Origin of the sequence: Nostoc mirabile CHAB5784 (genome assembly GCF_020829645.1) — a bacterium.
GTDB classification, from domain to species: Bacteria; Cyanobacteriota; Cyanobacteriia; order Cyanobacteriales; family Nostocaceae; genus Nostoc; species Nostoc mirabile.
The window spans coordinates 56,331-105,855 of sequence record NZ_JAIVFS010000024.1; the positions used below are offsets into that span (position 1 = coordinate 56,331).

At 40.5% G+C, this 49,525-nt stretch carries 56 protein-coding genes and 2 pseudogenes (1 of these 58 running past the window's edge); 25 read left to right on the forward strand and 33 right to left on the reverse strand.

What is annotated here, in order from left to right; all coding sequences use genetic code 11:
- The 8 genes from LC653_RS17290 to LC653_RS17325 form a co-directional block, all read left to right on the forward strand.
- Positions 1 to 201 carry the end of a cytochrome c oxidase subunit II gene (locus LC653_RS17290; RefSeq protein WP_229495629.1) on the forward strand. The gene continues 786 nt to the left of window position 1, outside the view, so 201 of the gene's 987 nt are visible here — the last part of the coding sequence; the start codon falls outside the window, past its left edge; it ends in the stop codon at positions 199 to 201.
- Between the two features lie 112 nt (positions 202 to 313).
- On the forward strand, positions 314 to 2,002 hold the full coding sequence (gene ctaD / locus LC653_RS17295) for a cytochrome c oxidase subunit I (RefSeq protein WP_229495631.1): 1,689 nt from the start codon (positions 314 to 316) through the stop codon (positions 2,000 to 2,002).
- Positions 2,003 to 2,701: 699 nt separating this feature from the next.
- Complete coding sequence (locus tag LC653_RS17300; protein WP_229468424.1) at positions 2,702 to 3,301, forward strand: cytochrome c oxidase subunit 3; 600 nt, start codon at positions 2,702 to 2,704, stop codon at positions 3,299 to 3,301.
- Between the two features lie 154 nt (positions 3,302 to 3,455).
- A complete protein-coding gene (locus LC653_RS17305) occupies positions 3,456 to 3,938 on the forward strand; it encodes a hypothetical protein (protein ID WP_229495632.1) in 483 nt (160 codons plus the stop codon).
- Between the two features lie 164 nt (positions 3,939 to 4,102).
- The gene (locus LC653_RS17310) at positions 4,103 to 4,276 is read left to right on the forward strand and encodes a hypothetical protein (RefSeq protein WP_229495634.1); all 174 of its coding nucleotides are present in this window, start codon (positions 4,103 to 4,105) and stop codon (positions 4,274 to 4,276) included.
- A 5-nt stretch (positions 4,277 to 4,281) separates the two neighbouring features.
- Positions 4,282 to 4,893 (forward strand): cysteine dioxygenase family protein, encoded by a 612-nt coding sequence (locus LC653_RS17315; RefSeq protein ID WP_229495635.1) that lies wholly within the window; start codon positions 4,282 to 4,284, stop codon positions 4,891 to 4,893.
- A gap of 95 nt (positions 4,894 to 4,988) precedes the next feature.
- On the forward strand, positions 4,989 to 5,483 hold the full coding sequence (locus LC653_RS17320; protein ID WP_229495637.1) for an ArsC/Spx/MgsR family protein: 495 nt from the start codon (positions 4,989 to 4,991) through the stop codon (positions 5,481 to 5,483).
- A gap of 323 nt (positions 5,484 to 5,806) precedes the next feature.
- Positions 5,807 to 6,034 (forward strand): HAD family hydrolase, encoded by a 228-nt coding sequence (locus LC653_RS17325; protein ID WP_229495639.1) that lies wholly within the window; start codon positions 5,807 to 5,809, stop codon positions 6,032 to 6,034.
- A gap of 52 nt (positions 6,035 to 6,086) precedes the next feature.
- On the opposite strand, the gene cysK is transcribed toward LC653_RS17325, so the two are convergent.
- Complete coding sequence (cysK, locus tag LC653_RS17330; protein ID WP_229495640.1) at positions 6,087 to 7,046, reverse strand: cysteine synthase A; 960 nt, start codon at positions 7,044 to 7,046, stop codon at positions 6,087 to 6,089.
- Positions 7,047 to 8,263: 1,217 nt separating this feature from the next.
- Between cysK and LC653_RS17335 the strand changes: the two genes are divergently transcribed.
- From LC653_RS17335 to LC653_RS17360, 6 genes are all read left to right on the forward strand, one after another.
- Positions 8,264 to 8,686, forward strand: coding sequence for a hypothetical protein (locus tag LC653_RS17335; RefSeq protein WP_229495641.1), 423 nt, complete (start codon positions 8,264 to 8,266; stop codon positions 8,684 to 8,686).
- Positions 8,687 to 8,721: 35 nt separating this feature from the next.
- On the forward strand, positions 8,722 to 9,003 hold the full coding sequence (locus LC653_RS17340) for a hypothetical protein (RefSeq protein WP_100900566.1): 282 nt from the start codon (positions 8,722 to 8,724) through the stop codon (positions 9,001 to 9,003).
- A 2-nt stretch (positions 9,004 to 9,005) separates the two neighbouring features.
- Positions 9,006 to 9,317 carry a hypothetical protein gene (locus tag LC653_RS17345; protein WP_229495642.1) on the forward strand — a complete coding sequence of 104 codons (312 nt, stop codon included), beginning with the start codon at positions 9,006 to 9,008 and terminating at the stop codon, positions 9,315 to 9,317.
- Positions 9,318 to 10,341: 1,024 nt separating this feature from the next.
- Positions 10,342 to 10,677 (forward strand): hypothetical protein, encoded by a 336-nt coding sequence (locus LC653_RS17350; RefSeq protein WP_229495644.1) that lies wholly within the window; start codon positions 10,342 to 10,344, stop codon positions 10,675 to 10,677.
- Positions 10,678 to 10,813: 136 nt separating this feature from the next.
- A complete protein-coding gene (locus LC653_RS17355) occupies positions 10,814 to 11,821 on the forward strand; it encodes an LLM class flavin-dependent oxidoreductase (RefSeq protein WP_229495645.1) in 1,008 nt (335 codons plus the stop codon).
- Positions 11,811 to 12,185 (forward strand): hypothetical protein, encoded by a 375-nt coding sequence (locus LC653_RS17360; protein ID WP_229495646.1) that lies wholly within the window; start codon positions 11,811 to 11,813, stop codon positions 12,183 to 12,185. The genes LC653_RS17355 and LC653_RS17360 overlap by 11 nt, the downstream gene beginning before the upstream one ends.
- Positions 12,186 to 12,425: 240 nt before the next feature.
- Here LC653_RS17360 and hypB read toward each other — a convergent pair whose 3' ends face one another.
- From hypB to LC653_RS17415, 11 genes are all read right to left on the reverse strand, one after another.
- The gene (gene hypB, locus LC653_RS17365; protein ID WP_229495647.1) at positions 12,426 to 13,232 is read right to left on the reverse strand and encodes a hydrogenase nickel incorporation protein HypB; all 807 of its coding nucleotides are present in this window, start codon (positions 13,230 to 13,232) and stop codon (positions 12,426 to 12,428) included.
- Positions 13,223 to 13,564 (reverse strand): hydrogenase maturation nickel metallochaperone HypA/HybF, encoded by a 342-nt coding sequence (locus LC653_RS17370; protein ID WP_229495648.1) that lies wholly within the window; start codon positions 13,562 to 13,564, stop codon positions 13,223 to 13,225. The genes hypB and LC653_RS17370 overlap by 10 nt, the downstream gene beginning before the upstream one ends.
- Positions 13,565 to 13,584: 20 nt before the next feature.
- Positions 13,585 to 14,688, reverse strand: coding sequence for a hydrogenase expression/formation protein HypE (hypE, locus tag LC653_RS17375; RefSeq protein ID WP_229495650.1), 1,104 nt, complete (start codon positions 14,686 to 14,688; stop codon positions 13,585 to 13,587).
- A gap of 83 nt (positions 14,689 to 14,771) precedes the next feature.
- A complete protein-coding gene (gene hypD / locus LC653_RS17380; RefSeq protein WP_229495651.1) occupies positions 14,772 to 15,950 on the reverse strand; it encodes a hydrogenase formation protein HypD in 1,179 nt (392 codons plus the stop codon).
- Between the two features lie 173 nt (positions 15,951 to 16,123).
- Positions 16,124 to 16,384, reverse strand: coding sequence for a HypC/HybG/HupF family hydrogenase formation chaperone (locus tag LC653_RS17385; protein WP_229484440.1), 261 nt, complete (start codon positions 16,382 to 16,384; stop codon positions 16,124 to 16,126).
- 82 nt (positions 16,385 to 16,466) lie between these two features.
- On the reverse strand, positions 16,467 to 18,815 hold the full coding sequence (gene hypF / locus LC653_RS17390; RefSeq protein WP_229495653.1) for a carbamoyltransferase HypF: 2,349 nt from the start codon (positions 18,813 to 18,815) through the stop codon (positions 16,467 to 16,469).
- A 76-nt stretch (positions 18,816 to 18,891) separates the two neighbouring features.
- Positions 18,892 to 20,106 carry an NHL repeat-containing protein gene (locus tag LC653_RS17395; protein ID WP_229495655.1) on the reverse strand — a complete coding sequence of 405 codons (1,215 nt, stop codon included), beginning with the start codon at positions 20,104 to 20,106 and terminating at the stop codon, positions 18,892 to 18,894.
- Between the two features lie 802 nt (positions 20,107 to 20,908).
- The gene (locus tag LC653_RS17400; protein ID WP_229495656.1) at positions 20,909 to 21,754 is read right to left on the reverse strand and encodes a NifU family protein; all 846 of its coding nucleotides are present in this window, start codon (positions 21,752 to 21,754) and stop codon (positions 20,909 to 20,911) included.
- Positions 21,755 to 21,859: 105 nt separating this feature from the next.
- The gene (locus LC653_RS17405) at positions 21,860 to 22,084 is read right to left on the reverse strand and encodes a hypothetical protein (protein WP_229491136.1); all 225 of its coding nucleotides are present in this window, start codon (positions 22,082 to 22,084) and stop codon (positions 21,860 to 21,862) included.
- Between the two features lie 8 nt (positions 22,085 to 22,092).
- The gene (locus LC653_RS17410) at positions 22,093 to 22,359 is read right to left on the reverse strand and encodes an asr0689 family protein (protein WP_229495657.1); all 267 of its coding nucleotides are present in this window, start codon (positions 22,357 to 22,359) and stop codon (positions 22,093 to 22,095) included.
- Between the two features lie 99 nt (positions 22,360 to 22,458).
- Positions 22,459 to 23,433: a hypothetical protein gene (locus LC653_RS17415; RefSeq protein ID WP_229495696.1), complete on the reverse strand. Its 975-nt coding sequence runs from the start codon at positions 23,431 to 23,433 to the stop codon at positions 22,459 to 22,461.
- Positions 23,434 to 23,766: 333 nt separating this feature from the next.
- Between LC653_RS17415 and LC653_RS48285 the strand changes: the two genes are divergently transcribed.
- From LC653_RS48285 to LC653_RS17440, 4 genes are all read left to right on the forward strand, one after another.
- Positions 23,767 to 24,108 carry a DUF2887 domain-containing protein gene (locus LC653_RS48285; RefSeq protein ID WP_504828428.1) on the forward strand — a complete coding sequence of 114 codons (342 nt, stop codon included), beginning with the start codon at positions 23,767 to 23,769 and terminating at the stop codon, positions 24,106 to 24,108.
- 93 nt (positions 24,109 to 24,201) lie between these two features.
- Complete coding sequence (locus LC653_RS17430; protein ID WP_229495659.1) at positions 24,202 to 24,423, forward strand: RpnC/YadD family protein; 222 nt, start codon at positions 24,202 to 24,204, stop codon at positions 24,421 to 24,423.
- Positions 24,424 to 25,008: 585 nt separating this feature from the next.
- A complete protein-coding gene (locus LC653_RS17435) occupies positions 25,009 to 25,971 on the forward strand; it encodes a hydrogenase small subunit (protein WP_229495660.1) in 963 nt (320 codons plus the stop codon).
- Between the two features lie 249 nt (positions 25,972 to 26,220).
- Positions 26,221 to 27,816: a nickel-dependent hydrogenase large subunit gene (locus LC653_RS17440; protein WP_229495662.1), complete on the forward strand. Its 1,596-nt coding sequence runs from the start codon at positions 26,221 to 26,223 to the stop codon at positions 27,814 to 27,816.
- A gap of 410 nt (positions 27,817 to 28,226) precedes the next feature.
- Here LC653_RS17440 and LC653_RS17445 read toward each other — a convergent pair whose 3' ends face one another.
- Entirely contained in the window at positions 28,227 to 28,733 is a 507-nt protein-coding gene (locus LC653_RS17445; protein WP_229495664.1) for a GNAT family N-acetyltransferase, read from the reverse strand.
- Between the two features lie 516 nt (positions 28,734 to 29,249).
- Positions 29,250 to 30,206 carry a hypothetical protein gene (locus LC653_RS17450; protein ID WP_229495665.1) on the reverse strand — a complete coding sequence of 319 codons (957 nt, stop codon included), beginning with the start codon at positions 30,204 to 30,206 and terminating at the stop codon, positions 29,250 to 29,252.
- Between the two features lie 318 nt (positions 30,207 to 30,524).
- On the opposite strand from LC653_RS17450, the gene LC653_RS17455 reads away from it, so the two are divergent.
- Positions 30,525 to 30,947 carry a hypothetical protein gene (locus LC653_RS17455; RefSeq protein WP_229495666.1) on the forward strand — a complete coding sequence of 141 codons (423 nt, stop codon included), beginning with the start codon at positions 30,525 to 30,527 and terminating at the stop codon, positions 30,945 to 30,947.
- 144 nt (positions 30,948 to 31,091) lie between these two features.
- Here LC653_RS17455 and LC653_RS17460 read toward each other — a convergent pair whose 3' ends face one another.
- Positions 31,092 to 31,484, reverse strand: a complete 393-nt coding sequence (locus LC653_RS17460) for a type II toxin-antitoxin system VapC family toxin (RefSeq protein WP_229495667.1) — start codon at positions 31,482 to 31,484, stop codon at positions 31,092 to 31,094.
- Positions 31,484 to 31,708: a FitA-like ribbon-helix-helix domain-containing protein gene (locus LC653_RS17465; protein WP_229495669.1), complete on the reverse strand. Its 225-nt coding sequence runs from the start codon at positions 31,706 to 31,708 to the stop codon at positions 31,484 to 31,486. Before LC653_RS17465 ends, LC653_RS17460 begins: the two co-directional genes overlap by 1 nt.
- 30 nt (positions 31,709 to 31,738) lie before the next feature.
- Between LC653_RS17465 and LC653_RS17470 the strand changes: the two genes are divergently transcribed.
- A complete protein-coding gene (locus LC653_RS17470) occupies positions 31,739 to 31,912 on the forward strand; it encodes a DUF433 domain-containing protein (protein WP_229495670.1) in 174 nt (57 codons plus the stop codon).
- A 313-nt stretch (positions 31,913 to 32,225) separates the two neighbouring features.
- The gene (locus LC653_RS17475) at positions 32,226 to 33,149 is read left to right on the forward strand and encodes a hypothetical protein (RefSeq protein ID WP_229495671.1); all 924 of its coding nucleotides are present in this window, start codon (positions 32,226 to 32,228) and stop codon (positions 33,147 to 33,149) included.
- Positions 33,150 to 33,176: 27 nt separating this feature from the next.
- Here the strand turns inward: LC653_RS17475 and LC653_RS17480 are convergent, their stop codons facing one another.
- Positions 33,177 to 34,298, reverse strand: coding sequence for a pentapeptide repeat-containing protein (locus LC653_RS17480; protein ID WP_229495672.1), 1,122 nt, complete (start codon positions 34,296 to 34,298; stop codon positions 33,177 to 33,179).
- Between the two features lie 88 nt (positions 34,299 to 34,386).
- Here LC653_RS17480 and LC653_RS17485 point away from each other — a divergent pair, with 88 nt between their 5' ends.
- Positions 34,387 to 34,854, forward strand: coding sequence for a hydrogenase maturation protease (locus LC653_RS17485; RefSeq protein WP_229495673.1), 468 nt, complete (start codon positions 34,387 to 34,389; stop codon positions 34,852 to 34,854).
- 150 nt (positions 34,855 to 35,004) lie between these two features.
- On the opposite strand, the gene LC653_RS17490 is transcribed toward LC653_RS17485, so the two are convergent.
- From LC653_RS17490 to LC653_RS17500, 3 genes are read right to left on the reverse strand one after another with little or no spacing between them, the layout of a single operon-like run.
- Positions 35,005 to 35,382, reverse strand: a complete 378-nt coding sequence (locus tag LC653_RS17490; RefSeq protein ID WP_229495674.1) for a hypothetical protein — start codon at positions 35,380 to 35,382, stop codon at positions 35,005 to 35,007.
- An 18-nt stretch (positions 35,383 to 35,400) separates the two neighbouring features.
- Entirely contained in the window at positions 35,401 to 36,687 is a 1,287-nt protein-coding gene (locus LC653_RS17495) for a SagB/ThcOx family dehydrogenase (RefSeq protein ID WP_229495675.1), read from the reverse strand.
- Positions 36,650 to 37,138: an ankyrin repeat domain-containing protein gene (locus tag LC653_RS17500; protein ID WP_229495676.1), complete on the reverse strand. Its 489-nt coding sequence runs from the start codon at positions 37,136 to 37,138 to the stop codon at positions 36,650 to 36,652. Before LC653_RS17500 ends, LC653_RS17495 begins: the two co-directional genes overlap by 38 nt.
- A gap of 570 nt (positions 37,139 to 37,708) precedes the next feature.
- On the opposite strand from LC653_RS17500, the gene LC653_RS17505 reads away from it, so the two are divergent.
- A complete protein-coding gene (locus LC653_RS17505; protein ID WP_229495678.1) occupies positions 37,709 to 37,918 on the forward strand; it encodes a TOBE domain-containing protein in 210 nt (69 codons plus the stop codon).
- Between the two features lie 324 nt (positions 37,919 to 38,242).
- On the opposite strand, the gene LC653_RS46840 is transcribed toward LC653_RS17505, so the two are convergent.
- The 13 genes and pseudogenes from LC653_RS46840 to LC653_RS47345 all read right to left on the reverse strand — a co-directional run.
- Positions 38,243 to 38,395, reverse strand: a complete 153-nt coding sequence (locus LC653_RS46840; RefSeq protein WP_308189097.1) for a FeoA family protein — start codon at positions 38,393 to 38,395, stop codon at positions 38,243 to 38,245.
- 111 nt (positions 38,396 to 38,506) lie between these two features.
- Complete coding sequence (locus tag LC653_RS17515) at positions 38,507 to 38,806, reverse strand: 2Fe-2S iron-sulfur cluster-binding protein (RefSeq protein WP_229463994.1); 300 nt, start codon at positions 38,804 to 38,806, stop codon at positions 38,507 to 38,509.
- A 228-nt stretch (positions 38,807 to 39,034) separates the two neighbouring features.
- Positions 39,035 to 39,406 carry a HesB/IscA family protein gene (locus LC653_RS17520; RefSeq protein WP_229495679.1) on the reverse strand — a complete coding sequence of 124 codons (372 nt, stop codon included), beginning with the start codon at positions 39,404 to 39,406 and terminating at the stop codon, positions 39,035 to 39,037.
- Positions 39,407 to 39,525: 119 nt separating this feature from the next.
- Positions 39,526 to 40,335: a HesA/MoeB/ThiF family protein gene (locus LC653_RS17525; RefSeq protein ID WP_109012239.1), complete on the reverse strand. Its 810-nt coding sequence runs from the start codon at positions 40,333 to 40,335 to the stop codon at positions 39,526 to 39,528.
- Between the two features lie 10 nt (positions 40,336 to 40,345).
- A complete protein-coding gene (gene nifW, locus LC653_RS17530) occupies positions 40,346 to 40,663 on the reverse strand; it encodes a nitrogenase-stabilizing/protective protein NifW (protein WP_229495681.1) in 318 nt (105 codons plus the stop codon).
- A complete protein-coding gene (locus tag LC653_RS17535) occupies positions 40,660 to 40,860 on the reverse strand; it encodes a CCE_0567 family metalloprotein (RefSeq protein ID WP_229495682.1) in 201 nt (66 codons plus the stop codon). Before LC653_RS17535 ends, nifW begins: the two co-directional genes overlap by 4 nt.
- A gap of 77 nt (positions 40,861 to 40,937) precedes the next feature.
- Positions 40,938 to 41,414, reverse strand: a complete 477-nt coding sequence (locus LC653_RS17540) for a NifX-associated nitrogen fixation protein (protein ID WP_229495683.1) — start codon at positions 41,412 to 41,414, stop codon at positions 40,938 to 40,940.
- Entirely contained in the window at positions 41,411 to 41,824 is a 414-nt protein-coding gene (gene nifX, locus LC653_RS17545) for a nitrogen fixation protein NifX (RefSeq protein ID WP_229495697.1), read from the reverse strand. The genes LC653_RS17540 and nifX overlap by 4 nt, the downstream gene beginning before the upstream one ends.
- A gap of 44 nt (positions 41,825 to 41,868) precedes the next feature.
- A complete protein-coding gene (nifN, locus tag LC653_RS17550) occupies positions 41,869 to 43,197 on the reverse strand; it encodes a nitrogenase iron-molybdenum cofactor biosynthesis protein NifN (protein WP_229495684.1) in 1,329 nt (442 codons plus the stop codon).
- A 175-nt stretch (positions 43,198 to 43,372) separates the two neighbouring features.
- Positions 43,373 to 44,752 carry a nitrogenase iron-molybdenum cofactor biosynthesis protein NifE gene (gene nifE, locus LC653_RS17555; protein ID WP_229495685.1) on the reverse strand — a complete coding sequence of 460 codons (1,380 nt, stop codon included), beginning with the start codon at positions 44,750 to 44,752 and terminating at the stop codon, positions 43,373 to 43,375.
- An 84-nt stretch (positions 44,753 to 44,836) separates the two neighbouring features.
- Positions 44,837 to 45,184: a Mo-dependent nitrogenase C-terminal domain-containing protein gene (locus tag LC653_RS17560; RefSeq protein ID WP_229495689.1), complete on the reverse strand. Its 348-nt coding sequence runs from the start codon at positions 45,182 to 45,184 to the stop codon at positions 44,837 to 44,839.
- 118 nt (positions 45,185 to 45,302) lie between these two features.
- Positions 45,303 to 46,838 carry a nitrogenase molybdenum-iron protein subunit beta gene (nifK, locus tag LC653_RS17565; protein ID WP_229495690.1) on the reverse strand — a complete coding sequence of 512 codons (1,536 nt, stop codon included), beginning with the start codon at positions 46,836 to 46,838 and terminating at the stop codon, positions 45,303 to 45,305.
- A 230-nt stretch (positions 46,839 to 47,068) separates the two neighbouring features.
- Positions 47,069 to 47,236 (reverse strand): annotated as a pseudogene (locus LC653_RS47345) (nitrogenase molybdenum-iron protein alpha chain); the annotation flags it as partial.
- 160 nt (positions 47,237 to 47,396) lie between these two features.
- Between LC653_RS47345 and LC653_RS17570 the strand changes: the two are divergent.
- Positions 47,397 to 48,791 (forward strand): annotated as a pseudogene (locus LC653_RS17570) (site-specific integrase).
- Between the two features lie 483 nt (positions 48,792 to 49,274).
- A complete protein-coding gene (locus LC653_RS47915; protein ID WP_443689857.1) occupies positions 49,275 to 49,415 on the forward strand; it encodes a hypothetical protein in 141 nt (46 codons plus the stop codon).
- Positions 49,416 to 49,525: the final 110 nt, after the last annotated feature.

The window sequence follows — 49,525 nt, forward strand, 5'->3', positions numbered from 1 at the left end:
ATGCGGACACAGGTAATTGTCCACACACCAGAAGAATATGATAGCTGGCAAACAGAAAACCAAATTGCTCAACAGCAAAATTTAAATCAAGTCGTTGCAGTTAATCCAGCCGACTTATCAACATCAGAGTTTCTCGCGCCTCACACCCATGATATGGGAATTAGTGCAGCAACTCTAGAGTCATTGGTCATTAGTCATTAGTCATTAGTCATTAGTCATTGGTCATTAGTTATTGGTAACTGACGAATGACAACGGACAAAAGACAAAGGACAAAAGACAAAGGACAAATGACAAAGGACAAAGGATAAAAATATGACACAGGTAGAATTTCCACGGAATACTCCACCAGAAGAAAAGAAACCGGAAATGGTGCTTGGCCACACCTCCCATCCGAAGGCGTGGAAATGGCAGGACTATTTTACATTTAATGTTGACCACAAGGTTATTGGTATCCAATACCTAGTGACGGCGTTTGTCTTCTATCTCATCGGCGGACTGATGGCTGTTGCTCTCCGTGTCGAATTAGCAACACCAGATGCAGACGTACTCGACCCCAATCTGTATAACGCTTTCATGACCAATCACGGGACGATCATGATCTTCCTGTGGATTGTCCCTAGCGCCATTGGTGGATTTGGTAACTATTTGGTGCCGTTGATGGTTGGTGCTAGGGATATGGCTTTCCCGAAGCTGAACGCGATCGCCTTTTGGTTAAATCCACCAGCAGGTGCGCTCATATTAGGTAGTTTCATTTTTGGCGGTTCGCAATCTGGTTGGACAGCTTACCCACCTTTGAGCTTGGTGACAGCACCAATCGCTCAAACTATGTGGATACTTGCGATCGTTTTGGTGGGAACTTCTTCTATTTTGGGTTCACTGAACTTTGTGATCACCATTTTGATGATGAAGGTTCCTAGCATGAAATGGGATCAAGTACCCCTATTTTGCTGGGCAATCTTGGCAACTTCTCTGCTGGCGCTTCTCTCCACACCTGTATTAGCAGCTGGTTTAGTTCTGCTATTGTTTGACCTCAACTTTGGTACTTCCTTCTTTAAACCAGATGCAGGCGGTAACGTTGTAATTTATCAACACTTATTCTGGTTTTATTCTCACCCGGCAGTATATTTAATGATTCTGCCTATCTTCGGCATCATGTCGGAGGTAATTCCAGTTCACTCCCGTAAGCCAATCTTTGGTTATAAAGCGATCGCTTATTCTAGTGTAGCTATCTGCGTTGTCGGTTTGTTCGTCTGGGTACACCACATGTTCACCAGTGGCACACCCGGTTGGATGCGGATGTTCTTCACCATCTCCACTCTCATAGTTGCAGTTCCCACTGGCGTGAAGATTTTTGCCTGGGTTGCTACCCTTTGGGGTGGTAAAATCCGCTTCACAGGTGCGATGCTTTTCGCCATTGGCTTGTTGTCCATGTTTGTCATGGGCGGCTTAAGCGGTGTGACGATGGGAACAGCCCCCTTTGATGTTCACGTCCACGACACATATTATGTTGTAGGACATTTCCACTACGTTCTGTTTGGCGGTTCCGTGTTTGGCATCTACGCCGGCATTTATCACTGGTTCCCCAAAATGACCGGACGAATGTTGAATGAAAGCTTGGCACGCATTCACTTTGCCCTCACCTTCATCGGTACTAATCTGACCTTTTTACCCATGCACGAGTTGGGTTTAAAAGGAATGCCGCGACGAGTGGCAATGTATGACCCCCAATTTATCGACCTCAATCAAATTTGTACCTTTGGTTCATTTGTTTTGGCGATATCGGTAATTCCTTTCACCATCAACATGATCTACAGTTGGCTGAAAGGGCCTTTGGCTGGTGATAATCCTTGGCAAGGTTTGACCTTAGAATGGACAACTAGCTCACCACCTGCAATTGAAAACTGGGAAGTGTTGCCGGTTGTGACTCATGGCCCTTATGACTACGGTCATGTTCATAGTAATGAAGTACAGCCATCTGCAACGCCGGAAGCTAGTGCTTAGTTAGTAGAGTGAGTAATGCGATCGCTCTCAAGGTGACTGCAATTTCTAGTCATTTGATTTGAGAACTCGGAACTTGAGCTTCAGAACTCGCAACTTCAAGCTTATATCATGTCCGTATAATTAGTTATTTTCCACAGTCATTGCACCCCACCCCCAGCCCCTCCCCGCAGGCGGGGAGGGGAGACAAAGCGTAGCTTTGGCGGGGTGGGGTTCTTCGGGTTTAATAAGTAATCTAGCGGACATGATATTAGAACTCGGAACTTGAGCCTCAGAACTTGGAACTTGAGCCTCAGAACTTGGAACTTGAGCCTCAGAACTCGGAACTTGAGCCTCAGAACTCGGAACTTGAGCTTCAGAACTCGGAACTTGAGCCTCAGAACTCGGAACTTCTAGCTCAGAACTCGAAACTTGAGCTTCGGAACTCGGAACTTGAGCCTCAGAACTCGGAACTCGAGCTTCGGAACTCGGAACTTGAGCCTCAGAACTCGGAACTCGAGCTTCGGAACTCGGAACTCCGAGCTTGGAACTCGGAACTTGAGCTTTAGAACTCGAAACTCGGAATTTTGATAATTCCTGAACAAGTGAAGAGTTGAATTAAACAAGGATTTTGGATGAAGAATGAAAATTTTGCCGCTTCAGACTTCATTCTTCATTCAAGCTTCCACAACAGACGCAGCAGATAATATTGTCAAAAAATCTATGACTATAGCTACAACCACAAGCGAAGATCACAGTGCAGGACACGAAGAACATCCAGATTTAAGAGTTTGGGGATTGTTGACGTTCCTCGCTTCTGAATCCCTGATGTTTGGGGGATTTTTTGCCACTTATTTGTTTTTTCGGGGTACTACAGCAGTTTGGCCTCCAGAAGGAAGCGAAGTAGAATTACTCGTGCCGACAATTAACACCATTATTCTGGTGTCTAGTAGTTTCGTCATTCACTTCGGTGATACGGCAATTAAAAAGAATAACGTCAAGGGAATGCAACTCTGGTACGCAATTACCGCAATCATGGGGGCAATTTTCTTAGGTGGTCAGGTTTATGAGTATTCAACATTAGGATACGGACTGACTACCAACGTCTTCGCCAACTGCTTTTATATCATGACAGGGTTCCACGGTTTGCACGTTTTTGTGGGACTGTTATTGATATTACGTGCATTGTGGCGATCGCGTCTTCCCGGTGAATATTCTGCAACCAATCATACTTTCATCGAAATGACAGAAATTTACTGGCACTTCGTAGACATAATTTGGATTGTTTTATTCACCTTGGTGTACGTTCTCACTTTGTTTTAAAGGGGAGTGGGGAGTCGGGAGTGGGGAGTGGGGAATATTTCTACTCCCTACTCCCTATTGCTATTCTTCTCTTTACCTTAGTCTCCGTTCTCACTTTGTTTTAAATAGGGTATGTAGCACTCCCTCATCTCCCCCACTCACCAATAAATTTATTATGCAAGCTAATACAAATAAATTTTCATGGTTCCAGGTTCCAGAGGACATCAAAAATCTGTTAATTTTAGCTGCACAAACCTGGGAGAACACATCAGAATCAGAAAAATATATTCAACAAGCTTTAGCGCAAACTGGTGAAAATACAGATGTCTTGGTAGCAGCATATAGATTTTTCTATTATAAGAATAATTATTCTCTTGCATTACAAACAACAGTTAAATTATTAGATAAAATTAAAGAACTAGAAAAATTCCCTGATGACTGGGAGCAACTTAAGCCTATATTAGTCAATCGTAAAGAAGACCCACAAATTCGATTGTACTTAAATGCTTATGCTGCTTCTGGATTAGTACTAGCAAAGTTAGGAGCAATTGAGGAAGCGAAAGAAATCAGCGCCAGAGTCAAAGAGATAGACGAAAAGCATGATTTTGGAGCCGGTATTCTCCTGGATATTTTGACACGTCCAGAAGAAGATGATTAATTAGTCAATGCACATCTCGACAAGACGATGTGCGAAGTAGAGACGCGATTCATCGCGTCTGTAAGGAGTGGGGAGATAAGGGAGACAAGGACACAAGGAGAATAACCCATGCCCCATTCCCAATGCCCCATGCCCAATTCCCAATTCCCTTTTAGTGAACAATCATGAACAATTGGTTATCTACCACATCATATTCCTCTTACTCCTTATTAGGAGCAGCTACTGATAGCAACTCTATCATTCCTGCTATCACCATACCTACTAAACTTCCTGGAGGTAATAATATTCCTAATGTCTCTCCGATTATTATCATCCAATCTTCTCAGCTATCAATTTAAAAGTTATGAAAGGTAAGGATTGGCTGCTAACGGGGGACGGTCAGCATCAAGCTTGTAAATCTGTGAGAGCATGGGATTTGTTGAGAGAGAATTATCGTCTTTATCGGTTTTTAACTGAAGTCGAAGATGTTCTCAATAGTGGGGATGATGAAGCCAGTCGTCTGCCAGAAATTCGGATGCTTGTAAGGCGCTTAATAGTAAATTCCTACTGGGTGCGAAGTCAAAATTTAGAGCCTTCGCCCAAAACGGGAACCTCTGTTTTACTCCTATACGATGAATTGGGTTTTCCGTTGACGGTGCAAACAGTAACATTTGCACCAGGAACCCGATCAACCATTCATAATCATGGGACGTGGGGAGTTGTGGCGGTGTTAAAAGGCCAGGAAAAAAATAGTTTTTGGCGACACACTCATAACCCAGAATTTCAGGACAAAATTGAACCGACGGGAGAGCTAACTCTATTTCCAGGGGATATTATTAGCTTTACTCCTGATGCAATTCACTGTGTAGAAGCAGTGGGTGATGAACCAACTGTGACTTTTAATGTTTACGGCGAAACCGATCCGAATGAGAGATTTGAGTTTGACTCAGTTAGCCATAAGGCTAGGAATTTTTAATTAGGAATCGTCAGGATTAATTTCATCGGTTCGTAGTTGGCGCTTTAGCGCTAAAGCGCCAACTACAAACAATTGAGTAATTAGGAGATAGTTGAATGGCAAGGGTAATTTTCTATAGCAAACCAGGTTGTCAAGGTGGTACTAAGCAAAAAGTTTTGCTAACAGCTGCTGGACATGAGGTGATACCATATAATCTGCTAACAGAACCTTGGACAGTTGAACGGTTGCGTTCATTTTTTGGCGATCGCCCCGTAGCCGAATGGTTTAATTCTTCCGCCCCAAAGGTAAAATCTGGTGAGGTGGTTCCTGAAAAAGTAGATGAACAAACCGCTTTGGCGCTGATGTTGAGAGAGCCGTTGTTGATTCGCCGTCCTTTGTTAGAAGTAGGCGAACAGCGTGAGGTAGGATTCGATGTAGAAAAGATTGATGCTTGGATTGGTTTAAAACCTGTAGATGAGTCCTTGCAAGAAATCAGCGAAAATCTGATGAAGGAGAATTTGCAAGGCTGCTCCCACGGTCATGATCATAGTCATCATCACCATAATCAGCAGGGTGAACAACATCAAAAGCAAGGCAAGTGTAGTCATTAGATTTCTTGCAAAAATCCCTAATACCCCACCCGCAAGCAAAGAGAGGAGATAAAGCGTAGCTTTGTCGGGTGGGGTTTTTATTTTTGATTTATGCTAAGAGGTTTATTAGTTATGGTAGTTCTCAATTGCCATGCTATCTAAAAGTAACCTCCTGCAATGCGATTGTTCCGACTGACAATGCCATTGTTTTGACTGACAATGCCATTGTTTCAACTCACAATGTGATTGTTTCGACTGACAATGCGATTGTTTCGACTGACAATGCGATTGTTTCAACTCACAATGCGATTGTTTCGGCTTGCAAAAATTAACACACCCTTTCTTTGTGTGAGCAGCTTAGAGAATCTGCATCAGATTGCATCTACATTGGGGATAACTTGAAGTTGGATGCGATTGCTGCGACAAAAGCTGGAATGCTGGGAGTGTGGCTTGACCGTGAACAAAAGACTTCCGAGATTGACTTATATGATGGGGACAAGATTAATAGTCTTTCGCAAGTACCTGCGCTATTGGCAAAGCTAACAAGGGACTTGCAGCGAATGAAGTATTAGAGCCAAATGAGAAGGACAGGGAGATTCATTACTCCGTTGTCCCTCTGTCTTTTTAACGCGCCCCAGCAGTTTCTAAGGACAAGTCTTGGAACATGGGTGTGCTGAGGTAACGTTCGCCAAAGGAAGGCTGAATCATCACGATTAAACGTCCGGCATTTTCTGGACGTTTACCTACTTGAATTGCAGCACACAAGGCTGCACCAGAGGATATCCCAGACAATAAGCCTTCTTCTTTTGCTAAACGTCGCCCATAAGCGATCGCTTGTTCATCGCTGACTCTAATTACTTCATCAACCAATTCTAGGCGGAGAACATCGGGGATAAATCCGGCACCAATACCTTGAATTCTGTGTGGCCCGGCTTCACCGCCTGAGAGAACTGGGCTGTTGCTGGGTTCAACTGCGATCGCCTGAAAAGTCTTCTTACGCTGTTTAAGTACTTCTGCAACCCCAGTAATCGTTCCACCAGTACCTACCCCAGCAATGACGATATCCACTTCCCCGTCTGTATCTGCCCAAATTTCTTCTGCGGTGGTTTCTTGGTGAACTTTGGGATTGGCAGGGTTGCGGAACTGTTGCAGCATAAAAGCATCGTTTGTATTAGCCACAATTTCTTCGGCTTTGCGAATAGCTCCCCGCATTCCCTCAACGCCTGGTGTCAATTCCAAAGAAGCACCATAAGCCCTAAGCATAGCCCGTCGTTCTTGGCTCATCGTCTCTGGCATTGTCAAAATCAAACGGTAGCCACGCGCTGCTGCTACCATCGCTAGAGCAATTCCTGTATTACCAGAAGTAGGCTCAACTAAAATCGTCTTTCCAGGGGAAATTGAACCAGCAGCTTCTGCTGAGAGTACCATACTTAACCCAATGCGGTCTTTCACCGAAGCTGCTGGGTTCATCCCTTCTAATTTGACAACTATCCTTGCTACTACTCCCTCAGCTTGAGGAATCTTGTTCAGTTGAACTAAAGGAGTTCGTCCAATCAGTTCTGTTATGTCTTGAGCAATCCGCATTATTTAACTCCTAAAATTCTAAATCTTAGTACAGAGTATTTACTTATAAGAATAAGCTTTTGTATTATTTAATTTGCAGTTTAATGTCAATGAGTGCATATACTATGTATTCTAACTAAATCACAAAATATGAAAGTTTAGGAAGAACCTTTATTACATGTTCCCATTGATTCTCACTTCAGCAGAGGGCTAGCTTGTCATACTTATATTTTACCATTTGGAATTGCTGACTATTGCTTCTTGGGCAGAAAATTTGTATATAGGCATAATTTTTACCATTATTTTTAACATTTTTGAGGGGTTTAAGTCCCTCGCTTCTAACAAGCGACAAGTTTTGTTTTACGGTGGGGTTAAAATTCCCAGACGCTCTCGAAGAGACGCTAAAAGCGAACGCGGACTCGCTAACGCAACTCTTAGAGACGCACTCGCGTTCGCTAATGCAAAACAAAATTTACGAATTACGAATTACGAATTACGAATTATTTTAATATTTTCTATTTGTTATAGAAATATCATTTACTTTCCAAACATTTAATTGTTTTTTCCAAATTATTAGTCTATCTTTATCAAAAGACATTGATATTTTCTTTTGAGTGCAGTTTTTGTCTTCCAAAAAATGCATCAGAAACAGTCTTTAATCGTTGCCTACACCGCTTTGAGGTTGAGTACAGAAATACCAGAACCCCACCTCAGAAACACTAGAACCCCGTCCTAAAAACACTAGCACCCATACCCCAATAAATTTTTGTAAGGCTTATCAGGCGGGAATTACAAGCTTTGAGTACTATTCTAATGAATTTAATAATCTTAACGGGGCTAGGGTAAACTGTTTTGTGGAGAGCGGCTGATATAAATCGTATAGGATTTACGCAGAGATTCCCCTCTACCCCCCAACATTCCTGAGCGAAAGCTTAGTGAACTAGGGGGGACTTCTTAATCTCTCTTTTGAGAGGAAGATGAAATCACATTCTCTGAATCTAAGTGCGTTATTTCTGACTGATTAATCCTACGTTTTGTGAAAAGCTTGGTAACTTTTCAGTGGTCAGTAATCAGTGGTAATTATAAAAATAACTGGCAACTAACGATTGGAAAAATTACCGATTACACATATTTTAATATCAAACCTGTTTGAAAAGTAGAAATATATAGCTACTTAAAATAAACAGCAAAAGATATTTTCTTGCTGAGTGCATACTACCTAGCAAGGGAGAGCCGAGATGAAAGCCAAACTTTTAAATCTTCTCACAGTTTGCGTAGTTACCTTAGTAGTACTTTCTCCAGGAGTAGTAGTATTTGGCATAGTTTGGGAGCGACATTTGGAGTTAGTAAAATCCCATAATTTAGCCTGCGAAGTTAACAAGACTAGTAGAGATGCTCCTATCTTGGCTCCCCGGACAGAGGGTACACATTCCCCTCAGACTAGCATCCAATCCTCTGATCGTAATGTGATTCATCAAATGCTGACTGTTGCTGAACAATATAAATTTGCCACGATCCTACAATGGTTCTTCTTGCTAACCCCTATTTGTGTTGGGTTAGGGATTCTTTTTTACGACAGATATCTTGTTCATCGTGCGGCTGTTTTAAAAGAACAAGTTGAAATGTTGGAAAGGCTGTGGCAGCACAGTATCGAACAGTAACTAATTCACAACTCACTAAAATCAAGAAGCTTACTATGTCAGAACAACGCCAACAACTGTATTTTAATCTGATTGATGAGCTACTGAAATGCCCTAATGGTCAAGAACCAGAAGTTTTGGAAAGTAAACCAGAATTGATTGATTCTGGTTTTGTAGAAACAATGTTACAAGTAGCAACTATGTTTGCCCATGAAGGCAATCAAGATGGTGCTAAGTTTTTATTTTTTGTAGCGCGTGAGCTAGCTAAAGAATTGGGTTTATACCCGGAAGTTTCCAATCCTGAAGTTGCAAACACTGAAGCTGCTAATAAGGAGTAAAAATGCTATTGACTTCAACGGATGCGGGACAAATAGCTTTAGAACTGCTCATGGCAGATTGGAATATTTCAGAAGAGAATCGTGAGTGGTTTACAATCTTTAACTCTCGTCTGATTGGCGAAAGTTGGTACACTGTAGAATTAGGTGTAGAAGGATTTCCCGATAGATGGTTTATTCAAGTATATGACAATGGAGTGTGCGATCCAAACTACACATTTATATCGCCAATCCGTGGTTATGAAGGATTTACGGACTTTGGAAATGTGCCGGATATTGTAGCAGAAGTCTTAGTTTGTGAACGCAATGCTCGATAATAATTAAAAAGACAAAATTTAGAATTCAATATTAAGATGTGCTGATTAAATGCATTTTCTTTGAATTCATAATTTTTAATATTAGAGTATTTGGGAGCATCTCACCTTTACAAATATACCTGGCGATTAGAAATCGCGGTTAATCTTGCAAACATAGACGCTTTGCGGCTTCCCGCAGGGTAGTTCGCCTACGCTGACTAAGAAAGCAATTTGCTCAAGCAACTGGTTTAACCACCTGCATAGGTTAAAATTTCGTATAGCTGCGAATTCCATGAGACTGTTGGCCAATTTATGAGGGGTTAAACTCCCCATCCCTAAAATCTTGGTTTGGCGTTGCTTTCCCGCCCTGCAATAAATTGATTGCTCATAGCTAAAGTGTGTTGAAACGCACTAAAATTAAAGAAATTAAAATGGATTTGGACTGATGGGTTAGACTCCCTATTAATTCGCCAACAGTCTCATTCCATTCGTCAAGACTAGGGGTATTAAATAATTCGTAATTCGTAATTCGTAATTCGTAAATTTTGTTTTGTAATGGGGATTTAACCCCAACACAAAACTTGCGTGATTTTTGAACCGGGGGACTTAAACCCACGGGACTAGTTAAAACCAATACTTTGATAAAGAGTTTTTGGTACATACCTCGTCCCTTATGGGCAAAAAAACTAATGATATCAGGCTAATTAAAACCACATCCCTTGCGATGCCCTGAGCAAGCCGTTGTGTGGGTGTGGTTTCTCTTAGACTAATGACTAATGACTAATGACTAATGACTAATGACTAATGACTAATGACTAATGACTAATGACTAATGACTAATGACTAATGACTCTCGCGTTGCAGTGTGATATTTAAATATAAAGATGCTTTACGCAAATTTGAGGTGATACTAAACAATGTATGCCTCTTTTTTTTGTAATCTTTAATATTTTATTTAAGCCTAATAGGCTATTTTGTCATATTTTATTGATAAAATTATGTTATATTAAATAGCGTGATGGACGCTACAGAAATATCAGTTCCAATGATTGCTGAAGATCTCTTAGCCAAAGAATTCACAAGAGTCCTCAACGACTACTATCCAAAAGTTGGAGAATTACTAGACGGGTGTTATGTGAAAGTCATCACCTGTTTTTGGGGACGACCTGCTAGACGCTTGCAATATATAGGAATTTATTGCTCTGACGAAATGATTTCCTGTGTGCAAGCCCACAAAGAAATACTCAGAGAAGTAGCAGACAACATGGGTCTAGTACAGGTAGTCTGCATGAATGCCAAGCGATTATTGCGCGACCCGATGTCGAAGGTCAAACACAATAACCCACGTCTATGGTTGGAGTTGCAGTGGGTTGCAAATTAGTCTTTGATCGCATTAATGGAGAGGAGTAAAGGTGTTTGTAGTAGGGACTTTAGTCCTCAAATATTTAAGCACGCTTAGTGCTTACTACGAACCTATCGACCACTAGAATAGCCAGCACAAAGTATTAACGCAAGTAATGAAAACTGGAATTTTCTGCAATTACGATAATCATCACCAAGATGCTCATCGTGCCATCTTTGAGCAAGTCACGCTAATAAAACAGGCAGAAAGTTTAGGTTTTGAGTCAGCCTGGGTGAGTGAGCATCATTTTAGTGAATCCAATCTCAGCCCCTCCATGTTGCTGTTAATGGCACACTTGGCGGGGCTGACTTCAACTATCCAATTAGGCACTGCGGCGGTGTTACTGCCATTCCATAACCCGATTCGGGTAGCGGAAGATATCGCCACTTTGGATAACCTGTGCAATGGACGATTATTATTTGGGGTTGCTAAAGGCGGCCCGTTTCCCCAACAAAATAAGCATTTTGCGACACTCCCAAGTGAATCCCGTCCCAAGATGCTAGAGGCGATCGCATTGATTCAAAAGCTGTTATATGAAACTGATGTATCATTTAATGGCAAGTATTATCAATGCGATCGCTTGACAATTTATCCAAAACCATTGCAGAGTCAAATACCAGTGTATGTTGCCACTGGCGGTGATGACGGTATCGAGTTTGCTGCTAAACATTCCTTCAGCTTGATGGGTGGGCCGCCATTCTCCCTACAGAGATTGAAGGATACTGTTGCTAAATATCGAGCCTTAAATTCTAGTGGTGCGGAAAACTTCGTGTTGGCACGCTTTTTTTATGTTGGCAAAACATTTGATGAGGCAGTGAGTGAGGCATTGCCTTTCATCCGCCAATTTAGCCAGAAAATGAAAGCTAATTCGGCTGAAGTATTGCAGAATAGTGCGAATCCCAACCAAAAACCATTTGATCGCACAAATATTTGTTTCGACGAAGATTATTTAATTGAGAACTCAATTATTGGTGATGTGGAGACTTGTCGAGACAAAATCAAGAAATTTCAAGACGAATTAAATTTAGGTACGTTAGCACTCAAACCCTCGTCTTCGGATATGCAAAAAAACTTAGAGAGTTTGACGCGCTACAACCAAGAGGTGCAAAATTATGTCTTCTAAACTATACCAGCTTCCTCCCGATGATTTACCTCCATCTGAGGTAACGAAACAGGATGGAATGCTGCAAATGGAGCTAGAACAGTCTACAGCTAGATGTTTTTATCTAGCCTGCGATCGCATTACGCGAGTCCTGTTGTCTAATTGTCAGTGGTATCTCACAACAAATGCTAGCATCCTAACATTAATTATTGACTGCCCTGACTTAGTAGCTTACTGGCATATAGTCAGCAATATTGCCCAGTTGGGTAATAGGTTAGAGCGGTTTGCTAGCAATGGCAAAATCCGCGTTTATCCGCCATTTGGCAAGGGGATGCCATTTGAAATCAGCGTAAATGAAATATCAGCTTACCGAGATTGGCTTTGAGGTAAATAGGCATGAACTGGGAATCACACAAGATATAGCTTATTTATCCTTATCGCTGTCTTCCACCCTGTACTCCTAAAGTGCAGGGTTTGCAATTTTTATCAAAGCCATTTCTCCAAATAGCAGCACTTTTCATCAACCCGCAGAGGGATTTTGTAAGTTAGTTATTTTTGTGATGATAGGTTTTAGTTTAAACGCTCCAGGTAGCAAAGGAAAGCGCAGAGGGGCGCAGAGTTTTTGCTATGACGATAGAGTTAGCCATGCATACCAATTATCTAACCCAGTACCAGTAGTTGCGGAAACTTGGAAAATCTGAATTTGGGGATTTACTTTTTTAGCATATTCTATGCACTTTTGAACATCAAAATCTACATAAGGTAGCAAATCAATTTTAGTGAGAATCATTATGTCACTAGCACGGAATATATGGGGATATTTTAGCGGCTTATCTTCTCCCTCTGTGACAGAGAGAATCACAACTTTTGCCTGTTCTCCCAAATCAAATAAGGCAGGACAAACCAAATTTCCAACATTTTCAATCATCACTACTGAATTTAGGGGCGGATTCAGTTGTTGTAAACCTCTGTCTATCATTGATGCATCTAAATGACAGCCTGTTCCGGTGTTAATTTGGATGACTTTAGAGCCTGTTTCTTTAATTTTTTTGGCATCATTAGCAGTTTCTTGGTCGCCTTCAATCACACTAATAGATAATTGATGCTTTAAATCATTAATAGTGCGAGTTAAAAGAGTTGTTTTCCCAGCACCGGGAGAACTCATTAAATTTAAAGCGAGAATATTTCGACCTTTAAACCATCCCCGATTTTGAGCAGCTAGCAGGTTATTCTTTGCTAATATATCTTGTTCTATAGATATGGTTGTATTGTGTATTTTGGCATGAATTTGAGGTGCTTCTATATGACTGTGGGAATGAGTAATGACAGTTCCATCCGGTAAAGTGTGAGTATGATTATGTTCAGCTTCATCTGTTTCTAAATTTGTAATTTTTATTTCGCCATCATCAGAACAACCGCAGGTTACACACATAATTCCTCTATTTCTATTTCTTTAATTTTCAGTTCTTCACCAGTAATTAAATCTAATCGCACGCTTCCACAGTTACAGATACCAAATGGTTTATCTAAATAAATTTCTGCACCGCATTGGCGACATCGCCCTAAGCCAGGAATTTCCAAAATTTCTAATGTCGCCGCTTCTAAAGCTGTACCTTGAGTGCAAATATCAAAACAAAATCGAATAGCGTCGGGCATAATGGCTGAAAGTTTGCCAATTTCTAATAAAACTCGCTGCACTTTTGCGCCTTTGGCGTGTTCAGTCACAATTGCCACAATATTTTGGGTAATTCCAAGTTCGTGCATACTATAAAATCTATTAAATCTTAACAAATTCTTGGCAATTGGTCGCCTACCAGCATATCAACAATCCTTTCAGCACCAAAAACTGTTTGTAACAATACAATACCTGGAGGTGAAGGAATAACTTCGCCAATAAGAGAAGCATCTTTGCCTGCTGGGTGTAATTTCATAGCTGATAAAACAGTTTCTGCATATTTAGCTGCTACCACTACAACTATCTTACCTTCATTAGCTAAATACAATGGGTCTAAACCGAGAATTTCGCAAACTCCGTTGACTTCTTCCCGCACTGGAATAGATTCTTCAAAGAGACGGATTCCTACATTAGAACTGAGGGCAAATTCATTTAATACTGTAGCTAAACCACCGCGTGTAGCATCTCGCATAGCATGAATTTGGGGACATACATGGAGAATCGTTTCTACTAAACTATGTAACGGCTGACAGTCACTTTCTATATTAGTTTCTAAAGCTAATTCCCCACGGGCAATTAAAATTGCTGTACCATGATTGCCTATTTCACCATTAATTATTATTGCATCTCCAGGTTTAATATTGTGGGCGGAAACACTAACTCCTCGCGGGATGATACCAATACCAGCAGTATTAATAAAGAGTTTATCGGCAGCACCACGATGTACAACTTTTGTGTCACCAGTGACAATTTGAATACCAGCTTCTTTTGCGGCCGCTTTCATACTGGCTGCGACACGCCGCAAGGTTTCTACTGGTAATCCTTCTTCTAAAATTACGCTACAAGTTAGATATAAAGGTTTAGCACCGCTAACAGCTAAATCATTAACTGTGCCGTTTATAGCTAATTCTCCTATATCACTTCCGGGGAAAAATAAAGGGTCTACAACATAGGAATCTGTTGTAAATGCGAGTCTGTCTCCTTGTTGGAGGAGAGGGGCTAAGTTGAAGCTGGCTTGGTCTTCTAATTGTGAGAGAATTGGGTTATCAAAATTGCTGACAAAGATTTCGTCTATTAAATCACGCATGGCTTTACCACCGCTACCATGTGCGAGAGTTATATGAGTGTCTTGCACTTTTCTTTGGCGACGGCGGACTTGTTCTATTTTTTGGAATAGAGGATTTTGTATTGAGTTTGTGGGGGAAATATTCATATTAAAGTTTTTTTAAACGCATAGGCGGTTCGCCTTCCCGCAGGGTAGGGACGCAGAGGGAAGCGCAGAGGTACGCAGAGTATTTAGTCTGAGGAGAAGCCACAGGCGGGGAGAGGTTCTTGAGTTATTTTTGGTTTTTGGGTGATTGTTCTTTTGGCAATGGTGGAGAGTCGTCCATATTTGTAATAGGCTGCACAAGCACCTTCGGAAGATACCATGCAAGTACCAATAGGAGTTTCTGGTGTGCAAGCTGTACCGAATACTTTGCACTCCCAAGGCTTCAAAACTCCTTTGAGAATTTCTCCACATTTACAAGCTTTATGGTCGGCTACTTTCAGATTAGGAATGGTAAATTTAAGTTCGGCATCAAATTGGGCATATTCAGGTTGAATTTTTAATCCTGAATAAGGGATATCTCCCAAGCCGCGCCAATCAAAACTATCTCGCACCGTGAAAACTTTGTTTATAGCTTGTAACGCCTTGAGATTTCCAGTTTTTTGGACAATTCGGTTATATTGGTTTTCGACTTCGCAACGATTTTCTAATAGCTGTTGCAATAGCATCCAAATCGATTGGAGAATATCTAAGGGTTCAAATCCTGAGACAACTATTGGCTTATTATATTGTTGGGAAATAAATTGATATGGGTCAGTGCCAATTACCATGCTGACATGGCCAGGCCCAACAAATCCATCTAGTTGTAAGTCGGGATTATCTAATAGTGCTTTGAGGGCGGGAATCACGAGGACATGATTGGAAAACAGACTAAAGTTATGAATTTTTTCGGCTGCTGCTTGCAGAATGGTGAAGGCGGTACTGGGGGCTGTGGTTTCAAAGCCTAATGCGAAAAAGACTACTTGTTTGTCGGGGTTATCTCTGGCAATTTGCAGGCTGTCTAGGGGAGAGTACACCATACGGATGTCTGCACCTTGTGCCCTAGCTTGCAGTAAAGTGGTTTTGGAACCGGGAACTCGCATTGCGTCGCCAAAGGTGGCAAAAATGACGTTATGATTTTGGGAGATTGCGATCGCATCATCTAATCTCCCTTTTGGCATAACGCATACTGGACAACCAGGCCCATGAATTAGTTCGATGGTTTGGGGTAATATTTCTTCGATACCGTATTTAAATATGGAGTGGGTATGTCCGCCACATACTTCCATGATTTTGATGGGTTTTTCTAGCTGGTTGCTTAATTTGGCGATTTCGTGGCGTATGGCTTCAGCTTTTTCAGGTTCGCGGAATTCGTCAACATATTTCATAGGGATTGAGAAATAGTTTTTGGATATCAGTTAATTTCGTTTTCTTTACGGGGTATTTTTTAACGAACCGCAAAGGACGCATTCGCGTAGCGTCTCGTAGAGAAGGGCGCGAAGAAAGAAAGAAATTAAACTCTTTCTGTGCGCCTCTATGTGAGACAAGAAAAGTCTATTATTTAAGTACTAATCCCTGCTTGTGCTGCTGCTAATTCTTGGAATAGTTGTAATGTTTCTGCTGCTTCTTGTTCGTTAATTCGATTCATGGCAAAGCCAACATGTACTAGCACCCAATCACCAATACAAGCTTGGGGGGGATGTTGTTCATCTACGATACAAGCAATATTTACTTGACGCTTGACACCACCAATGTTAACTATGGCTAATTTATGGTTGACGTTGGTAATTTCTATAATTTGTCCGGGAATTCCTAAGCACATTTTTTTATTTTTTAAGATAAACGAACCGCAGAGGCAAGAGAGACGCAGAGAGAATTATTTGTGAGAGAAATTTTGTCAAATATCAAGACTCATATATTAATTGTGCGGCTGCAATAGCTGCTTGTCCTAAAGATAACCCGCCGTCATTAGCTGGAACTAAGCTGTGAGTAAGTACTTTTATCCCCAATGTTTGTAATCGTTTGCTAACTTGCTCTAACAATATACGATTTTGAAATACTCCTCCTGTTAGGGCTACTTGGGAAATCTGATTTTCTTGAGAAAGATATTTAACCATTTGCACAATTGCATTAGCTAAACCTTTGTGGAATTTGGCAGCCATAACTGGTTGTGGAATCTGCTGCTGTAAGTCATGGAGCAATGCTTGCCACATTGGACGCGGGTCTATATAATAAATCCTATCTAAAAAGCTAAAGTTAAAAGGATAGATTAGGGTTTCTTTATGATTATTTAAGCTGCTTACATCTACTATAGCTTCCATTGCGATCGCACCTTGTCCTTCATAGCTACATTCATCTCTATAAATGCCGATAGCCGCCGCCACTGCATCGAACAATCGTCCCACGGAAGACGCTGGAGGAGAGTTAATTCTTTTCTCAATAAGTTGATTGAGTAGTTTGAGTGGCTTGTTGTCTAAAAATTTTACGATTTCTAAATCAGCGTACTGTTGTTGGCAATTATCCCAAAGGTTAGCAGCTATTAATTGAGCATAAGTATTACGCCAAGGCTGATATATCGCTTGTTCACCACCAATCATTGCCACTGGTTTAAATGTTGCTAGTCGCTGAAATTTACGATAATCTACTAAAAGAAATTCTCCGCCCCAAAGTGTACCATCATCACCGTAACCTAAACCATCTAAAGCAATCCCTAATACCGGAGGCGCATCTAAAGGAATCCCATTTTCTACCATGCAAGCGGCGATATGGGCGTGATGATGTTGGATTTGATGAATTTTGATTTGATTTGTATCTGCGAGTTCGTTACCAAGTTTGCTTGAGAGATATTCAGGATGTTTATCAATGGCGATTATTTCTGGCTTATGCTCAAATAGATTTAAGTATAAATTCAAAGTGTCTTCGTAAGCATTAAAAGCCGCAGCATTTTCTAAATCTCCCAGATGTTGAGAGAGAATGGCTTGTCCTTGACGCAATAAGCAAAAGGTATTTTTTAACTCACTACCCATTGCTAAAATTTGCGGTATATTGTCAAATCCCGGTGGTAAACTAATTGGTGCTGGTGCATATCCTCTGGCACGGCGAATTATTTGGACTTTATCGCCGATAACTCTCACCACCGAATCATCTACCCGATTAATAATCTCTCGATTGTGAAAGAGAAAATAATCAGCGATTGTCCCTAATTTTTCTCTTGCTTCGTCATTATCAATACATTGTGGTTCATCTGCTAGATTGCCACTTGTTAAAACAATTGGGCGATTCATCCGTCGGAGAATTAAATGATGTAAGGGCGTATAAGGTAGCATGAAACCGAGAGTATTTTGCCCCGATACTATCGATGGTGCTACTACTTTTTTGCCTGTCGCTTGTAGTAAAACAATTGGTGCAGCAGGGCTTGTCAATAATTCTTTTTCTTTGGCGTTAATAGTGCAATATTCTTTAATTACCTCAATATCTCGCGCCATTAAAGCAAAGGGTTTATGATAGCGCTTTTTGCGCTGACGCAGTTTTTCTACAACGGTTTCCTGAGTTGCGTCACAAGCTAGATGAATACCACCTAAGCCCTTAATTGCTACAATTTCACCCTTTTGCAACAAGGTACAAACTGCATCAACATCATCTAGCATCGAGAACATGGAAGCAGTAACCGATTTACCATCAGCGCGTTCTAACCAAGCTGAAGGGCCGCAAGCATGACAAGCTACAGGTTGGGCGTGAAAACGCCGATTTTCGACATCGTGGTATTCCTTTGCACATTCTGAACACATAGCAAACGCAGACATACTGGTATTGCATCTGTCGTAAGGAATCGCACGAATAATACTCAAGCGGGGGCCGCAATTAGTGCAGTTGGTAAAGGGATAGCGATAAAAGCGGCTAAAGGGGTCGAATATTTCTTGTTGACATTGTGGACAAGTGGCTGCATCAGGGGTAATTTCTGTTTTAATGGCATTACTGACACTAGTAGAAATCACAAAATTATCAAATTTCAATTCACTTTCATAATGAGTTCTAATTAGTTGATTAATTTTTGCCAACGGTGGACATTCTGTTTGCAATCTGGCAACAAATTTGGTTATTGCTTCTTCACTACCAGATACCCTAATTAAAACACCTTGTCCATCATTACAAACATCTCCACGCAAACCGCAAGCTTTAGCAAGACGATATACAGTAGGGCGAAATCCTACTCCTTGAACAGTACCACGAACTCTAATTTCTTCAGTCGCCATATAATTCTGACTTTCAAAAATTACGAATTACGAATTACGAATTACGAATTACGAATTACGAATTACGAATTACGAATTACGAATTACGAAACTGCCACAGCAATATTCGGTTATTTCCAGAATCAGCTATTATCGCCGTATTGCTACAAAATTTTATCCCGTAACACCAATTTAAGCTATCTCGTTTTGGCAGTCCAAAATTACGATTTTCACCTTTACTTTGAAAATTTATTTGTCCTGCTAACCCATCTGCCACTAAACTTTGCAGTGATAAAATTGATTCTGGCTTTCTCCATCCTAACAAACGAGAATTAGCAGTATCTGCAACTACTAACCAATTGTCAGCCACTCCCACACCATAAGGCATACTCAAACTACTAGCACTTGGCAAATAAACTCCTTGATTCATTTCCACGAAATCAAAGCTTTTTTGTCCTAAAACTACTGCACAAGGTGTATTATTTTCTGTAGGCATTCCCTGCCAAATCATTACTCGGTGATTACCTGCATCGCTGACAACCAGATTTTCTCCCCAAAAGCTAATATCGTGACACCAACGCATACTCGCTGCGGTTGCAGAACCACCGCCGTTTTCATTGCGAGATATCATATCTGGTTGTCCTAAAACTACATCAGCAGGTTGACCATTTTCTGTTGGTAATTGATGCCAAATTAATACTCTTCGATTACCAGTGTCAGCAATAAATAGCCGTCCTTGATAATAGAAAACACCATAGGGCCAGTGCATTGTACTAGCAGATGCTTGCTGATTTCCTCGATTTGGTTCATTCTCGGTAAAATTAACTTGCCCTAACACCAAATCTGCTGGAACATTGTTATCTTCTGGTAAAGTTTTCCAAATCAAAACCCGATGATTCCAAGCGTCTGCTACAGCTAACCCTTCGCCGCAAGCACAAATCCCTGTTGGTACACTTAAGGTTGCGCTTCCCGGTGTACTTTTAGCATTTTGTCCTTCATGATAAAAGTCAGGTTGTCCAATTACCCAATCAGCCGGTTGACTATCTCTGGTGGGTAATTTCTGCCAGCCCAATAATCGATGATGTCCTGTATCTGATACCCATAAGGGGCCTGTTTCTGATAACAAACAAGCAGCACGAGGCCCGAACATTGTTGTGGGACTGGGTGCTACAGGTATCACTAATTGTTGTGGTTCAATAATGTTACCTAAAATTACCTCTGCACCTTGAGGTGATAGAGGCAAATATTGAGAAATTTCTGTTGCTTCTAGCGGTAATTGTGATATTGAATTAATTTTGATTGGGATATCCATGAACCGCAGATAGACGCTGATAATTATTTAAAATCATTAATGTTGATTAGCATGTAACAACAGTAACGGTTTTGCATTATGCTTTTTTCAAATTCAGTTAAAACCTTTAATCAAGTTCTGTATTAATCAAGCTTAAAAAAATCAAGATAGTACACCCGTAGGGGCTTGTCTTTGCCCATTGGTGTCAACTTAACGTAAAAGCTATGTCCCGCAAGGAACTGAAGTTCTAGGCGGTTGAGTCAAGCCTTCAGTTAAGTTATTTTTAGCTTAAGTTGACACGCATGGGCATGCCGTGCCCCTACACCTTGCGATTAATTTTGTACCGCACCTGAGTGGGAACCGCTATAGTAACTTTTGCTACATAGCGAATTTTTGGCATGAGTGCGCGATGTACTGAAATGAGAAAGCAAACTGGGGTTTGAGTAAGTAAAAGCTGCTTTTGCTTGCGGAAAACACTAAAATGAGTAAGTAAAAGCTCATTTTGCTTGCGGAAAACACCAAAATGAATAAGTCAAATGACCTTTTGAGAAAGTCAAAGCTCATTTTGCTTGCGGAAAACACTAAAATGAGTAAGTCAAAAGTCATTTTGAGTAAGTCAAATGACCTTTTGCTTTCTCAAAGCCCTAAAATAATTACCTGAATTACACAAATGAGAATAAATTCAGAGATATTGAGAAAGCATTCAGGCATTTTGCTTGCACAAAACATTAAGATGAATGCGCGAACTACTGAAATGAAAAAGTAAATTAGCGGTGATTGACTAATTGCCTAGTATATTTGCTGAAATCTTATCTTCGCATCATCATTTTTGTAGTTTCACAAAAACCTTATCGTCTTTAACCTTGACTGGATACGACTGAAGCGAAACATCAGGAACGGTTAAGCATTTACCTGTCTCTAATTTGTACTGGAATCCGTGGGCAGGACAGGTAATAATACCATTTTCAACTTTACCTTTTTCTAAGGGAGATCCTAGATGGGTACAAGCATTACGGTAAGATTTAACTGTAACGCCTTGACGATGTAAAATTAGTGAAGTACCAGCAAGTTGTACTGCCAATACACTAAATTCAGGAACTTGATCAATAGTCGCCACTTTGATCCAGGTAGAAGTTATTTTTGCAGAAAATGGACTGATTAAACCAGAATTCGCTTTGTTAATAGTAGGACTGCTATTGACCGCAACTACTTTGGTAATTTCAGGACAATGGTTTTTTATCGCCTGTTCTACTCCTTGAGACAAAGTTAAAGTAGAAGCTGGACAACTGCTGCAAGTTCCTATTAGTCTAACTTCTACTGTATCTGGTGACTTAATTGCCACTAATTCTACATCCCCATTATGGCTTTTTAAACCTGGGCGAACTTCTTCAAGGGCTGTCTGAATACGCTGTGCTAATGGTACTTTTGGCGGTTTAACTAGTTCATGATAAAGCAGCACTGCATACACTACTTCATCAGCAACAGCATGACGCAAAGCTGACATTGATTCTTGCTTTAGGCTTTTAATCAAATTAGTCAATGCAGCTTTATGCAAAGCCTCAATTGCTCTTTTCAGACCTACTGCTACACACCTTTGGCTTTCATCCCACTCGGATATAATCGCCTCAAAGCGGTTAATTTCCTGAACTAATTCTTCAAGGTTTGTCATTAGTCATTGGTCATTAGTCATTAGTCATTGGTCATTGGTCATTGGTCATTGGTCATTGGTCATTGGTCATTAGTCATTGGTCATTGGTTATTCATCAATGACTAATCACTTCATTTTGAAATCTTTGAGGAGAAATGGCATAATGATGCCTGTCACTAAACTAGATAAGATTATTGGTAAGTAGAAGGGAATTGGAGCTTGTGCGAGTAACACTAACAGTAAGAAACCTACAGCAATACCAATAGTAGTTTGCTTGACAAAATACACTGGGTCGCGTAGTAGCTTTCCTTTAAAAAATAACTTGGCTGAAAACCACCCTATCTCTAACATATTGTCTCCTAATAGTTTGTCAATAAATTTAAGGCAGCAAGCCCTAACAAGATGGCGGGAATTACACCCGCCGGGGCAAATAATGCACCAAGCATTGCTGAAAACTGATAACCTATGTCTTTCCCAGCTAACAGCATTCCGCCAATTGCACCGCCGACCATAGACAAGAATGTAGCGATGATTAACCACACAACTTCTGTTGCTATGTTCAAGTCGCCATCTGCTAAACTTGTGATAAAATTTATCACATTTGGGTAGGTAAAAATATCTCTCATGCTGTTTTGTCCTGATTGTTAGGAATTAGGGGAGTAGGGAGTGGGGAGTGGGGAGATGAGGGAGAAAGAATAACTAACCTATCCCCTATTCCCTATTCCCTATTCCCTATTCCCTATTTCTGCTTCTACATCTTGTAGCGCTTGGGCTACTACCTCTGCTTGTGCAATTTGTTGGTATTTCGTAAATATTTCTAAAGCGTCTTGATAGTAGATACGCGCTTGCAAAAGATTATTGGGATTACCAGCTTCTGGTTTTTCCTGGTCGTCTGGTAAGTTGAATAAAGCGTTGGCTTTGTTAGAAATTGTGTTAGCGTACTCTAGGGGTGTATCTTTGGCGTTACGCACTTTTAGCGCTTCGTCATAAGCTGCGATCGCCCTTAAATTATTCTCCACAGGATGGGAACTCACTAAATATTGCAAAGCGTTACCTAAATTGTTTTGCAACATCGCATATTCTCTAGGATGGTCAATCAGATTAATATGCTTTAGTGCTACCTCAAATGATTGCACAGCTAACCCTTGGCGCAAGTATTCCCGTTCCGATGCTAAAGGCATACAAAGGTAAGCGATCGCAATATTGTTATACAAAATCGCGTATTCCTGGGGGTAATCTTCCCAAGTAAACACCCGTAACGCCTCATGATAAGCCTGGATGCTGTCGGTTATCCGCGCCAAATTGAACGGTACAAGCGACTGCAACACCAGCCCAAAATTCATCTGTGTCTCTGCTACTTCCTCTGGCGACGCTAATTGTTGTAAAATCGGTAACGCCTCTTCATAACCGACTTTCGCTTGCAGCAGCAGTTGGTAGTCAGCATCCGGTATTGCCTGTAACGTCCCCGCCATCCCCACTTGGGCCCTGGCTTTTAGTAGGGGATACTCCTCACCACACATTTGATAGGCCCGGTAATATAACCCAACTGCATTTCGCAAGTCTTGGGCAGCTTTGGGCTTTTTTTGAAAACCCTGTGCTATCTCGATCAGCATTTGGATTTTTTCCTCTGCTGTGGCTGACTCTGAAGCAACAGCTGCTAACGCAGCCTTCACCGCCGAATCTGTAATGCTGGGGGTCATAACTCTGCCGTACTCTAGCCTATTGGGAATTGAATCTGTCAACACCCATGAATGATCAAGACACGCCATCGCGTCTAATCACGGGCCATACTGATTTACGCAGGCTTCGAGTCCTTTAGGCGGAATTCCCCTTTTTGTCTGAAACTAGGATTAGGGAGTAGGGAAACAGTTGACCCCATGCCCAATCAATTTGTTTACTATAAAACACCCTATTTCTAAAATTCTACTGGGGAATTGCTAATATTAATGTCAGCTTTAAACACCTAATATTTTTAAAATACTTTTTGTATCATCACCTGACACAATGCAAATATTCTTTATTGAATTGTTGACATACTATATCCAGTTGCGACAACAAAAGCTATAGAAATAGTCAACAGTGCCCGACAGCAAATTCCAGATGTCGCTACTATTAGGAAAATTATACAATTAATAGAGACGATATTAATCTACAAGTTGCCGCGATTGAGCCAGGAGGAGATCGGAAAAATGTTTGGAGCAAATGAGTTAAAGCAAACTAGATTTTACCAAGATGTTTTTGCAGAAGGCAAACAAGAAGGGAAGTTAGAAACGATACCCCAGTTATTAGTGCTGGGTTTAAGTATTGAGCAGATAGCTCAAGCGTTAGGCTTGGATGAACAAGTTGTTAGGCAAGCTGCACAACCGAAATCCTAAAACAATAGGGTGCGCGAAGGCTTAACAGTGCGTTTAATAGAGACGATATTAATCTACAAGTTGCCGCGATTGAGCCAAGAGGAGATCGGAAAAATGTTTGAATTAAATGACTTGAGGCAAACTAGATTTTTCCAAGATGTTTTTGAAGAAGGTAAAAAAGAAGGTAAGCAAGAAGTTTTTGAAGAAGCTAAACAAGAAGGTAAGTTAGAAGCGATACCTCAGTTATTAGCATTTGGGTTGAGTATTGAGCAGATAGCTCAAGGCTTAGGCTTGGACGAACAAGTTGTTAGGCAAGCTGCACAACCGAAATCTTAAAACAATTGATATATACCTGACGGGGCGCAAGACTTTGCGCCCCGATATTTTGCTTTATTTGACTCAGTTATTGCACAATACGCTTAGTGTTAAGGATATTTTGCCCCGGAAGATCCCCCCAACCCCCCTTAAAAAGGGGGGCTTAATTTCCTCTTTTTTAAGGAGGGTTAGGGAGGATCAAGCCTTAACCCAAGCGTATTGAGTTATTGCATTAAAATCTGACGGCTTAAGATACTCATATCATTACCTCACCCGCATTAGCGGTTGGTAGTAGTGGACTCCAGTCTTTAACATTTGGATAGCCAATCACCTGCAAGTAGCGAACGTTAAGAGTTAAAAACAAAAGGTAATTTTATTTTTACTATTTTTTATTTTTTAAATGTGTTACATAGATAACAGACATAACTCTTGAAATTAATCTCAATGTAATTTCAGTTATTCTTAATGATTAATTCTTTTTTAATGAAAGTGAATTAAATAAAAAAGTATCTTAAAATTGAAAAATAAATATTGATAAACAGGTGAGACTTTACAAGCATTATCACCTACATCATGCATGGTAAACAATACAAAAACACCTAGCCGATGACTAATGTACTATGGCTGCAAGGTGGTGCTTGTTCAGGCAACACCATGTCATTTCTCAACGCCGAAGAACCGACAGTCTGCGATTTAATTGCCGACTTTGGCATCAATTTACTTTGGCATCCATCTTTGGGATTGGAACTGGGTAACAACTTACAAACACTGCTGCGGGATTGTATTTCTGGCACGATTCCTTTAGATATCCTGGTATTTGAAGGCAGCGTTGTTAATGCCCCCAACGGTACAGGCGAATGGAATAGGTTTGCCGATCGCGCCATGAAAGACTGGTTAGCAGACCTCGCCAAAGTTGCTCAATTTATCGTAGCTGTGGGAGACTGTGCCACATGGGGAGGAATTCCCGCCATGTCTCCCAACCCCAGCGAATCGGAAGGTTTGCAATTTCTCAAGCGTCAAGAAGGCGGTTTTTTAGGGAAAGACTTTGTATCTCAAGCCGGATTACCTGTAATTAATATACCTGGATGTCCCGCCCATCCCGACTGGATTACGCAGATATTAGTTGCGATCGCTACTGGACGCATAGCAGACATTGCTTTCGACGAACTAAATCGTCCCCAAACCTTCTTTAACAGCTATACCCAAACAGGTTGTACCCGTAACGTCCACTTTGCCTACAAAGCCTCAACCGCCGAATTTGGACAGCGCAAAGGCTGTCTATTCTACGACTTGGGTTGTCGTGGCCCCATGACTCATTCCTCCTGCAACCGCATCTTATGGAATCGCGTCTCTTCCAAAACTCGCGCCGGAATGCCTTGTTTAGGTTGCACCGAACCTGAATTTCCCTTTTTTGACCTCAAACCAGGAACAGTATTCAAAACCCAAACAGTAATGGGAGTTCCCAAAGAATTACCGCCAGGGGTGAACAAAAAAGACTACGCCTTACTCACAATGGTTGCAAAAGATGCAGCACCACCTTGGGCAGAAGAAGACTTTTTTACAGTTTAGTCATTAGTCATTAGTCCTTTGTCATTAGAGGATGTTTGAAAAGTCTACGCTTGTATCCAGATCCCCCCTAGCCCCCCTTAAAAAGGGGGGAATAACCTTCTCAAAGTCCTCCTTTTTAAGGAGGATTTAGGAGGATCTAAAGTTTTGGATACCTCAGTCACCATTTTTCAAACAACCTCTTATTGAACAACAAATGACAAATGACCAATGACAAATAACAAATAACAAATGACAAAGGACAAATGACAAATGACAATTCAATCATTAGACATTTCGCCCGTCGGTAGAGTTGAAGGCGATTTAGATGTCCGAGTCGATATTGAACATGGAAGAGTAGTCAACGCCTGGACACATGCCGAATTATTTCGCGGATTTGAAGTTATCCTAAGCGGTAAAGACCCCCAAGCCGGATTAATAGTCACACCTCGCATTTGCGGTATTTGCGGCGGTTCTCACCTAACTTGTGCATCTTGGGCATTAGATACAGCTTGGGAAACAGAAGTTCCCCGCAATGCAATTTTAGCTAGAAATCTTGGTCAAATTGTCGAGACAATTCAAAGCATTCCCCGCTATTTTTATGGATTGTTTGCTATTGATTTAACCAATAAAAAATACCGCCATAGTCGCTTTTATGAGGAAGCTACCAGACGCTTTGCTGCTTTCACTGGCAAATCTTATGAACTAGGCATAACAATTTCCGCTAAACCCGTAGAAATTTATGCACTATTAGGCGGACAATGGCCCCATTCTAGCTACATGGTTCCCGGTGGCGTGATGTGCGCCCCCACTTTAACAGACATTACCCGCGCTTGGGCGATTCTAGAATATTTCCGCACCAATTGGTTAGAACCAGTGTGGTTGGGTTGTTCTTTAGAACGCTACGAACAAATCCAAACTTATGATGACTTTAGAGATTGGTTGGATGAAGACCGAAATCATCGAGATTCCGACTTAGGTTTTTATTGGCGCATGGGTTTAGATATCGGTTTAGATAGATATGGCGCTGGTGTTGGTAAATATGTGACTTGGGGATATTTAGCCCATGAAGATAAATACCAAAAGCCGACTATTGAAGGACGAAATGCGGCGATGATCATGAAAAGTGGAGTGTATGACAGCTTCGCACACACTCACACTTTAATGGATCAGTCATTTACCCGCGAGAATACAACTCACTCTTGGTACGATGAAGGGACAGAGGATATTCACCCTAGCGATCGCACCACTAAACCCACTGCAAATAATACAAAAGACTTCGATAACGCCTACTCTTGGTCGAGTGCAATCCTTCACAAAGACTTCGGACGTTTGGAAACTGGCCCCTTAGCGCGTCAATTAGTAGCTGGTGGTAAACATGGCGAATCTTGGCAACACTACGACGGCTTTATTCTAGATGTATTCAAGGAGATGGGTGGTGCTAGTATTCATGTGCGTCAGCTAGCACGAGTTCACGAACTTGTCAAGTTATATCGGCAAGCTGAACACTGTTTACGCGAATTCAAATTAAACGACCCTTGGTATATCAAACCCACAGAAAAAGATGGTCGCGGTTGGGGTGCAACGGAAGCAGCACGCGGTTCTTTGAGTCACTGGGTAGAAATAGAGGGCGGTAAAATTAAGAATTACCAAGTGATTGCCCCAGGTACATGGAATATCGGCCCTCGTGACGGTGAAGGTATCCGCGGCCCCATTGAAGAAGCTTTAATTGGCACACCAATTTACGATTCTAGCGACCCGGTGGAAGTTGGTCATGTGGCGCGATCGTTTGATTCATGTTTGGTGTGTACAGTTCACGCCCATGATGCTAAGACTGGTGAAGAGTTGGCGCGTTTTCGGACTGCTTAGAGGATGTTAATTACTAATTAACGCGATGTGCAACTTAATATTTTGACCTCTCTCCAAACCTCTCTCCTAAAAGGAGAGAGGCTTTGAATTTTCCCCCTTCCCTATGAGGGAAGGGGGTTGGGGGGTTAGGTTTGAGTAAAAGTTGCACACGGTGTTAAGTAACAAGTGGCTAATTGTGATTCACTTAGCCACTTGATTTTATGAATGCAATTTATTTTGAAAACTCAATTTGAACTAAAAACTCTCCAATGCTACTTCGGCGACTACATTTGCTATTTCAGCGATGACTGCTGCTCATTGCGTTCATCCCCAAACAACAGACTGACCTAGACAATCTAGATTGCAATCAGCTACAACGCTGTGTTATGCCGCACGCACTAGTGACTTATCAATAGTTACAATATTTTTACCTACAACCTCTCAATCCTGAAAAATACTAAAGGGTTGCCATTGACGATTTTTTCATCCACCTTTGTCATGCCTATTCTTTCTGTTACTTTTTGTGATTCAAGGTTTGGGCGATCGCAGCTTGCTAAAAGATACTGATAGTTAAGTTTATTAAAACAATACTCCAACATCTTGGTTGCAGCTTCGGTAGCATAACCTTTTTTGGTTGCTTCAGGCAGCAAAGCATAAACTAATTGGGGCTGTTCTTCATCAAAGAAATCCCACAAACCAACAAAGCCAATGGTTTCTTGCTCATTTTTAGTCTCAATAAACCATAAACCAAATTTTTTTTCTTCAAAACTATTCTGGCTTTGTATCACCATTTCTTCAACCTGTTGCAATGGAAAAATTTTGTCATCGCACAGATACTTTCTCACGTATGAGTCAATGAGAATAGCGTGTAGTGTGTTCAGCCCACTCTCCAAAATTGGTTTTAACAACAGCCTCTGAGTTTCAAGTATTAAAGTCATTAGTTAAGACCTCACTGCAACTCCAGCATTTATAAGAATAGAAACATTACCCATAGTCTAAGTCTAGTAAACCACAATCTGTTGTGTACTTACAAACTCCGTCTCGAACACCAGATCCTCATCCTTTAGAAGCATCTTAATCACTTCACGCCAATTTATCCTGCAACTCATCCAGGTTTCGCCTTAAGAATGTGTTCGAGGAAAGTCAGGGACATAGCCGACATAGAACTTAGTATCAGGATCTCTTTGAGCGATCGCAGTAAAAGTTTTCATATCACTTACAGCTTGCTGGCTCAGTAGGTTTTCTGCATTTATACCCTCAAATAAATCATCAACCGCAAAGGGATTTTCAAGAAATAAATAAATTATCCAAAATTATTTCTAGATTTTTAGGAGCGCAAGTCCTTGCGCCCCTACGATGTAATATTTTTTTAACTGGAAGTCCCAAAGATGCTAAAAGCGCAGAGAGGAAAAGGTAAAAAACGAAATATAGAGCTTGATTAAAACACAATAGTATTAAGCTGTTAGAATATTTGCTGCTATTCGCTGTGCTACATCTTTATTTTGCCAGTAACTTCCGTGAGCGCTGCCGCCGTTTGCCAAAGCCAAAAACGTTTGTCTAATGGGGGGAGTTTGAGCAAATAAATTCAAGAAACCAGAGTCACCAGTAAGAACGTCTTCTACGTGAACGTAAGAACCAGAATCGGGAATTAACTTGGTGATGACATTTTCTAGCGGCCAAGCAATTGGATCACCAGGATGCATAAAATTGAGCCAAGACAACTCTCGATCTCCTTGGGTAAGGTTCTTCAACAAATTACTTAAACCAGGGCTGATGTCATGAGTACTTTCATCATTAGCATTTCTACCATTGATACTAATTAAGCTGAACAAGGCGATGGGAGAACCCATAGTTTGAATGCTAGCCAGCCGGATACCTTCTTTAGGCTTGTCCCCAATGCCATAAAGCTGATCTCGAATAGCCTTTACACTTGGATAGCCAGGAATTTCCTGATTATCCCAACGGCTGGCAAACAGAATATCAAACAGTACGACCGTCCCCCAACTGTGAGTCACCAAATGTAGGCGATCATCCTGTTTATACTTTTCTAAGCCTTTAAATGTTTGCTTTTTGAGTTGGTCAGCCGCCATTGATCCAATTAGGCGACTGATGTAAAGTCCTCCATCCCCGACAAATTGCAATATTTGCTTCTGGCGAAAATCCTGAAACCAGAGTTGGTTCCACTTAGACGAGCCTTGCAGGTTTGTTAGTAGTTCATTCAAGGCGCTTTGGTTGACATCACCCCAGTAAAGAGGCACTTTGATGCATTCACGATTACGATCTTTCTGCCGGACTAGCTCAACAATCAAGTTAAACAACTTGTCGGCATAGGTGTAATTCTGGTTCCTTTCGTTTTCTTTCGATTCCCGTACATTTACGCCATGCAGAAATAAAACATAATCTTTTCCCATAGCTAACTCTGCCTTCCTTAAACTAATTAATCAAAGTGGGTGATAATCTTCTTAAGATTCCCATGAGAAATACAACTTGAATACATCTGTAAATATTCTTTAAAATATATCCTTGTAATTGTGGTTTTACCGTTAATCGACAATTATTTCACTATGACAGGCATCATCGCTCTACTCTAGGATGATTTTTGCTTGAGATATCTAATAATCTAACTATTTATTCAAAAGTCGTAGCGTAACACACCAAAACATCTAGAAACGATGCGTTAGGCTTGCCTTAATGCATTTGCATAAAACAGCAATTTACACGGTAAGCTTGTGTCTGATTTAGCGCTACATCAATATCTCCCTCGCGTTCCCGATGCAGCATTGCAAGAATTCATCGAATGGTGTGTTTTAGAGCAGGCAAAAGCCGCAGAATGTAACTTTACTCCCGACAGAAGTAAGTTAGATAACTTGCCACCAGCAGACTACATTCCGAAACTTGTTGATCAGTTCATGAAAGTTAAACCAGACCCAATTAAAGCAGGTTTGGTAGCTGCGATCGCTGGTAAGGAAGCTGACCAACATGCTTTATCCGGTTTAGCGATCGTAGCCGATTTTGTATCTCTTTATATCAAGTATTTAATTCCTAAAGAAGGAAGTACTAAAGAACAGGCTGAAGAGATATTAAGTCAAGCATCACAACATCAGTATGAGAAACTAACTGAAGTTGCCAAAAAACATGGTGTAGATTTGTAGTTTATTGGCTGGTAAATTATTTTTCAGAGGCTTTGTCAATAATATTAGTCAGAGCCTCTGTTTTAGTCATTTCTAATTGCCTGAATTAGAGCCTACTCGATACCAGTATTCATGGTGTCATCTATCTTTGAATTTTAATTTATCCTATTCCAGCAATACAACGCGATCGCCAAACTTAGCCGCCAGTTTCCGATCATAAGTTAGCACCTGAGTATCAGATTGAATTGCTGCTGCCACAAATAACGTATCGTAGAACGAATGACTTGCCTCTACTGCCAGTTTTAGAGCAACATCCCGAATTTGAGAACTAGAAATCATTACATCAACCAATGCCTCAGCATCTTGCAGCACATCTAAACCTATTTGCAACGGTAGTTGCCGAAATTGTATCCATTGCCAAATCACATTGCCCAACTCGGCAAACAACGAATCAGGCACCACAATCTGATCTACAGTTTCTAAAGCAGCGATCGCCTGTTCATACCTGTCCTCTACGTGTAAGAGTGCATAAGCAAATACCATCGTATCAATCACCATCAGGATCGTCCTTCAGATTTCCAAGTCTGCATCCGACTTTCTGATTCCATCGGTAACGCCTTTGCCCGTTGACGAATACGAGCAAGCACTTCATCACGTTGTCCATAGCGTTTTTGCAACAAATCGCGGACTTCTTGCTCCATCGAAATCCCCTTTTGTTCTGCCAAGCGTTTAATGCGATCGACTAACTCATTAGATATATTGCGAATGGTAATTGTTGCCATACTGCCTCCTTTGCTAGTGCTATTCGACTAGTGGATTATTACCTTTATGCTAGCAGTTTGCTGGCATCCAAGGTACAAAGCATTCTTGAACTGCTCAATGATGGGCTTTCTTTTGAAGAAATTATCCGAGACTACTATCTAGACCTACAAATTGATGATATCGGTGCTTGTCTCCAGTATGCGATCGCACTAGTAAGTAAGTAGACATAATTAAACGTAAGATGTCATTGCGAGGAGGAACGACGAAGCAATCCCAGTCTCCGCGATTGCTTCGTTCCTCGCAATGACAGAGCATATTATATTTATTTACGTCCATCTACTTATCAGCCTAAAGTAATCAGTTATGTTGTGTTGAGGTATGAAGCTAGGCTACACTTAAGGTAGAGAGACACAAAAACCTTGCTTGAACATCAGCGATGTAAAAAGCACTAATTGTTGGAATGATATAAAATATTAGTGAGTGAAAGCATTCTTTCACCATGAAAGCTACTTTAAATCAAATAAAACTAATCTAACTATGACTTCAGAACAACCACTCTCAAAGTTGAATGACTCAAAGTTGAATGAATATAGAATCACCATTTTTAAAGGTAATAATAATGCCTTAGATTATGACCCTTTAACTCAAGAATTCGGTATAAGAATAGGTGAAGGTTTACTTCGAGAAAAAATAGCCAAAATTGAGGAGAAAAAGTTAAGTTACTATAGTCAACACATTTTAAAATCATTTAAATATAAAGGAATAGATATTTCAGAACGTCAAGTGTTAGTTGACTGTATTTATCAGTATAATAAAGATAATAAAGATAATAAAGATAATAAAGATAATAAAGATAATAAAGATAATAAAGATAATAAAACTTTATCTCTATTATTCAAAGTAGTCGGATTGACTGCATTAGCTGGAGCTGCACAACGATTAATGGGAACTCCCGCTATGGTAGGTGGAGTAGTTGGATCTGGAGTTGGAATTGCAATTAAAAATTATTTATCAGATAGAGAAATGAGTAATATTACTTTAGGAATTAATCTAGAAGTTGAAAAGGCAGATTTAATTTATGATGTATGTATTTTAAACGCAAAGGATGATTCTGCTGGCATTCATGGATTCACAACTGAGATAAGAGAATTAGTGGAAGAATCTGTGAATAAATATTTAGAATTAATAGATAATGACCAAGTAATAAATTCATCTGATGAGATAGATTCTAGCTCAGAGCATCTAGCTAATGCTAATAAAGATCAATTTACATTGATCTCTCAAAAACTTAACAATTTAAGAAAGAAAAATGTAGTTATTCTTTCTCAAGTAAATTATGATAACGAAGGAGTTTGGTTAAAGTTAAAAGTTCAAGAAAACTCCTTGGAGGATACAAATATAACTATAGAGGTATCACAACTGATCGAAAAAATTGATACAGTAGAAGTCAATATTCCATAGTATAATTTGAAATATTTATGTCAATTTCTAAGATTTTTTGGTTCCATCAGGCAGAGTTGTATTTTTAAATGTTGCTTCCTTAAAATTAGCTGGATCAAATTCTTTAGCTCCAGTAAAATCCGCATTTGTGAGATTAGCATCTTGAAATTTAGCTGACTTGAGGTTGGCTTGTTTGAGATTAGCTCCAGTAAGATTAGCTTTGATGAAAATAGCATCTTCAAGAGAGGCTGACTTGAGGTTGGCTTGTTCAAGAACAGCTTCAGTGAGGTCAGCACCATTAAGGAAAGCTCCAGTTAAATTAGCATTCTGAAGCTCGGCTCGACTAAGATTAACTCCCTTGAGTTCGGCTTGAATGAGTGAAGCACTAGTAAGTAAAGCTTGACTCAAGTCGGCTTTAAAAGAAAAGCTATTAGTTTTAGTTAAGGGAAGAATAATTAAAAATTTTTCCAATGCATTTGGTTCTCGACTAAAAATAGCATTATCAAGCAAAGCTAGACTCAAGTCAGCCTGAGAGAGATTTGCCCCAATTAGTTGAGCTTTTGTAAGTTTAGTAAAAATCAAGTCAGTTCTTACAAGTGTAGCTGTGTTATCAGATACTGCGCTTAAATCAGATCTAAAGAGATCGGCTTCATAAAGGTTAGCTCCCGTGAGTTTAGCTTGTTTGAGGTTGGTTTTGCTCAAATTTGCCCCACTTAAGTCAGTATTTCTCAGGTCAGATTCACTTAGGTCGGCTCCTGGTATTTTGATTCCCTTCAAACTTTTTCCTGAAGCTTTTAATCCTGTTAGTGAATCACCGTCATTATTTAAATTTTGAATTGTTTGCATTAGTGCAATATCACTATTACCAAGTTCTTGCCATGCTTTAGCACGCTCGCTTTTTTTACGTCTATTGCTATCAACAATAAATAAAATTGCCGCAAACAATATACTAAAACTTTCAACATTATCAACTTTAATCACAGGGGCTAGCTCTTTCAGAAAACACCAATTTGAATATTCATTTATGGGACAACGCTCTGACTTGGTTGATGTAACTTGCTCTAATCGATTGACAATCAGAATAATAAGAAAAGTTAGTGAAAATGAAAAAATAATTTTACGAATGAGTAATTGAAAAGACTTTGACCCAAATTTTCTATAATTGTTCATAGCGATCGCAACTGAAATGCTCATTAGCTTACAATATCTGTTTTTATATCTAAAATCAAGTTAATAATAGTTGTATTAGGCTCATCTAATGTTGACCATAATTGGTTGCGGCAATCTAAATCGTAGTGACGACGCTGTAGGCGTAATCATTGCTCAACGCTTACAACAATATCTAGCCGAAAATCTTCATCCTAATGTGCGGGTGTATGACTGTGGAACCGCAGGGATGGAGGTGATGTTTCAAGCTAGAGGTAGCAAACAATTAGTAATTATTGATGCAAGTTCAACTAATTCAGAACCGGGTGCAATATTTAAGGTTCCTGGCAAAGAATTAGAAGCTTTACCGGAACCCAGTTATAACTTGCATGATTTTCGTTGGGATAATGCTTTAGCCGCCGGACGGAAAATCTTTGAAAATGACTTTCCCCAAGATGTAATAGTTTATTTAATTGAGGCGGCAAATCTTGATTTGGGACTAGAGTTAAGTCCTGCTGTTAAACATTCTGCCGATTTGGTTTTTGAAGAGGTAGCTGCACTTATCAAACAGAATGTCTAGATGTGGGTATGGGGCATTATACCAATTCGTAATTCGTAATTCGTAATTAAGAAAGCCAGTGATGCTCTGGGTTTCGGAGTTTGAATGTGTCGCCTGATTTGACAGAGTTGGTATTAGTTATTCCCTTTATTTCCTCATCTCCCCATCTTCTCATCCCGCCAAATCACGGTATACAGAGAGTTCATCTACCCTCATTTCAAAAGGTACGCCTTGACTTTCTGGCGGACAAACGCGGATTTTGGCGCTGCTGATAATTTGGTTAAGTAATGTCCCCATCGGCACAATTTGTTGTAAGATACGCCAGTTGGTAACTTGGTCGGGACATTCAATTACTAATGTCATCGCGCTGGCGTGGGTTGTGACATACCACCGACAATTAGATAGAAGATTTTGAATAGTGCGATCGCAAGCGTCATAAAAGTATCTACTAATAGAATACTCTAGTTGCTGACGCAGTATAATATCTGCCGATGTCGGTTGTATCGGATGTGAGTCATCACCATTTAAGTAATACATCTTTCTAGCCATCTCTCTTTAGCTTCCTGCTTATATTCCAATCACCATTCCATAAAGTACATCTTTATTTGTTTCTAATAATTCTTGGGTTTCGTCATCATAATAAGCACCAATACCACTACACTGAATCCCCAAATAATTACTAGTTAAATAAAGCCTCTGCCCAAGAAAACCAGCTATTTGCATAGCAGTTTGATAGTTTAAATAATCTGACACGAAAAATAAAGTTACAGCGCTATCTTTAGCGATAGCCTGATTAATGCATAAGTAACCCGTCTTTTCAGTAAAATTACCCGTTTTAACCAGATACGTACCTTTATATAACCCAGGTGTCATTCCCTCTACCCGATGCACCACTGAGTAAATTTCTATCTCCTCATAGTTTTCTGTCGGTATTGACTGCTCAAGTTGCTGCACTATATATAAATAATCTTCTTGAGAAATAGACTCTTTCCGGAAACGTCTAATAGAACGTCTATTCCAAACAACTTGATAAAATTTATCCTTGTCGAAGCCAAATTGAGGATACTCTAATTTCTGCTGACGACTCTTTTGTAGAGTTGTTGCTTGATAGGCATCTTCAATAAATTGATTAGATTTAAAATAATCAGTACCAGACACAAAAGGAACTTTCAGCCTTAAACGTCTGATTTTCTTGTCTTGTAGTTCTCCTGACACCGCACAAGCAGTAATAAACTCCTTATTCTCAAAACCCAAATCTGAATTGAGAGCAAGTTTATCAAACTCAAAAATTAGTTGTATATCTCGGTTGTGGAGAAAAGCTGAAGCTGCAATTGCACCTAAATGGTGTCCGCTATCTAAGAAGCAATATCTTATGCTTCTATTTTGATATTTCCAGCTAGACCTATAATAAACACAACTAATTAAAAAGATGAATCCGTTGATACTTTTACCCGGTATAATATAATTCTCCAACCCATCATCAATTAATTCATAGATGAGAGTTAAACAATTATTCTCAACTTCTAGATGGTATATACCATTTACCATTCCCTCAATCCCGCGAACCTGTACGTAAACTTCCGTAGGATACAGAGCGCCTGCTGATGGATTCACCCGCAGTTTTAATGGGCCATCTTTATATACTTTTTCCAGTGTTATCGCACTGGTTAATGAGATAAAAGAATGAACAGGATTATTGAGATTTAATTTCACTCTCCGATAAAACTTGGGATAAACTTTAAATGGAGATGGCTGTGTTGAAGCATCTATATAATTTGGATCAAGTTGTACCGATAAGTAAGAATGCTTGGTAGCATCATGATAAGCTTTGCCCGATATCTGGCTTTGTGGCATTTTTAAGTATCCTTAAGACTTCTACGTTGCTAGCAAAATCTATTGCTTTATAATCGTCTAAGTTTTTTAAATATAAATTAGGCTGATATTGTAAAAGTAACTTAACTACTTCTGTCTTTCCGGCTGATGCTGCATACATTAAAACAGTTGCACCATTATCATTTTGGTTATCTATGTTAATCTTGCTAGCAAGCAGTAAATTAATTAAATCGTAGTGATTACCAAAACAAGCAAACCACAAAGCATTGTTGCTATCGCTATTTTGAGCATTGATATCCGCACCTGCATGAATGAGTTCTTTAACCACTGGATATACTCCCTCTCTTGTACCTTTCATCAAAGCTGTATCGCCATTTTCACCTGTCTGATTTAAATCGCCAGGATTATAGCCTTTTGCTATTAGCCATTGGATTGTAGTTTCACTGAGATTCTGACTGTTGGTTTGATTCATAAGTATCGCTTAGTTAGCTTTGTTAGTGCTAGTTTACTAGTATGAATTTGCTTGGTAAACAGAATGGTGAGCAATGCCCACCATTCTTGAAAAAATGTTATCTAAATTCTTTTAATTTACATATATACTATCAATTTTATAAGTTTAATTTATGAATCATTTATAAAGATCGTCAGATAGTTTTCTTAAAAAAGCTTGAAAAATAAAAGAAAAGCATAATTGAGAAATAATTGCTTTGGCTGATTCTTGGGGACTGGCTATAGTATCAATTATAAGAGAGCGATCGCTTGTATCCAGCGCTTCTAAAATCTTAGGAATAAAATAATAAGATATTTAATTGATAAGTATATTTTCGATAAGACCTATTAATATTATTTTTTTAAATTGTTTGATCCTGAGTTTTGTAGCACATTACCACGCTTTCTTGTAAAGATCATCAACTAGAGGTATAACCGTTAGGCAAATGAGAATTATTTTAGAATTATTAAGATATTTAAAAAAATAACATTTTTAATATTAAAGTTTGCTAATTTACTAAAGTATAAATAGCTAAACTTAGCAAATAAAAACATGGAAATTAGCGCTCGTAATTCTCTCAAAGGTACTGTAAAAAAAGTTGTACCTGGAACAGTTAATTCTGAGATAACTTTAGAAGTAGCACCAGGAGTAGAGTTAGTGTCAATAATCACAAAATCATCGGCGGAAAAGCTAGGACTTGTAGAAGGTAAGCAGGCTTATGCCGTGATTAAATCATCAGATGTAATAGTTGCTGTTGATTAAAAAATAGGCAAGTTTCTTTTTCTTACAAGTGGCTTTGTCTGTAATACCAAATTGCATTCATCTCTATAAATTTAGTGACCTCACTCCTGGAATTAATTAGGAAAGGAGTGAGGTCAATGTAATTCGTAATTCGTAGTTGCAATCAGTGCTTGCTCTGTACCTTTTTAATTATGAAATAATAATTATTTTGTCAAAAGAATATTATATAGATGTTAATTAATTTAATTAATTATCAATAATGCGGACATAAATAACACGACTAATTTCTATATTTAGTGCTAAATATGTGTTTTTTATTTTAATAATTAATGAGGAAAAGTTTTGTTATAAAGTGATACTACTTCCTGGTGTTACTCCCATTGATATCAGTTTTGTCAAGATTGTTTCATCTTGACTTTTACAGAAGGTGACGATTCCTCGCTCTCCCGTTCTTAATAATTCTAATGAACAGCCAGTAACACTAAAAGGAGAAAACATTTGAATTATAAATTAGGAATTGTGAAGGAAAGAAGGAAGTATATTTTCATCCTTCATCCTTCATTCTTCATCTTTTATTTGATTGCCTAAGGCAGCAACCAAAATAATAGTTTAGACGAGATAGGGTTCTTGATGTGTCTTAATTGTGCAATTAGAACGGGGATAAGTGACACAAAGTAGAGCGAATCCCTTAGAAATCTGTTCGTCATCCAGGAAGTTTTGATCTTCTTGATCAATTTCACCTTCAACGACCTTGCCAACACAACTAGAGCAAGAACCTGCTTGACAAGAAGCTGGCAAGTCAATATCGTTTTCGTGCGCTGCGTCTAAGATTGTTGTCTCTTCGTCAACTTCAATTGTGGTGTCGAGGTCTTCTTTTTTGTTGATTAATCTAACTTGGTAGGAAGCCATTTTCAGATTCTCCTCAAACGTTATACAGTTGGTCTAATTTCCGAATTTTTTGAGCAACCTATCCTACTTCTTGCTTCCCTTTTTCTTACGGAGATGCTACGCTTAGTCGGCTTCTCTATAGGGATAAGGAATGCAACACGAACTAAAAGCTACCTCGAGAGCATTGAAACTCTGCGGAGTGCGTCTATGGGAAGCCTCTAAAATTGACTTAGCGCTAACAAAATGATGTTAGCTGCAAGGTACACCAGTAGGCGTACCGTCGTCTGTTTTAAAGGACTTTCCACAACTGCAGGTATCAGTCGCATTGGGGTTGATGAATTTAAAACCGCTTTCCATCACTCCTTCAACGAAGTCAACAATAACTCCGTCTAATAACGGCGCACTTTTGGCATCAACGTAAACCAGCACTTTGCCTTGCTGACTTACCAAATCATCTGGCTGGGGCTTGCTGGTGATATCGATCGCATATTCATAGCCACTGCAACCACCATCTTTTACAGAGATGCGGACACCTTTAGTTGCGCCATTAGCATCGGGTGCGGAACCTTTGAGGAATGCCCGCAGATGAAATTCTGCTTTTTCTGATAAAATAACGGCCATTAAGTCTCCTGATTTGTAGCGATTAGTTGTTCTGATTTCAGGTGGGGTTGTCCTTTGTCCTTTGTCAGTTGTCCTTTGTTATTCACTAATGACTAATGACCAATGACTAATGACGAAAATTAACTATTTTGTGCAATACCTGTGGCTGTGGGTTCCATCGAATTGGATTGCGCGTGTCTCCAAGGCGCACTATTACCGCATACTGGACAAGAGCGATCGCGGTGAGAACGGCGTTTAGCAAATTCCATCCGATTTAGGTCGATTGTCAGCAATTGCGACAATAGAGGCTGACTAAACCCGGTGATCAGCTTGATCGCCTCTAAAGCTGTTAGACAAGCTAGTGTCCCAGAAACAGCGCCTAGAACTGAAAAGCCGCGCTGATCCCAATCAGGCTTCTCTGGAAACAAACAGGACAAACAAGGAGTCACACCAGGAATAATCGTTGTCAGGTAAGCCTCCATCCCATTCATTGCGGCTTCAACCATTGGCTTACGCGATCGCACACAGGCTTCATTTAACAAATTGCGCTCTGTAAAGTTGTGGGCGCAATCAAGAGCCATATCGGCGGATTGCACTAACGAATCTACATTTTCCGGGGTAATGTAATCATGAACAGCTTCCACTTGGACATCAGGATTAATCGCATCCAGAGTTTCTTTAGCTTTGAATACCCTTGGCTTACCTACCCAATCATCAGTCATCAGAACCTGACGATTCATATCATCCAGCCGCAAGTCACCACCCCGGACTAAGATTAGCCGCCCAACGCCTGCTACTGCTAGGTAAAGCGCCGCCGTACCGCCTAATCCCCCCACACCTGTCACCAGAACCGTCGCTGACTTCAGGCGCTTCTGTGCTGTTTCGCCAAAATTCGGAAGCATCATTTGGCGACGATAGCGTTCTAATTCGGTAGGCGTCAGGTTAACCAATTTATACCTCCTAATCAGAAGTGATTTCTGTCAGTGTGACTACATTTTTCTGCTTGTCGTTAAACACTTTGAACAGCTTTTGTTCGTGGGGTGTTGATTCGATAAATACCTGATAGGCTTTTTGCAAAGCCAAAGAATATTGATTTAATTTCTCTTCTTGACTCAAGTCAGGAGAATTATCATCAATTTCCTGAATGTATTGAGAAAACTTTTTCAGAATATGTAGACGATTTACATTCACAACTTCTAAGTCGTAGGACATATTAAAGAATTGAAAAAATTCTTCTGCATCTACGAGCTTCTTGAATTCATCAATAGTTCCAGTCATTTAGCATTCTCCAATTTTTTCAGATGTTGCTTAAGTTCATCTAACTGGCGATAGATTTCATAAGTTGCAGCTGCAACATCCATAAGTTGTTTGTAATCTGTTGGCAGACCTTCAGCTAAATCATGCAGATCCATTTTCATTTGACCCGCTTTGCTGTTGAGGCGTCTGATTTGCCCTTGTAGTTCCTCAATTGTCATTTGTCCTTTGTCCTTCATCCTTTGTCATTAGTCATTTGTCTTTTACTAATGACCAATGACCAATGACCAATGACTAATTAAATTTTGCCAACTTCAGGAAAGCGCTTCGCCAAATCAAGACCTTTTTTGACGTAGTTTTCTCCCTCTTCTGCCAATTTTTCTAGCGAGTCAAAGCCAAAGCGATGAGCATCTCGCAAGGTTTTCACAGCTAGCAAAAGACGACCAGAAAAAACTAGTGCCCAGCCAAATCCTTCATGGCTCAAATCAACTACAACCTGGGATATCAAACCTGTTTCTTGTTCAATCCCAGCAGCTACAGCTCGAAAAAATGCCATAATCCGAGCTTGAGTGATCGGATCAACTTCGCCCTCAACGGAGATTTCCCGTTTCTTTTGTTTGGTGACAATAAAGGGTTTGAGAATTAATTCATCCGACCAAGTACGATAAACTCCATAGCTGTCTTGACCACGGATTTGTTTGATTAATACCTTAAGGAAAGGTGAGTTCAAGACTTCAGTTGTAGCAGTTCCATTAACACTGTTATTTGCGGTCATACTGTTGCTTCGTCTTCAATTTCATCAGCAAAATTTGTGGATTTTGGCTGTAAAGCTTTACGCAACCAAGGTGGGGGATTACCTTTGAGGGTTTTCACTAGCTTATTTAGCACTTCACTAATTTCTTCTTCTTCTGATCGCGCCTTCACTGGGGTGACACCTTTCTTGATTAACCGAGCGGCGGCGCTACCACCAATTGCTGTTACATAAACAATCGTACAGTCGCCTATTGCCTCAAGTTTTGGGGTGATTTTGTCTTCATTTCCATCTTCTTTGAGTTCACCTTCAAAATTGAGGGTTTCTACGAAGTGATATCCCTCATCGGTAATTTCGTAAACATCAATCATTTTTGCCCATCCGAAGTGAGCATTAATATGAACTCGGTCACTCGTCGTGAAGGCAATTTTCATCGTAATTTGTCCTTTGTCATTTGTCCTTTGTCCTTTGTCATTTGTCATTTGTTACTTACTAATGACGAATGACTAATGACTAATGACTCTTCTTGTTCTAAAAACAGGTTGCCGATGCCAAACACAATTTCCATCGTGCCTCGATAGCCAACTTTGGTAAATTGACCATTACCTAAGCGATCATAAATGGGCAATCCTAGACGATAAAGAGGAATCGAGAGCCGTTTTGCGATCGCACCGACATTCGAGTTACCAATTAGCAAATCAGAACCGCCTGCTAGACTCTCAAAGTCTTCCAAATCGCCGATGGTGATACTTTTTACGGGGAGTTGTTCTAGTAAGTGCGATCGCGTGGTTGTCACCGCCGCATGAATCTGCGCTCCCATCGATTGCAGAAAATGCACTGTTGACCACAATAAATCTGGTTCCAGCGCGAGAGAAACTCGTTTTGCACCGAAGTAAAAGTGGGTGTCCAGCATCGCATCTTGTAACTGACGACGTTGGCGGCGGTATTTTTCGGGTACGCTATTACCGCTCAGAATCGCCAATGCTTGGATAAATTCATCTACTGGTTCTAATCCCGTCAGTTCGCCAAACACCTCGTAAGGTGTGCCAAAGCGTTCTTCTAGAATCTTGGCAGCACCACGCATACTTTCACCTAATGCTAGGGTAAAAGCAGAACTACCTACTTCTCGTAACTGTTTTAAGGTAGTTCCACTAACAGTAACCGCACTATAACTATCCTCTAAATGTCCATCTAGAGAAGCGCCAAGGTCAGGTACAAAGATCGGCACTAGTCCAAAGGACGTAATTATCTCTTTGATTTCCTGTACATCCCCAGGTGTGAAGGCAGAACCCGCCAAAATCGTGACTTGTTCAGTTCTGAGTCCACCTGCGCGAGGAATTTCCTTAACTATGCTTTCCACAGCAACAGCAAAGCCATCTTGCAACGCACCTTTAAAATCTGGGGTAGGCGCAAAAACGATCGCTAAATCATTCAATTCTGGATGGCGATCGCGGATTTCTTTCAGAAAACCCTCGATGTCATCTCCTCTAGTTTCTGTTAACCCAGTACTACATAAACCAATAATTTCTGGATTAGCTTTTTCTACCAGAGTCAGAATTGCTTGCTCCACATTCTCTTCACCACCCAAGATAGTAGTGACTTCCGTCATCGCTGTGGTAGCTAAAGGAATCGCTTCCCGGAAATGCCGCACGAGGACAACTTTGGCGAAAGCAGTACAACCTTGAGAACCGTGGAATAAGGGCATCGTCCCTTTCAATCCCAGAAAGGCTAAAGTTGCACCCAAAGCTTGACTTTGCTTGAGGGGATTAACTGTCAGTGCTTTGTTAGAAACGGTAACGATCGCCATTAAACTTCCTCCTCGTCCCATGTCCTACATGGTGAAAGCTCTTTACTCTGCGTCTCTCTTGCCTCTGCGGTTGAAAAATGATTTTTTTGAACCACAGAGGACGCAGAGTACACAGAGAGAAAAAGATGAGAATTTGGTGTTGTCACCAAGGAATCTAGGAACGTTGCGATCGCCATTAAACTTCCTCCTCGTCCCAAGGAGCGGGTTTGCGTATTTGTTCCCAAATCGGGCTATACAGAGCTTCGTACAGTTCCCGCGCCATTTCAATCATTCCCACATAACCTGCATAAGGATGATGGCGTTCTTGGTTGATATCAAGGAAAGGAATCCGAGCTTTCAAAGCGGTGTATTGGTTACGTCCACCAGCAATCAGCATATCTGCGCGAGTGTCTTTAACCAGTTGTAGCAATTCTTGAGCGTTGCCCTTCTCCAGCATGATGCCATCGTTGCCAATCAATTTCTTGATTTTGGCTTTATCTTCCTCAGTACTTTTCCGAGTACTGGTAGCAACAACTTCAATGCCTAAGTCTCTAGCAGCCGAAATAATCGACCAACTCTTAACACCGCCTGTATACAACACAACTCGCTTACCTTTGAGTCGAGCGCGATAGGGAGCCAGCGCTAAATCTAAAGCAGCCGTTTCTTCTGCAATCAGCTTTTCTGTCCGCTCCTGTAAATCAGCGTCGCCTAATTTAGCAGCGATGTTTCGCAGACAGCGATTCATATCATCGATGCCGTAGAAAGACTCTTCAATGTAGGGGATGTTGTAACGCTCCTCCATCTTTCTCGCCATGTTGAGCAACGCTCGTGAGCAGATCATGACGTTGAGTTTGGCGCGGTGGGCGTAGCGAATTTCATCGTAGCGAGCATCGCCCGTAATTTTAGACAAAATACGGATGCCTAATTTTTCTAGCAGTGGTGTTACTCCCCACATTTCACCGGCGATGTTGTATTCACCGATTAAGTTAATATCATAGGGCGTTGTATGTTCCGGTTCTGCTGTTCCGACAACATATTCTAATAAAGCTTCACCACCAAAACGGTTGCCTAGATTTTTACTGCCAATGAATCCTGGGGCAATGACGGGAACAACAGGAATACCGATTTTCTCAGCCGCCGCTTTGCAGACAGCATCCATATCATCGCCAATTAAGGCTGTAACGCAAGTGGCATAGACAAATACTGCTGCTGGTTGGTAGCGCTCTTTGAGTTCCAGAATCGCTTTGTAAAGCTTCTTTTCGCCACCGAAGATGACATCATTTTCACCCAAGTCAGTGGTAAAGCCCATTTTGTAGAGTTGCGGGCCAGACGACAGACTACCACGACTGCCCCAGGAATTACCAGCACAGGCGATCGGCCCGTGGACTAAATGAGCAGCATCTGCGATCGGCACTAAAGCAATCATTGCACCATCAAAAGTGCAGCCCCCTTGAGCCGCGCCAGGTTGTGCCTGTTGAGCGCAAGACTTATTTTTCTTTTCTGTTTGTTTGTGCTGATTATGCTCGCATCCTGTCTCAGTCAGCAGCTCGTTGATTTTGCCTTGGGTGATTTTCATCTCTCTTCTTGTGCTGAATTGTTAATTGTCATTTGTCATTTGTTATTTACTAATGACCAATGACCAATGACTAATGACCAATAACTAACAAATGTATTTTGTGACATCCTCTCCACATACATCGGTGAGATAAGATAGAGCGCGGAAACGCAATCCTACAAATTCGTCATATAAAGGATTGAGTTTACATAGTGGTGGGATATCAATAGACTTCCCAAATAATTTAATTTGTCGCTCAAAGGGACAACAACAAGGAATTGTTTGGCAAATTAGATGAGCAATGCGATTATTTTTAACCTGAATTTCATCCACCACACGCCGCAACGGATTAAGAAGATTGTGGAACCACCCTCGTTTTTTCTGGTTAGGTGGATGGTAATTAGGATGAGGATGAGTGTGAGTGTGTTCGTGAGTATGATTGATGGTTTCCATTTATAAATCCCTTGGGTAAATGCTATCAAGAAAAAGGGGGAAATAATTCGTAATTCGTAATTCGTAATTCGTAATTATTTTCTCCCCTTAATTAACACGTTGTGTTTCTACGCAATTCCTAACGAATCAAGTCGTAAGAAATATCTGTCTTAGAAGGAATGTTGGTGTTGCGATCAATTTCTTCAAACAGGGTATTTACAGTCCAGTTGAGGAGGTTGATCACACCTTGATAACCAATGGTGGCGTAGCGGTGTAGGTGGTGACGATCCATAATGGGGTAGCCGATTCTCACGAGGGGAATCTTGGTGTCACGCCACAGGTATTTACCGTAGGTGTTACCAACCAGGAAGTCTACAGGTTCGGTGAACAACAAAGAACGCATATGCCACAAGTCCTTACCAGGCCAAACAGTTGCATGTTGACCGAAGGGGCTAGAAGCAAGCAGTTCTTTCATTTCTGCTTCAAATACTTCGTTGCTGTTGTGAACCAAGATATGCACAGGTTCAGCACCCATTTCTAGCATAAAGCCAACAACGCTGTATACTAAATCTGGTTCGCCGTAGATAGCGAAGCGCTTGCCGTGAATCCATGAGTGAGAGTCAGTCATGGCATCAACTGCCTGACCGCGTTCAATTTCCAATTGTTCGGGAATGGGGATACCACTCAGTTCGCTGAGTTTCATCAAGAACTCATCTGTACCCTTAATACCCCAAGGACGGGAAACTGAGGTTGGTTGCTTCCACTCTTTCTCGATGTACTCGCGGGTTTTGGGGGTAGAGTGTGCTTGCAGAGCAACTGTAGCTTTCGCATTAATTGAATCTGCTGCATCTTCTAGCTTTGTTCCACCTGGATACATATCGAACTCACCTGTGTTTGGTGAATCCAGGTAGTCGCTGTTGTCAGCTAGAATTGTGTAATCAAAGCCGAACAAGGAAGCAATCCGCTTAATTTCGCGGTTGTTGCCTACATAGGTGTCAAAACCTGGGATGAAGTTGATTTTACCATTGCTGGTTTCTTTCTTATGACCTGCTGTCAGGTTAGAAAGAATTCCCTTCATCATGTTGTCGTAACCAGTGATGTGGGAACCGACAAAGCTAGGGGTGTGAGCGTAGGGTACTGGGAAATCTTGAGGAACTGAACCAGCTTGCTTAGAGTTGTTGATGAAGGCTTGTAAGTCATCACCTATTACTTCTGCCATACAGGTGGTGCAGACAGCGATCATCTTAGGCTTGTAGAGTTGGTAAGAGTTCGCCAAGCCGTCAATCATGTTTTGCAGACCACCAAACACGGCTGCATCTTCAGTCATTGAAGAAGATACACCAGAGAATGGTTCTTTGTAGTGACGGGTTAAGTGGGTGCGGAAGTAAGCAACGCAACCTTGAGAACCTTGAACGAAAGGTAGAGTACCTTCAAAACCAACAGCAGCAAAGATTGCTCCTAGTGGTTGACAACCTTTAGCAGGGTTAACGGTTAAAGCTTCACGAGCGAAGTTCTTTTCACGATAATCCCAACCCTTCGTCCACTCTGCAACCCGTTGTACTTCTTCGGCTTCGTGACCGTTTTCAAACTGCTTTTTGTTTTCAAAAAGCTGTTGGTACTCCGGTTGGTGGAATAACTCGACGTGATCTTGAATTTTTTCTGGATTCTGAGGCATTTCTGGATCTCCAAGCTTACTGAATTCTTTTACTGATTGAGGAATAAGGATTTGAGGCGGAAGAGACGCGATTAATCGCGTCTGTACAAGGGAGATGGGAATATGATTCAAAATTCAAAATGCAAAAATCAAAAGAAATTTTAATTTTTCAGTTTTGAATTTTGGATTCCCAACTCCCCCTTGGGGTTTTAGCCCCAGGTTATCCTTACTTATCTCACTCTCCGATTTCCCTAAACGGCAGCCGTAGCCTTAGCTTCAGCCTTCTTAGCCTGAGCTTTTTCATTCCAAGGAGCGCCAATTAATGACCAGGTTGGGCTGTTGAGTGCCAAGTCCATATCACGAGCGAAGATGGCAAAGCCGTCATAACCGTGATAAGGGCCGGAGTAATCCTTTTTGTGGTTTAATTCTTTTCAACAGCCTAATGTTTGCAGTAAACAGTGTCAGCGATAAGCATTGTTCGCTGAGAACACATTTATTTTTAGGCTAAATATAGGCTAAAAACACAGCGATGCATAACCAGGGGAAAAATAATTCGTAATTCGTAATTCGTAATTCGTAATTCGTAATTATTTTGCAGACTTGGAGCCAGTTTCATCTACCGATCGCAGTTTTATTGGCTCAAGTCTGCAATCATAGCAGCAAAAAGAACACATGAGAACTAAAGTACTACTGGAATTAGAGAAAGTTAATCTGCGTTTGAAGTCTGCAAAGGCAAAGGTGACAATTAGAGAATCGAATGGAAGTCTGCAATTACGAGCTACGTTACCAATTAAGCCGGGAGACAAAGATAGTAATGGTACTGGGAGAAAGCAATATAATCTCAGTTTGAATATTCCCGCTAACTTAGATGGACTCAAGACGGCTGAGGAAGAAGCCTATGAATTAGGGAAGTTAATCGCTCGAAAAACCTTTGAATGGAATGATAAATATTTAGGTAATGAAGCAATTAGAAAAGATTTTAAAAGCATCGAAGAATTACTCGAAGAATTTGAAACTGAGTATTTTAAAATTCACAAACGCACAACCAAAAGCGAACATACTTTTTTTTATTACTTTTCCCGAACAAAGAGATTTACGAATCCCAAAGATTTAGCGATCGCTGAGAATTTGATAAATTCAATAGAACAAATCGATAAAGAATGGGCTAAGTATAATGCAGCTAGAGCGATCGCAGCATTTTGTGTGACATTCAATATCGAAATTGATTTATCTAAATATTCCAAAATTCCTGAGAATAATTCTCGAAATATACCGACCGATGCGGAAATATTGGAGGGAATTATTAAGTTTGAATATTATCAAAATACCAGAGGTAATCAAGTTAATCAAAATGTTCAAGATAGCTGGCAACTTTGGCGCTGGACGTATGGAATGTTAGCAGTTTTTGGTTTACGTCCACGGGAACTTTTTATTAATCCTGATATTGATTGGTGGTTGAGCCAAGAAAATACAGACTTGACATGGAAAGTTCATAAGGATTGTAAGACTGGTGAGAGACAAGCATTACCATTATATATGCAATGGATTGATGATTTTGATTTGAGAAATCCTAAATATTTAGAGATGTTAAGGGGTGCGATCGCTAAAAAAGATAACACTAATCATGCGGATATAACGGCATTAACACAGCGAGTTAGTTGGTGGTTTCGCAAGATAGGATTGGATTTTAAACCTTATGATTTACGTCACGCTTGGGCAATTCGGGCGCACATTTTGGGAATCCCAATTAAAGCGGCGGCGGATAATTTGGGGCATAGTGTACAAGTTCATACCCAAACTTATCAGCGTTGGTTTTCGCTAGATATGCGGAAGTTGGCGATTAATCAGGCGTTGAGTAAGAGGAATGAAATTGAGTTGATTAGGGAGGAGAATGCTAAGTTGAGGATGGAGAATGACAAGTTGAGATTAGAGATTGAGAAGTTGAAAATTGAGTCGGTTTATAACCGGAGTTAAATTGGCTAATAAAATTTGATAGGGTGCATTGTCTCTCAGAACAATGCACCCTACTTACTACCAAACTGACAACAAAAGTAATCGTATTTATCTCACTTTACTGGGTTGTGCTGAAGGAAGAGGCTCAGAGCCAAACTGAAGGTAGTATTTATGCCAATCTTTGAATAGTTCAATTCGCTCAATGCCTGTACTACTACTACGATCAAAATATCTGTACTTATTTTGACCTACGGTAAGCTTAGGTTTATCTCTTAAGAATGACCAATCTGTTCTACCCAAAAATAAATATTCGTCATTAATTAAAAACCCATGCCAATGAGGTATATTCTTGTAAACTCTGGCCACAATACATAATCTGTCACTTAACTGTTCAGGTAGCCCATTAATGAAATTGAGGAATACGATACATTTGGTGTTCCTGATGCGCTGCCAAAGCTACCATTAATATTAACCTATCGTAACTCATCAGTAGACGTTTCAGGCTTGTTAGATACTGGAGCAAGCGTCAGCGTTCTGCCATATAGTATTGGTGTCCAACTAGGCGCAATTTGGGAAGAACAGACGATTTCTGTAATGTTGGCTGGTAATTTGGCTCCCGTTGAACCAACTGACTTTTCCCGTTAAGTCTGTTTTGCAAGCTGCCAACCTTCACAGAGGTCGTGTAATTTTAACCAACCTCGCCACAGTACCTGGATACCAATTGGTGTTTTGCTTCGATGTTCTAGGTAGCCGCC

Excerpts from the sequence above, each read along its gene's own strand:
- LC653_RS17315 (WP_229495635.1), top strand. The coding sequence starts at position 4,282 with ATGAAAGGTAAGGATTGGCTGCTAACGGGGGACGGTCAGCATCAAGCT.
- LC653_RS17495 (WP_229495675.1), bottom strand. The coding sequence starts at position 36,687 with ATGCCACAAAGCCAGATATCGGGCAAAGCTTATCATGATGCTACCAAG.
- LC653_RS17385 (WP_229484440.1), bottom strand. The coding sequence starts at position 16,384 with ATGTGCTTAGGAATTCCCGGACAAATTATAGAAATTACCAACGTCAAC.
- LC653_RS17335 (WP_229495641.1), top strand. The coding sequence starts at position 8,264 with ATGAAAGCCAAACTTTTAAATCTTCTCACAGTTTGCGTAGTTACCTTA.
- LC653_RS17445 (WP_229495664.1), bottom strand. The coding sequence starts at position 28,733 with ATGACTTTAATACTTGAAACTCAGAGGCTGTTGTTAAAACCAATTTTG.
- nifW (WP_229495681.1), bottom strand. The coding sequence starts at position 40,663 with ATGACTGGAACTATTGATGAATTCAAGAAGCTCGTAGATGCAGAAGAA.
- hypE (WP_229495650.1), bottom strand. The coding sequence starts at position 14,688 with ATGAATATTTCCCCCACAAACTCAATACAAAATCCTCTATTCCAAAAA.
- LC653_RS17440 (WP_229495662.1), top strand. The coding sequence starts at position 26,221 with ATGACAATTCAATCATTAGACATTTCGCCCGTCGGTAGAGTTGAAGGC.
- LC653_RS17560 (WP_229495689.1), bottom strand. The coding sequence starts at position 45,184 with ATGGAAACCATCAATCATACTCACGAACACACTCACACTCATCCTCAT.
- LC653_RS17370 (WP_229495648.1), bottom strand. The coding sequence starts at position 13,564 with ATGCACGAACTTGGAATTACCCAAAATATTGTGGCAATTGTGACTGAA.
- ctaD (WP_229495631.1), top strand. The coding sequence starts at position 314 with ATGACACAGGTAGAATTTCCACGGAATACTCCACCAGAAGAAAAGAAA.
- LC653_RS17490 (WP_229495674.1), bottom strand. The coding sequence starts at position 35,382 with ATGGCTAGAAAGATGTATTACTTAAATGGTGATGACTCACATCCGATA.
- LC653_RS17410 (WP_229495657.1), bottom strand. The coding sequence starts at position 22,359 with ATGAGAGATATTTTTACCTACCCAAATGTGATAAATTTTATCACAAGT.
- nifN (WP_229495684.1), bottom strand. The coding sequence starts at position 43,197 with ATGGCGATCGTTACCGTTTCTAACAAAGCACTGACAGTTAATCCCCTC.
- LC653_RS17355 (WP_229495645.1), top strand. The coding sequence starts at position 10,814 with ATGAAAACTGGAATTTTCTGCAATTACGATAATCATCACCAAGATGCT.
- LC653_RS17475 (WP_229495671.1), top strand. The coding sequence starts at position 32,226 with ATGACTTCAGAACAACCACTCTCAAAGTTGAATGACTCAAAGTTGAAT.
- LC653_RS17515 (WP_229463994.1), bottom strand. The coding sequence starts at position 38,806 with ATGGCTTCCTACCAAGTTAGATTAATCAACAAAAAAGAAGACCTCGAC.
- LC653_RS17505 (WP_229495678.1), top strand. The coding sequence starts at position 37,709 with ATGGAAATTAGCGCTCGTAATTCTCTCAAAGGTACTGTAAAAAAAGTT.
- LC653_RS17300 (WP_229468424.1), top strand. The coding sequence starts at position 2,702 with ATGACTATAGCTACAACCACAAGCGAAGATCACAGTGCAGGACACGAA.
- LC653_RS17305 (WP_229495632.1), top strand. The coding sequence starts at position 3,456 with ATGCAAGCTAATACAAATAAATTTTCATGGTTCCAGGTTCCAGAGGAC.
- nifE (WP_229495685.1), bottom strand. The coding sequence starts at position 44,752 with ATGAAAATCACCCAAGGCAAAATCAACGAGCTGCTGACTGAGACAGGA.
- LC653_RS17360 (WP_229495646.1), top strand. The coding sequence starts at position 11,811 with ATGTCTTCTAAACTATACCAGCTTCCTCCCGATGATTTACCTCCATCT.
- LC653_RS17350 (WP_229495644.1), top strand. The coding sequence starts at position 10,342 with ATGATTGCTGAAGATCTCTTAGCCAAAGAATTCACAAGAGTCCTCAAC.
- LC653_RS17460 (WP_229495667.1), bottom strand. The coding sequence starts at position 31,484 with ATGGTGATTGATACGATGGTATTTGCTTATGCACTCTTACACGTAGAG.
- LC653_RS17400 (WP_229495656.1), bottom strand. The coding sequence starts at position 21,754 with ATGACAAACCTTGAAGAATTAGTTCAGGAAATTAACCGCTTTGAGGCG.
- LC653_RS17340 (WP_100900566.1), top strand. The coding sequence starts at position 8,722 with ATGTCAGAACAACGCCAACAACTGTATTTTAATCTGATTGATGAGCTA.
- LC653_RS17540 (WP_229495683.1), bottom strand. The coding sequence starts at position 41,414 with ATGACCGCAAATAACAGTGTTAATGGAACTGCTACAACTGAAGTCTTG.
- LC653_RS17345 (WP_229495642.1), top strand. The coding sequence starts at position 9,006 with ATGCTATTGACTTCAACGGATGCGGGACAAATAGCTTTAGAACTGCTC.
- LC653_RS17535 (WP_229495682.1), bottom strand. The coding sequence starts at position 40,860 with ATGACAATTGAGGAACTACAAGGGCAAATCAGACGCCTCAACAGCAAA.
- LC653_RS17415 (WP_229495696.1), bottom strand. The coding sequence starts at position 23,433 with ATGACCCCCAGCATTACAGATTCGGCGGTGAAGGCTGCGTTAGCAGCT.
- LC653_RS17435 (WP_229495660.1), top strand. The coding sequence starts at position 25,009 with ATGACTAATGTACTATGGCTGCAAGGTGGTGCTTGTTCAGGCAACACC.
- cysK (WP_229495640.1), bottom strand. The coding sequence starts at position 7,046 with ATGCGGATTGCTCAAGACATAACAGAACTGATTGGACGAACTCCTTTA.
- hypF (WP_229495653.1), bottom strand. The coding sequence starts at position 18,815 with ATGGCGACTGAAGAAATTAGAGTTCGTGGTACTGTTCAAGGAGTAGGA.
- LC653_RS17310 (WP_229495634.1), top strand. The coding sequence starts at position 4,103 with ATGAACAATTGGTTATCTACCACATCATATTCCTCTTACTCCTTATTA.
- hypD (WP_229495651.1), bottom strand. The coding sequence starts at position 15,950 with ATGAAATATGTTGACGAATTCCGCGAACCTGAAAAAGCTGAAGCCATA.
- LC653_RS17430 (WP_229495659.1), top strand. The coding sequence starts at position 24,202 with ATGTTTGAATTAAATGACTTGAGGCAAACTAGATTTTTCCAAGATGTT.
- LC653_RS17480 (WP_229495672.1), bottom strand. The coding sequence starts at position 34,298 with ATGAACAATTATAGAAAATTTGGGTCAAAGTCTTTTCAATTACTCATT.
- LC653_RS17500 (WP_229495676.1), bottom strand. The coding sequence starts at position 37,138 with ATGAATCAAACCAACAGTCAGAATCTCAGTGAAACTACAATCCAATGG.
- LC653_RS17395 (WP_229495655.1), bottom strand. The coding sequence starts at position 20,106 with ATGGATATCCCAATCAAAATTAATTCAATATCACAATTACCGCTAGAA.
- LC653_RS17405 (WP_229491136.1), bottom strand. The coding sequence starts at position 22,084 with ATGTTAGAGATAGGGTGGTTTTCAGCCAAGTTATTTTTTAAAGGAAAG.
- LC653_RS17465 (WP_229495669.1), bottom strand. The coding sequence starts at position 31,708 with ATGGCAACAATTACCATTCGCAATATATCTAATGAGTTAGTCGATCGC.
- nifX (WP_229495697.1), bottom strand. The coding sequence starts at position 41,824 with ATGAAAATTGCCTTCACGACGAGTGACCGAGTTCATATTAATGCTCAC.
- hypB (WP_229495647.1), bottom strand. The coding sequence starts at position 13,232 with ATGTGTGTAACCTGCGGTTGTTCTGATGATGGCGAAATAAAAATTACA.
- nifK (WP_229495690.1), bottom strand. The coding sequence starts at position 46,838 with ATGCCTCAGAATCCAGAAAAAATTCAAGATCACGTCGAGTTATTCCAC.
- LC653_RS17320 (WP_229495637.1), top strand. The coding sequence starts at position 4,989 with ATGGCAAGGGTAATTTTCTATAGCAAACCAGGTTGTCAAGGTGGTACT.
- LC653_RS17520 (WP_229495679.1), bottom strand. The coding sequence starts at position 39,406 with ATGGCCGTTATTTTATCAGAAAAAGCAGAATTTCATCTGCGGGCATTC.
- LC653_RS17485 (WP_229495673.1), top strand. The coding sequence starts at position 34,387 with ATGTTGACCATAATTGGTTGCGGCAATCTAAATCGTAGTGACGACGCT.
- LC653_RS17450 (WP_229495665.1), bottom strand. The coding sequence starts at position 30,206 with ATGGGAAAAGATTATGTTTTATTTCTGCATGGCGTAAATGTACGGGAA.
- LC653_RS46840 (WP_308189097.1), bottom strand. The coding sequence starts at position 38,395 with ATGTTTTCTCCTTTTAGTGTTACTGGCTGTTCATTAGAATTATTAAGA.